This is a genomic window from Mameliella sp. CS4, assembly GCF_019392335.1.
In the GTDB taxonomy this organism is placed as follows: Bacteria; Pseudomonadota; Alphaproteobacteria; order Rhodobacterales; family Rhodobacteraceae; genus Antarctobacter.
Window position 1 is genome coordinate 1 of the sequence record NZ_JAHXRQ010000032.1, and the last position, 43,431, is coordinate 43,431.

Consider the following 43,431-nt stretch of genomic DNA (forward strand, 5'->3'; position numbering starts at 1 on the left):
TCACGCCGCCGAATGATGGCACGCAAAAGGGGAACAAGCTCGACTTACGACTGGCCCTGAAAAAAGGGGCAGGTCACGGCTCCAACAGGGTGAAACCGGACCCGTTTTCGCGGAAATAGGACCGGAACCCGCTCTCGTTCAGGTCCTGGTTCCGGTATCGGGTGTTGCCCACAAGGATACCGATATCCCCGCGCTGGTGACAGATCTTGTCAAAGGCCCAGGCGGCGGTGCGCCCCACCTTGAAACTGTCCAGCCCCACGAAACCGACATTCCCGCGCGCGGTCAGAGGTGTGATCAGCCCCATGACCGGGGTGCCTCGCAAGAGCAGGGAATCGATTGCATCGGTGATGAGCGGATGTTCCGCGGCGACCAGCGCCACCGAATCGCAATTCGCGCCAAGCTGTCTCAGCCGATCTGCCACGACCTCGGGCGACAGGTCCTCGACAAACTCCAATGTCAGGTCGATCCGGCCATCGGTGTGCTCTTCGGCAGCCTGCCGGAAGGCGGCGCCAAGGTCGCGGTAGAACGGGCGACGCTCTTGCAAGAGCATCACGCCCGGGCGGTGCACCTCTCGCCCGGCATGAACGGAATATTCAATGGCCCCAAGCCCGTAAAAGCCGATCTCCTGCGCCGCGCGCAGCACCCTTTCGCGGGTCGGCTGGCGCACGCTATCGGCTTTGTTGATCACCCTGTTGACCGTCGAAACCGAGACGCCGGCGGCCTCTGCCAGGTCAGGAATTGTCGGTCTCTTCACCAGGTCACGGCCACTTCATTTCGTTTCAATTTGCATCGCACGTGAAGTGAAATGATCTGAAATCACTCTCTCCTTGCCAGCAAGCTTGATTTGATGCGGGTCAACTCGTCAAGAAAACAAACATCGACCGGCGCAGATTTCTGCATGCGTCAGCGGGGCGACAGGGGGCGCGCACTCATGGATGATCTGCAGTACGGCACCCGTGACAAACGTGGCAACTGGACCCCGAACACCCCCTTGGAAATTGCGCCCTTCTGGCTGGGAAAGTTCAACCGGATGGGCACCTTCCTGGTCGATTACTTCTGGCCCTGGAACGCCTTTCACATGGCGACTTCCCTGCTTTACTGGGTGTTCGTGATCCCCGATGCCCAGACGCTGGCGACGCTCAGCTGGGGCTGGCCGCTCTACCTGCTGGCCGTGAACATGGCGGGCATCTTTGCGATCTATGGCGCCATCGAACTGGTCTACTACACCCGGCGCAAGCAGGGCACGCGGTTCAAATACAATGCAAGATTCCCCTCGGAAAACCCGTCAGGCATATTCTGGTTCAAGAGCCAGAACCTGGACAATTTCCTGCGCAGCTTCCTGATCGGCATCCCGATCTGGACCGCCATCGAGGTCTTGGTGCTGTGGTGCTACGGCAACGGCATCCATGCCTTCGGCTGGGTCGACTGGCAGGACAACTGGTTGTGGCTGGGGATGCTGACGCTGCTGGTGCCCGCGATCCACGAGATCCACTTTTTCTGCATTCACCGCCTGATCCACACGCGGTTTCTCTACAAGCACGTCCATTCGGTGCACCACAATTCGATCAACCCGTCCCCCTGGTCGTCGCTGTCGATGCACTGGATCGAACACACGCTCTACTTTGGCGAGATCCTCTGGCACCTGCTGATCCCGTCGAACCCGATCGTGATGATGTTCAACAGCCACGCCGTCGGATACGGCGCGATCAACGGGCATATCGGCTTCGACAAGCTGGAGATCACCGACGCGCGTACGCTCGACAGCCATGCCTACGCTCATCACCTGCATCACAAGTATTTCGAGGTGAACTACGGCGCCGACGGGCTGGTCCCGCTCGATAAGTGGCTGGGTACCTGGCACGACGGCACCAAAGAGGCCCACGAAAAGATGAAGGCGCGTTTGCGCGAGAAAAGGGAGCGTCTCAAAGCCCGCAACAGCCGTATGTCTGCCGAATAAGGAGCCCCGCGTTGAAGGCCATGTGCCGCCCCCGGCGCACTGAGGTCTTTCACATCAGGCAAACCGCCTCGTGCCGTTTGACGGCACCGCCTTCGCGGGCATCCTGCGCGAACCCAACTTCATGACGGAGCACAAGATGAGCATTCGTATCGCCGTGATCGGCGCGGGACTGATGGGGGCCGATCACGCCGCAATCGTGGCAGAGGATCTGCCCGGCGCCACCCTTCAGCTGGTCTGCGACATGGACGCCACCCGCGCCCGGGCGGTGGGTGACAGGCTCGGCGCCGCCGATGTCTCGACCGATCCAGAGGCCGTCATCACCCGCGACGATGTCGACGCGGTCATCATTGCCAGCCCCGATTTCACCCATGCGCCGCTCAGCATGGCCTGCATCCGCGCGGGTAAGCGCGTGCTCTGCGAGAAACCGCTGTCGCAATCGCCGCAGGAGTGCATCGAGGTCATGCAGGCCGAAGAGGCCGCCGGGACAAAACACGTCATGCTCGGCTTCATGCGCCGCTACGACCAGTCCTACGTCGAGATGAAAGAGGCGCTGACAAGTGGCCAGCTGGGCCGCGCGCTGATGATGCACAACTTTCACCGCAACGTGGAAACCCCGGCGGCCGATTTCACCGGCGCGATGGCGATCACCAATTCCGCGCCGCATGAGTTCGACGTGGTCCGCCACGTGCTGGGCTGCGAATATACCGCGATTTCCGCCTATCAGCCCCGGCGGTCGGATGCGTTGGTGGCCCCGGTCGTCATGGTTCTGGAAACCGACGACGGCCAGCTTGTGACCATCGAGGTCAACAACAACGCCGCTTACGGCTATGACGTGCGCGCGGAACTGGTGGGCGAAGAGGGCAGCATCGCGATGAACAACGTCGCCTACACCCGCACCGACATGAAACTGGCCGCCTCCACCCGCTACGAGGCCGACTGGCGCGGGCGCTACCATGAGGCCTACGTTCGCCAGAACCGCGATTTCCTGCGCTTTGTCGAAACCGGCACCTTTCCGGCAACGGCTTCGGACTGCTGGGACGGCTACTGCGCCGCGCAGGTCGCCCAGACCGGCGTCACGGCCCTGGAAACAGGGCAGAAATGCGCGGTCGAGATGATCGCCAAACCGGAGTTCTACGCATGAAACTGGGGTTTGTGTCCGACAGCCTCGGCGGCCTGTCTCTGGACGAGATGCTGGCCCAGGCCCGGCGCATGGGGGTGTCGGGCATCGAGGTGAACACATGCGGCTGGACCACCGCGCCGCATTTCGACCTGCCGGGCATGCTGGGCAACCGCAGCGCGCAGAGGGCCTACCAGCAGAAATTCACGGATCACGGGCTGGAGATCATCAGCCTGAATGCCAATGGCAACCCTCTGCACCCCACCGACCGGACGCAAGGGGATGCCCTGCTGGACACGATCCGCACCGCCGGCGAAATGGGGATCGAGACGGTCTGCACCATGTCCGGCCTGCCCGCGGGCGCGCCCGGCGATACGATGCCGAATTGGGTTGTCTCCTCCTGGCCGCCGGAGACGCAGGAGATCCTGCGTTTTCAATGGGACGAGGTGCTCTTGCCCTTCTGGGAGGGCGTCGCCGCCGTCGCCCGTGAAAGCGGCGTCAAGAGGATCGCGCTGGAACTGCATGGCAACCAATGCGTCTACAACGTGCCCTCATTGCTCAAACTGCGCGAGGCCGTCGGACCCGTGATCGGCGCCAACCTGGACCCCAGCCACCTGATGTGGATGGGCGCCGATCCCCTTGTTGCCGCCGAGGCGCTGGGAAAGGCCATCTACCACGTCCACGCCAAGGACACGCTGCTGAACGCGCCGGTGCAGGCGACGACCTCTCTATTGGAGAACGGCTCTCTGATGGACATCCCGGCGCGCAGCTGGTCCTACGTCACGCTGGGCTTCGGCCACGGAGAGGAATGGTGGCGGCAGTTCTGCTACCGGCTGCGGATGGCGGGCTACGACGGCTGGCTGTCGATCGAACACGAGGACGTCTTGCTCAACGCGCTCGAAGGGTTGGAGAAATCCGTGGCGCTCTTGCAGAACGTGATGCCCTCGTCCCCGGCCGATTTCAATCCGCAGGAGATCTGAGCGCATGCCCCGCGACTACGACCTGACCGGAGGTTATGCCCGCCGAGCGCTGGATGCGGGGCTGGTGACGGAGGACTGGTACAAAACGCCCATCGACCGCAAACAGATGAAGGCCCTGATGAAACGCGCCGACCAGCCTGCGATCCGTGACACGCTGATCCTGTTCGGCCTCATGGCTGTGTTCGCGGGCGCGGCCATCGCTCTGATGCCGTCCTGGTGGTCCGTGCCCTTCTGGCTGGCCTATGGCGTGCTCTACGGGTCGGCGATGGACTCGCGCTGGCACGAATGCGGACACGGCACCGCCTTCAAGACACGCTGGATGAACCAGCTTGTCTACCAGGTCGCCTGTTTCTGCATGATGCGCGATCCGTGGTGCTGGAAGTACAGCCACGCGCGGCACCATTCGGACACGATCATCGTGGGCCGCGACCCGGAAATCGCGATCATGCGGCCTGTCGTGACCTTGAAACTCGCCGCGAACCTGATGGGTCTGGTCGATGTGCCTGACGGGCTGCGCCGCATGGTGGTCCATGCCTCGGGCCGGATGCTGCCGGACGAAGAAACCTATGTCGAAGCCGTCTTTTACCCGAAAACCTACCGCACCGCGCGGATCTGGCTGGCGATCTACGCGCTGACAGGTCTGGCGGCACTCCTGTTCCAGTCCTGGATCCCGCTGCTGCTGATCGGCCTGCCGCGCATGTATGGCTGTTGGCACATGGTCATGACCGGCTGGTTGCAACACGGCGGGCTGGACGACAACGCGCTGGATCACCGCCTGAACAGCCGCACCGTCTACATGAATCCGGTCAGCCGCTTCATCTACTGGAACATGAACTACCATGTCGAACACCACATGTTCCCGCTGGTGCCCTATTACCGCCTGCCGGAATTGCACGCGGTCTGTGCCCATGACTTCCCGGCGCCAAGCCGGTCGATCCCGCAGGCCTACGCCGAGATGCTGCCGGTGCTCTGGCGCCAGCGGCGCGACCCGGATTTTCATCTGCGCCGTCCCCTGCCCGACGGCGCCCATCCTTACCAGAAAGGCCCGCGCGCCAGCGCCGCCTGACAAACCAAGGAGCCCGCGATGGCCGAATGGATTGATGCCTGCGCCGCCGATGATGTCGAGGAAGAGGACGTGATCCGTTTCGATCACGGCGACCGCACCTTCGTCATCGTGCGCGACCATCAGGACAATTACTATTGCACCGACGGGCTTTGCACCCACGAGGACGTACACTTGGAAAACGGTCTGGTGGTCGAGGCCACGATCGAGTGCCCCAAGCATTCTTCGATCTTCGACTGCGCCACCGGAGAGGTCGAAACGCCCCCCGCCTGCGAAAACCTGCGCACCTACCCCACCAAGGTCGAGAACGGCCGCGTTCTCGTCGCGCTATGAGGTAGCGCACCACCCCGGACCCTGATCCGCGCCCCTGGCCGTTCCGCTTGCCCGGTCAGTCGGTACACTCACAAGAAAGGACCTCGCATGACATTCCAACTCGCCGCCTGCGCGGAAATGCTCTGGCTGGACAAACCTATCGCCTGGCGCGCCGCGCGCCTGCACGAAATGGGGTTTGGCGTCGGTCTCTGGAACTGGCCGGCGTGGGATCTGGATGCGCTGGAGAAAACCGGCGCCAGTTTCACCATCATGAACGGCTACCTGCGCGGACGGCTGTCGGATGCAGAAGGCGCCGACCTGCTGGTTGAATCCGCCCGCGAAACCGCGCAGGTGGGCAAGCGGCTGGGCGTCGCGCGGCTTAACCTGCATGGCACCGGCCTGGGCGACGGCGGCCTGCCGATCCCGCAGCACACCGCCTTTGCGCCCGGCATGTGGTTGCGTGCCCGCGATACGCTGCACCGGATCTGCGACATGGCCGAGGAAGAGGGCGTGACCTTTACCCTGGAAAACCTCAACCTGCGCGAACATCCCGGGTGTCCGTTCAACACCACCGCGGATGTCCTGTCGCTTGTCTCGGCGGTGGACAGGCCGCAACTGCGCATCAACCTCGATCTCTATCACACCCAGATCGGCGAGGGCGACGTGATCCGCTGGGCCGAGGCCTGCCTGCCCTGGATCGGAGAATACCAGATCGCCGACAATCCGGGCCGGTTCGAGCCGGGCACCGGAGAGATGAACTATCCCGTCATCGCCCGCGCGCTGGCCGACATGGGCTATGACGGCCCGGTCGCCTTCGAAGGCTATGCCAAGACCGATCCCGAAACCGCTCTGGACGCTTTCCGCGCGGCCTTCACTGTCTGACAACACGGACCAGCCCCGTGAGCGTTGGGCACACCCGTCAACGCCGTGAAGACATCCCGGTCCATGTCGTCGCCTGCCTGACCGGGGCCTCAGACGCCGGGCGGGATCAGGACAAACTTGCCGACATGGGTCTTGGCCAGGAAATCCTTCTGCGCCGTCACGATCTGGTCCAAGGGATAGGTCCGCGCCACCAGCGGGCGGATCTCGCCTCGTTCGATATAGCCGATCAGGTCGGGAAAGACCGGTTCATCCCAGGCGGTGGTTCCGATCACCTGCCGGTCGTGCAGGTACAGCTCGCGCATGTCCAGCGGCACCACGGGGCCTGCGATAGCCCCGGAACTCACCAGCCGCCCACCCCGGCGCAGAACCGCGAGCCGCGCCGGAAACCCGTCACCGGCGACATTGTCGACCACAAGGTCGATACTGCCCGCGCCCAGCACCGCGATGGGGTCGTCCGCGCGCGTGATGCAGCGGGACGCGCCCAGTTCGCCCAGCAAGTCCATCTTGTCCGGGCTGGTCTGGGCAATGACCTCGGCCCCGCGCCGCGCCGCCAATTGCACCGTGGCCGAGCCGACGCCGCCCGAGGCACCGCTGACCAGCACACGCTCTCCGGCACGCAACCCGGCGCGCCGCAGCATATTTTCGGCAGTGCCGTAGGCGCAGGGAACAGAGGCCAGCTCCGCATCGCTCCAGTCGCAGTCGACGGCAAAGACCTCGGTCGCGGGCACCTTGACGTATTGGGCAAAGGCGCCGTCGAAATCAGAGGCCATCCACACCGTGTCCATGTGATCGAAACCGCGCGTCCGCATGCAGGGGCGCACCAACACCCGTCGACCGATCAGCGCCTCGTCCGCGCCCGGACCTGCCTGCACGACCCGCCCGCAACAATCGGTGCCCTGGATCAGCGGAAAGGGCGTCGCCGCGTTCCAGCCGCCATCGACGCGGTCCTCGGGCGGCCCATCGGCCGCCGCCGCGGTGTCCGTCGTCACCCCGGAGGAATACCACCCCAGACGCGTGTTGATCTCGGTGTTGTTCACGCCTGCGGCCAGCACCTTCAACAGCACCTCGCCGGACCCTGGCACGGGGATCGAAACTTCGCGGTACTCCAGCCGGTCGTATCCGCCGTTGCCCGTGGTGACGACCGCCATCATGGACGCCGGCAAGGGGGCCTCAGACACCCTCAAGCCCTTTCAGCGTCAGGTTGGTCACAAGCTGCGCGTATTCTTCGCGCACATCGCTGCCCGCGCCCCCGTTCCACATGTAGTACCAGTTCAACATGCCAAAGACGGACATGGTGACAGACCGCAGCTTGCGCGCATCCGCCGCCAGCGGGTCGGGCGCGATCTCGGCCAGGATGGCCGAGAGATGGTTGACCATGTCGCGCTGATAGGTGCGCAGAACCTTCTGCTTGTCCTCTGGCAGGGCTTCCAGTGCGGAAATCTGCACCTTGTGATGGTCATCCGCGCCCTGGTAGGCGCGCAGCACCGCGCGCACCGTGTCCAGCAGCCGGTCCTGGGGGGTGGCCTCCGGCGCGGGGTCGACACAGACGCGCGCGTGCAGAGCGGACAGGTAGCTGTCCAGAAGGTCGAACAGCAGCGCATCCTTGCCCGCGTAATAGTGATAGATATTGGCCTTCGAGATGCCACAGCCCGCCGCGATCCGGTTCATCGAGGCGCGGTCGAACCCTTCGGCGGCAAAGACCTGGGCCGCGCAATTCAGGATTTGCGCGCGTTTCTCGTCATGATCCTTGGCGATGGGGCGTGCCACGGTCTCTCCTCGCTCCCTGACCCGGTCTTTTACCGGGGCTTGGCGGGGAAATTAACTGACCGATTGGTCGGTGACAACATCGGACCGGACAGGGCCCCGTCAGGCCGCCGCACACAACCTGTCCAGCCCCGGCGCGGGCAGGCGCCGCAACAGCCGCGCCGTCCCGGCCCGGCAGGCGGGACCAGCCCAGGCCGCGGGCAGGACGAAATCCGGAAGCTCCGGCACTTTCAGCACGATACGCCGCCAGCTGTGCACGATCAGAACCCGCAGGGCCGCCACCTGCAGCGGGTCCGGGGCGCTGGCGGCCTCCAGCTTTGCCTCGGCCCGGGCCAAACGGGCCGCCAGGTCGGCCGACAGGGTCACGGTCATGGAATCGCAGGTCTTTTCACGCATCCAGCGCGGCAAGGGCCTGTCGGGATCAATAGGTGTGGCAAAGGCTTCTGCCCCTCGCGGGGGGTGCGCTGTCAGGACCGCGTGCGGCGTAACCCAGACATCGTTGCGCGTCCATTCCAGCGGAGAGGCCGGATCGGTGAGCACCAGGAAGGCCGCGCTGGCGGGCGCGTCCCTGGCATAAATGCGGGGGCTGGCGGCCACGGTCTGCACACGGCCCTCTGCCGTCAGGCGATAGAGACTGGACCGGCCCGCGCGTTCGCTTTCGATCCAGCCGTCCTTGCGCAGGCGGTGCAGGGCCACGCGCATCGCCTCGGGTTTGATCCCGACACGGCTCATGATCTCGCCCAGAACGCTGCCCGGCAGGGCCGACCCATCCTGCGCAAGATCACCGAAGACAGTGACCAGCAACGACCAGACACGCGGGGGAATATCCCCCCGCAGGTCGCTGACCACTGCCTCGAACGCTGTGCTGTCCATCGTCTCCTGTCTGCGCTCAGGCGCTGTAGGCGTTCATCGTCAGCAGGTCGTATTCTGCCACCTTCTCACCATCCTGGTTCGTCAGCGTCACGTGCCAGCGCACTTCGCCATACTCGTCCGTCCGGCGGGTCTTTTGCTTGACGGTCAGGCGCACGTTCAGCGCATCCCCCGCCACCACCGGCTTCATGAAGCGTAGCCCGTCCAGCCCGGTATTGGCCAGCACCGGGCCCTCGTTCGGCTCCACGAACATGCCCGCCGCGAAACTCAGCAGCAGGTAGCCATGCGCGACCCGGCCCGGGAAAAAGGGATTCCGCGCCGCGGCCTCCTCGTCCATGTGGGCATAGAAGGTGTCGCCGGTGAACTCGGCGAAATGCTCGATGTCCGCCAGCGTGATCTCACGCGGACCTGCGTGCAGCGTTTCGCCGATGGCCAGGTCGTCAAATCCACGGGTAAAGGGGTGCGCGGGCGCTTCCACTTCCTTGGCGCCGGGGACCCAGCGATTGCCGATGGCGCTCAGCATATCCGGGCTGCCCTGGATCGAGGTCCGCTGCATGTAGTGCATCACGCCGCGCACGCCGCCCATTTCCTCACCCCCGCCCGCGCGGCCCGGGCCGCCGTGGACAAGGTGCGGCATCGGCGAGCCGTGCCCGGTGCTTTCCTTCATGCTGGTGCGGTCGTTGAAGTAAAGCCGCCCGTGATAGGCGCCCGCGCCCAGCGCCACCTCGCGCGCGACCGCCGGATCATGGGTGATGACCGAAGCCACCAGCGACCCGCCGCCGCGATTGGCGATTTGCACGGCGTGGCCCAGATCGCGATAGCCCATGACCGTGGACACGGGGCCAAAGGCCTCGGTATCGTGGATGCGTTCCGCCTTGTCCGGGTCGGCGCAGTGGAACAGCATCGGCGGCAGAAAGGCGCCCTTGGCCCTGTCCGCGCCATGCACCTCGAAGTCGTCGGGATCGCCAAAGACCCGCTCGGCCTCTGCCCCGATTACCTTGGCCTTTTCCAGCACGTCGCGTTTCTGGCCGTTGGACACCAGCGCGCCCATGCGGGTGCCTTTGTCCCGCGGATCGCCGATCGGCGTCTTGGCCAGTTGCGCGCTCAGCGCCTCGATCACCGCGGGGACTTGGCGCTCGGGCGCGATGATGCGGCGGATCGCGGTGCATTTCTGCCCCGCCTTCACGGTCATCTCGCGATGCACTTCCTTGACGAAGAGATCGAACTCGGGCGTGCCCGGCTCTGCGTCCGGCCCCAGGATCGAGGCGTTCAGGCTGTCCTGCTCGGCCACGAAACGCACCGACTGTTGCAGGATATGCGGGTTCGACCGCAGCTTCAGCGCCGTATCCGCCGAACCGGTAAAGCTCACCGCGTCCTGGCAGGTCAGCCGGTCCAGCATGTCGCCCAGGCCACCGGCCACGAATTGCAGCGCGCCCTCGGGCAGCAGACCGCTTTCCAGCATCAGCCGCACCGCCAGTTCGGTGACGTAACAGGTGGCCGTCGCCGGTTTCACGATCGCGGGCACCCCCGCCAGCAGGGTCGGCCCCAGCTTTTCCAGCATCCCCCAGACCGGGAAGTTGAAGGCGTTGATATGCACAGCCACGCCTTGTAGCGGCGTACAGATGTGATGGCCCAGGAACTGCCCCGAGCGCGACATCTGCTCGACCTCGCCGTCGAGGTAGACATGCCCGTCCGGCATCTCTCGCCGCCCCTTGGAGGCAAAGACAAAGAGCGTTGCAATACCGCCGTCGATGTCCAGCCCGTGGTCGCGCGCCGTCGCCCCCGTGTTGAAGGACAGATCGTAGAGCGCCTCTTTGTGCTGCGACAGGTACTGCGCCAGCGCCTTGAGCATCTTGGCCCGCTGGTGGAAGGTCATGGCGCGCAGCGCGGGCCCGCCCTTGTCGCGGGCGAAGGCCAGCATCGCCTCGACGTCCAGCGCGTCGTTGCCCGCGTGGCCCAGCACCTCGCCGGTCACTGCGTTTTCAAAGCTGCGTGCGCCCGTTCCCGGTGCGACCCATTGGCCCGCCGCATAGCTCTTGATCTCAAGAAGGCTCATCCTTCCCCCCTGTCCTGCCGGTCGCGCCCGGCGGTTTGTTGAATGTCTGTCTCAGGCCGTTTCGGTCAGGCCGTCTCTGTCAGGCCCAGCCGGGTCAGCGCGGCGTCCAGCCGCTTTTCCCATTCGGCCCGCATCTCCGGTGCGCTGGCATGGCGCAGGCCCCAGGCCTGCAATTGCGCCATCCGCTCCTCTGACGGGTCGCCAAAGACCGCCGCGACGCGCGGGCGCCAGTAGCTCAGGCTGTCGGCAATCGCCGCCCCCTGCCCCTCAGCCGTCAGCCGTTCCAGCCCTTCCTCGGCCAGTTCGGTGTGGCGCCGTTCCACCGGCAGGACCTCGCGCAGCGCCTCGGCCAGAGGCTGGTAGGTGACGCGCGCCATGTCCTCCAGCTGTACCGAGACCGCGTGGCCCATCAGCAGGTTCATCACGACCGCATCGACCCAGCCCTCCAGCGGATAGTTGAAGACCGACAGGCGCATGTCATGGGCGGATCTGGCCGACCCCGGTGCCGTGTCGCGCGGCAGCCGGTCGGTCCAGGGATGGTGGCCGACGTAACGGTCGGTATTGGCCCCGAATTCCCCCATAAGGCGCAGCACCTTGTCCGCGTGATCGGTCTTTTCCAGTACGATCCGCGCGGCGGCGATGCGTTCCTTGATCCCCGGCCCGTCGTTGATCACGTCGGCAAAGCCCGCCGCGCCCGCCAGTTCGCTGTCGACGAAGATGCTCATCAGCTTCATCAGTTCGGCGCGGTAGCGGGGCGGCACGTTGGCCGGATTGGTCAGCCGCCCGCCCTGGGCCAGGTAGTCGGCAATGTTCATCTCGTCCGTCATGGCGTCCCCCTTTACTGGTCGTAATCCACGACCACGCGGTCGGTGAGCGGATAGGACTGGCAGGACAGGACGTAGCCGCGTTCGACCTCGTAGTCCTCCAGCGCGTGGTTGGCGATCATCTCGACCTCGCCCTCGATCACCCGGCACTTGCAGGTGGAACAGACCCCGGCCTTGCAGGCATAGGGCGCGTCCATCGCGTTCTCCAGCGCCGCGTCGAGGACAGAGAGGTCCTTGTCCATTTCAAAGCTGCGCGTGGTGCCGTCCAGCGTGACGGTGGCCTGCGTGCGCGCCGCCTGCGTGCCCGCCTCGGCGCTGGTGGCCTTGCGGGCCAGGCGCCCGGGCTGGGCCGAGGCGAATAGCTCGAACTTGATCTGTTCCTCGGACAGGCCGTGGTCCTTCAGCGCCTTGGCAATGCCCAGCATCATCGGTTCCGGCCCGCAGATAAAGGCTGTGTCGACATTCTCGACGTCGATCCAGTGTTCGAAGAGGGCCGCGCATTTCTCGGCGTCCACCCGGCCCTGGAACAGGTCGATGTCCATCGCGTCCGATTCCAGCACGTGGATTATGTTCAGCCGCCCCATGTAGAGGTTTTTCAGATCCTCCAGTTCCTCGCGGAACATGATCGAGTTCACGCCCCTGTTGGCATAGACCAGCGTGAAATCAGACCGGGGTTCCGTTGCCAGCACGGTCTTGAGGATCGACAGCACCGGGGTGATCCCCGACCCGCCCGCAAAGCCCAGGTAGCTGCGCTGCGCAGTGGCGTCGAGCGGGGTGTGAAAGCTGCCCATCGGCTCCATCGCTTCCAGCACCATACCCGGTTGCAGGTCCTCGTTGGCCCAGGTCGAAAAGGCGCCGCCATCGACCTTCTTGATGCCCACCTGCAGTACGCCCTCTCCCCGGCCGGCGCAGATCGAATAGGACCGGCGCACCTCGGTGCCGTCGAAATCGCGGCGGAAGGTCAGGTACTGCCCCTGGATAAAGTCGAAGCTTTCGCCGTTCGCCGGTTCCAGCGTCACGACAACCGCGTCGCGGATGGTCTTTTTCACGTCACGGACGGTCAGTTCATGAAAGCGCGGCATGGGCCTCACTCCTCAGATGCACTTGAAATAGTCGAAAGGCTCCAGGCAGTCGGTACACCGCCAATGCGCCTTGCAGGGGGTCGAGCCGAACTGGCTCACACGGGTGACGTTCCTGGACCCGCAATGCGGGCACTTTTCCGGTCCGCCCGCGGGTTGCGGCGGGGCGATCCCGTAGTCCTCCAGCCGGGACCGCCCCTTCTCGCTCAGCCAGTCCGTCGTCCAGGCCGGAGCGATCCGCGTCTCGATCTTGACGTCTTTGATGCCACGGTCGCGCAGCGCGGTCTCGATATCCATCGAGATCACGCTGGTCGCCGGGCAGCCGGAATAGGTCGGCGTCACTGCCACGGTGACGGTTTCCCCCTCCAGCACGACCTCGCGCACGATGCCGAGGTCGACGACAGAGATCACGGGGATCTCGGGGTCCGGCACCTCGTCCAGCCAGCCCCAGATCTGATCCACACTCACGGTCATGGCGGTTTACCAGCGCGCCCCGGGATAGGCCCGTTGCAGCCACTGCATCTGCGTCAGCATGTGGCCTAGGTGTTCCGAGTGACGGAACCCGGTCTTGCCACCCGCATGGGCAAAACCGCTGTCGGGAATGACCAGCGTCGCCTCGCTCATGGTCTGCTGCACGGCGGCGTCCCAGCCCGCGCGCAAGGACGACGGTTCCGGCGCGATGCCCTCGGCTGCCATGATCCCGCTGACCTCGTCATCGGTGAACATCTCGCCGACATAGGGCCAGAGCAGGTCCAGCGCCGCCTGCATGCGGCGGTGGCTCTCGCTGGTGCCATCGCCCAGACCGATCACCGTGTCGCGCGACCGTTCGACGTGATAGGTCACTTCCTTGACCGCCTTCGCCGCGATCCCCGCCACGCGTTCGTCCGAGGACTGGGCCAGTTTCTCCAGCAGCAGCACATGCGCCTGGTCAAAGAGATACTGCCGCATCATCGTCTGGCCGAAATCGCCGTTCGGCTGTTCCGCCAGCAGGACATTGCGAAAGTCCCAGGCATCGCGCAGCATCGCCAGGTCATCGGCCGAGCGACCTTCGCCCTCGACCTCTCCGGCAAGGCCAAGCCACATCTGCGTCTGCCCGATCAGGTCCAGCGCGGTATTGGCCAGCGCGATGTCCTCTTCCAGCACCGGCGCATGACCGCACCATTCGCTGACCCTGTGACCAAGCACGAGGGTATTGTCCCCCATCCGGCAGAGGAATTCGAAAAACGCCATGTCGCTGGTCATTACATCGCCCCCACTTCCTCGGGGATGTCAAAGAAGGTCGGGTGGCGGTAGACCTTCGACTCGGAGGGCTCGTAGAGCGGGCCTTTGTCCGAGGGCGAGGAGGCCGCGATATGCCGCGCCTCGACAACCCATATGCTGACACCCTCGTTGCGGCGCGTATAGACATCGCGGGCGTTCTTGATCGCCATTTCCTGGTCCGGCGCATGCAGGGACCCGACGTGGCGGTGGCTCATGCCATGCTGGCCACGAATAAAGACCTCCCAGAGCGGCCACTCATGGCGCTTGGGTTTCATGGCTTGATCCGGCGTGTCCGGATAGGCTGCGTTCGGGGAACTCATCTCAACTTCCTCCCAATCTCGAAACCGGGTGTACCCGGAGGGCCATCACTCGGCGGCAACCTTGCGGGCCGCCTTCTTCTCGGCATGGGCCAGCAGACCGTCGCGCACCCATTTTCCGTCGTCCCAGGCCGAGTTCCGGGCCGCCAGGCGCTCCTGGTTGCAGGGGCCATTGCCCTTGAGCACGTCGAAGAACTCGGACCAGTCGGGCTGCGAAAAGTCGTAGTGCCCGGTGTCCTCGTTCCACTTCAGGTTCTCGTCGGGCACGGTCAGGCCAAGGTATTCCGCCTGCGGCACCGTCTGGTCGACGAACTTCTGACGCAACTCGTCGTTGGTGTTCATCTTGATCTTCCAGGCCATCGACTGTTCCGAATGCACGGATTCCTTGTCCGAGGGTCCAAACATCATCAGGGACGGATACCAAAAGCGGTTCAGCGCATCCTGCGCCATCTTCTTCTGCGCCGATGTGCCCTGCGCCATCTTCATCATGACGTCGTAGCCCTGCCGCTGGTGGAAGGATTCCTCCTTGCAGATGCGGATCATCGCGCGGGAATAGGGCCCAAACGAGGTCCGCTGCAAAGGCACCTGGTTCATGATCGCCGCGCCATCGACCAGCCAGCCGACCGCGCCCATGTCGGCCCATGTCAGCGTCGGATAGTTGAAGATCGACGAATATTTCATCCGCCCGTCCAGCAGCATCTCTGTCAGCTCGTCGCGGGTCACACCCAGCGTCTCGGCGGCGCAATAGAGGTACAACCCGTGCCCCGCCTCGTCCTGCACCTTGGCCAGCAGGATCGCCTTGCGCTCCAGCGTGGGTGCGCGGGTGATCCAGTTGCCCTCGGGCAATTGGCCCACGATTTCCGAATGCGCGTGCTGGCCGATCTGGCGGATCAGCGTCTTGCGATAGCCCTGGGGCATCCAGTCCTTGGGCTCGATCTTCTCGCCCGCGTCGATGCGGGCCTGGAAGGCGGCAAGCTTCTCGGGGTCTTCCTGTGTCGCCTCCGACTTGATCATCTGTGCATACATGGCAGAACCTCCCTGCTGATAGACTTCAAACCCGTTCGAGGACGATGGCCGCCCCCTGCCCGACACCGACACACATGGTGCAGAGCGCGTAACGTCCCCCATTGCGCCGCAACTGGTGGGCCGCGGTCAAGACAAGACGCGCGCCCGACATGCCCAGCGGGTGCCCCATGGCGATGGCGCCGCCCTGCGCGTTCACGCGAGGATCGTCATCCGCGACGCCCAACTCGCGCAACGTCGCAAGCCCCTGGCTGGCAAAGGCCTCATTCAATTCTATCACATCCATCTGGTCGATGCTCAGGCCGCAGCGGTCCAGCACCTTGCGGCTGGCGGGTATGGGGCCGATCCCCATCACACGCGGCGCCACACCGGCCGAGGCCATGCCCAGCACCCGCGCCATCGGCGTCAGGCCCTGCGCCTTGACCGCCGCCTCACCGGCCAGCAAGAGCGCCGCCGCCCCGTCGTTCACGCCGCTGGCATTGCCCGCGGTTACAGTCAGGTCCGGGCCGTTCACGCCCTTGAGCTTGGCCAATTTCTCGGCCGTGGTGCCGGGGCGCGGATGTTCGTCGGTGTCGACGATGACCGGATCGCCCTTGCGCTGGGGCACTTCGACGGAAACGATCTCATCCGCGAACAGCCCCGCCGCCTGCGCCGCCTCCCAGCGGGCCTGGCTTCGCGCGGCAAAGGCATCCTGGTCCGCCCGGCTCACGCCATAGTCTGCGGCCACGTTGTCGGCGGTCTCGGGCATCGAGTCGGTGCCGTACATCGCCTTCATCTTCGGGTTCACGAAACGCCAGCCGATGGTGGTGTCATAGACCGCGTTTGCCCGGGTAAAGGCGCTGGTGGCCTTGGGCATGACAAAGGGCGCGCGGCTCATGCTTTCGACGCCACCGGCGATGCAGAGGTCGTAGTCCCCCGCCTTGATCCCGCGCGCGGCAAAGCCCACCGCATCCATGCCGCTGGCGCAAAGACGGTTCACCGTTGTCCCCGGCACAGCTTCAGGCAACCCGGCCAGCAGCGCGGCCATGCGCGCCACGTTGCGGTTGTCCTCGCCCGCCTGGTTGGCCGAGCCATAGATCACCTCGTCGACGGCGCTCCAATCCACCGAAGGGTTGCGCGCCATAAGCGCGCTGATCGGCAAAGCCGCCAGGTCATCAGCCCTGACCGAGGACAAGGCCCCGCCATAGCGCCCGATCGGCGTCCGCACTCCGTCACAGATAAACGCGTCCAAGACCGACACTCCTCCCATTAATCGACCATGCGGTCGGAATACGTCAGGTCAGAGATTCGCGCAAGGAAAAGTTACAGAAATAACCGAATTCCATATTTGAGTAACGTGTCATACCCAACACCGGAACGCCCCCTTCCCGGCACGGCAGTCAGCCTGTTCCCCGGAGCCCTCCCTCGCGTGATGCCGGTAAAAGCCGGACCGGTTGGCGATGCAAGGGGCCGCAGGCCCGCGCAAGGCGCGGCTTGCCCTTGCATCGCCGGGCGGTCTGGCTCAGGCAGCACGAACGCGAGGGCGGGCGCAGGGAAACAGGCGATGCTTGTTCCCGGGTGACTCTGGAAGCCAGAAACAGGCGCAGCCTGTCCAAACGGGTCGGCGGGCGGGCGCCTTTGCGGCGCATGCCGCAAACAGTCCCGTCCCGGCGACCGCAAAACGAAAAAGGGCGCCCCGGTGTCCCGGAGCGCCCCCTTCAGATCAGCAAACCCGCCGCGATCAGGCGTCGACGCGGTCGGCGTTCATCACCTTGGTCCAGGCCGCGACAAAGTCCTTCACGAACTTCTCGGCGCCATCGTCCTGGGCGTAGACCTCGGCGTAGGCACGCAGGATCGAGTTCGAGCCGAACACCAGGTCCACGCGCGTCGCGGTGAACTTGACCTCGCCCGTCTTGCGGTCCTGAATCTCGTAGGTGCCATCGCCACCGGGCACCCACTTGAAGCCCATGTCCGTCAGATTGACGAAGAAGTCCGTTGTCAGCGCACCCGCGCGGTCGGTAAAGACGCCATGCGCCGTGCCGCCGTGGTTGGTGCCCATCGCGCGCATGCCGCCCAGCAGGCAGGTCATCTCCGGCGCCGTCAGGCCCATCAGCTGGGCACGGTCCAGAAGCAGCTCCTCTGCGCTGACGATATAGTCCTTCTTCAGCCAGTTGCGGAACCCGTCGGCGACCGGCTCGAGCACGTCAAAGCTGTCGGCGTCGGTCATCTCGGCACTTGCATCGCCACGGCCCGGCGTGAACGGTACCTCGATGTCGAAACCCGCCGCCTTTGCGGCCTGCTCGACACCGACATTGCCGGCCAGCACGATGACATCGGCAACCGAGGCGCCGGTTTCCGCCGCGATCGGTTCCAGCGCCTGCAGCACTTTCGCCAGGCGGGCCGGCTCATTGCCCTCCCAGTCCTTCTGCGGGGCAAGCCGGATGCGCGCGCCATTGGCACCGCCGCGCAGGTCCGACTGGCGGAAGGTCCGCGCGCTGTCCCATGCGGTGGCGACCATCTCGGCGGTCGACAGGCCGCTTTCGGCGATCTTGGCCTTGACCGCGGCCACATCGTAGCCGGTCGATCCCGCAGGGATCGGATCCTGCCAGATCAGGTCCTCGGCCGGGGCATCGGGGCCGATGTAACGGTCACGGGTGCCCATGTCGCGGTGGATCAGCTTGAACCAGGCGCGACCAAAGCAGTCCTCGAAATAGGCCTGGTCGGCCATGAATTTCTGGCAGATCTCGTTATAGACCGGGTCCATCTTCATGGCCATGTCGGCGTCGGTCATCATCGGCATGACACGCTTGGACGAATCCGTGGGATCGACCGGCATGTCCTCTTCCTTGATGTCGATCGGACGCCACTGGTTGGCGCCGGCGGGCGACTTCGTCAGCTCCCACTCGTAACCGAAGAGCAGCTTGAAATAGCCCATGTCCCACTTGGTCGGGTTGGTCGTCCAAGCGCCCTCGATCCCCGAGGTCACAGCGTTGGTCGCCTTGCCGTTCAGGTTCGGGTTGATCCAGCCAAAGCCCTGGCTCTCGACGTCAGCACCCTCGGGCTCTGCGCCCAGTGCATCCGCGTCGCCGTTGCCATGCGCCTTGCCGACGGTGTGGCCGCCGCAGGTCAGGGCCGCGGTTTCCTCGTCGTTCATCGCCATGCGGGCAAAGGTCTCGCGGACCTGCGCGCCGGTCTTGATCGGGTCGGGCTGGCCGTTGACGCCTTCCGGGTTCACGTAGATCAGGCCCATCTGGACAGCCGCCAGCGGGTTCTCCATCGTGTCGGGCTTGGCCACGTCGTCGTACCGATTGTCCGACGGTGCCAGCCACTCGCGCTCGGCCCCCCAGTAGGTGTCCTTTTCCGGATGCCAGATGTCCTCACGACCGAAGGAGAAACCATAGGTCTTCAGGCCCATCGATTCATAGGCCATGTTGCCCGCCAACAGGATCAGGTCGGCCCAGCTCAGCTTGTTGCCGTACTTCTTCTTGACCGGCCACAGCAGGCGGCGCGCCTTGTCCAGGTTGCCGTTGTCCGGCCAGCTGTTCAGCGGAGCAAAGCGGATGTTGCCGTGACCGCCGCCACCGCGCCCGTCCGCCAGGCGGTAAGAGCCGGCAGAGTGCCACGCCAGACGGATCATCAACCCGCCATAGTGGCCATAGTCCGCCGGCCACCAGTCCTGGCTCTCGGTCATCAGCGCCTTGACGTCGGCCTTGACCGCGTCGAAATCCAGGCTCTTGACCTCTTCGCGATAGTCAAAGTCCGCGCCCAGCGGATTCACCTTGCTGTCGTGCTGGTGCAGGATGTCCAGGTTCAGCGTCTTCGGCCACCAATCGGTGACCGTGGTGCCGGTCTCGGTGATCGCACCGTGCATGACCGGGCATTTGCCCGCCATATCATTGCCGTCCATGATGTTCTCCCTTGGTCAAAACGTCGGTCCGGACCTTTGCGGCCCGACCCGTTCCTTGTCTCTCTGCGGGGAGACAGCGTATCGCGCGGGGCCCTCGCCGGCCCGCAAGGCGACTCGCCCTCTCTTACCCTAGAATGCTTCTAACAAGTGCCGACCATATGTTTAAGTTGTATTTTCTCATCATCGCAATAACTTTTCCCTATGAAGAATCTGACACTCCGCCAACTCCGCTATTTCGAGGCACTCGCCCGGCACGGCCATTTCGGGCGCGCTGCCGCAGCCTGTTCGATCTCGCAGCCCGCACTCTCGGTGCAGATCCGCGACCTCGAGGCCGACCTGGGCGCCCCCCTCTTCGAACGCGGCGCCCGACAAGTGCGGCTGACGGCCCTGGGCGAGGCCTGCCTCAGCCGGGCGGTGGAGATCCTGCGCGCGGTCGACGAATTCGATGACCTCGCCCGCGCCGCACAAGGCGACCTGGTCGGGCGCCTGCGGCTGGGCGTGATCCCGACCGTCGCCCCCTACCTGCTGCCCGCCCTCTTTGCCGAGCTGAACCGCAACCACGTCGGGCTTGACCTGCATGTGCGCGAAACGCTCACCCCCCGGTTGTTGGGCGAATTGCACGAAGGCAAGATCGACGCCGCCATCCTTGCCCTTCCGGTCGGCGAGGCCGGCCTGCACGAGGTGGCGCTCTTCGATGAAAGCTTTGTCTTCGTCCGGCCAGAGGCCGAGGCCAACGCGCCCGTGCCAGACGGAGAAGCGCTGCAAAAGATGCGCCTGTTGCTGCTGGAAGAAGGGCATTGCTTTCGCGACCAGGCGCTGAGTTTCTGCAAGCTCAGTTCCGCCACGCCGCGCGACGGACTGGACGGGTCCTCGCTGACGACGCTGGTGCAGATGGTGGGGGCCGGCCTGGGTGTAACCCTGATCCCGGAAATGGCGGTGCCGGTCGAAACCCCTGCCGCCCGCGTGTCCATCGCCCGCTTTGCCGAGCCGCAGCCGACACGCACCATCGGCATGGTCTGGCGCAACTCCAGCCCCTTGTCCGAGCAATTCCGCCATTTCTCGGAAACCGTCCGCAGCGCGGCAATGGTTGGACGACTGGCCCGGACATGACACAGAAAACCCCGGGAAACCTTTGTTTCCCGGGGCGTTATGGTCAGATCTTCTGTTTGGCGGGGAGCGACCTGACCACCATGTCACAAAGAATTACTCACGAGGCCAGACGAAAATCGCCGCGCGGCTGCACCGCCACGCCCTCATCCATCAGCTTGCCGATCTCGCCGTCGGACAGTTTCGCGACATCGGCCAGGATCTCCTCGGTGTGCTGACCCAGTTGCGGGGCCGGGCGCGGCACCTCGCGGTCGATTCCGGCGAAACTGAACGGCGAACCGGGCACCCGGTACCGGCCGATCCCCGGCTGCTCGATTTCCGAGAACATCGGGTTCTCGGTCGTCAGGTCCGCGTCCTCGCGCAGGGCCTGGGCAAAGCTGCGGAACTGCGACCAAGTCACGCCACCCTTGTCGAAATCCGATGCAAAATCACTCACCTTGCGCCGTGCGAACCAAGGAGCCAGCACTTTTGTGATCTCGGCCCGATAGGTCCAGCGGGCTCCCTCCTGCATCAGGTCCACGCCCAGCCGTGCTGCCAGGTAGCCCATGTCCTGCTCGGTGCCGGTGACCTTCATCAGGTTCCTCCACTGGCGCGGGGTCAGGGCGATCACCATGACGCGCCGCCCGTCGGCACAGACGAAGTCCTGCCCGTAAGCGCCATAAAGCGAATTGCCCGCCTTGGCCCGGTCGGTCCCGTTGACCGCGACCTCGCCGATGATGCCAAGGTTGCCCAGCATTGCCGCCGCCGCGTCTTTGAGTGTCAGATCAACAAACTGCCCCAACCCTTTGCGAAGGCGCGTTCTTTCCGCAGCCAGAAGGCCGGAGACCACCATGTTTCCTGCGATGCAGTCCCAGGCCGGCAGGACATGCGCCACCGGGTCGGACGTCCCTTCCGGACCCGTCGCCATCGGGAACCCCAGGCTGGGATTCACCGTGTAGTCCACCGCCGGCCTCCCGTGCCGATCGCCCCGCAAGGAGACCATGCACAGGTCCTTGCGGCGGGCTTGCAGCGTCTCGTAATCGGTCCAGCCCTTCGCGGCGAGGTTGGTGATGAACAGCCCCGCGTCCTCGCCCGGGGCGCAGATGATTTCCTGCGCGATCTCGCGCCCGCGCGGGCTTTTCACGTCCAGCGCGACAGAGCGTTTCCCCTTGTTCATCCCGGCCCAGAAAAGGCTTTCTCCGGAGGATGTTACAGGCCAACGCTTATAGTCCATTCCGCCCTGCGGCAGGTCGAAACGGATCACGTCCGCGCCCATCTGCGCCAGGGTCATGCCCGCCAGGGGCACCGCCACGAAGGCCGAGCTTTCGACCACGCGCATGCCGTCCAGAATGCCGCTCATGTCTCCCACTCCATTCTTGCCTGAAGCCCGAGGTAATCCTCGAAGGTGGCGGTCCCGACCTCTATGGCCCCACCCGCCGGGTCCAGGGCGCCCACGAGGCGCAGGTCGGAATCGTGGAACATCGGGTGCACGACGCGATACTTGAACCGCGACGGCGCCTTGCCGGTGTGCCGCTCTGCCGCTTCGATCGCCATCGTCGCCTGCATCGGCCCATGCACGACCAGCGCCGGGTACTTTTCCACCTGCTGCGCGTAAGGCAGGTCATAGTGGATGCGATGCGCATTGTAAGTCGCTGCTGAATAACGGAAAAGCCGAACCTCATTCATCGGCACGCGCTCATCGTAGGCCGTCCGCTCGGGCACCGGCACCTGCCGCGGAGGGCGGAAGGTCTTGGGGATGTCGAGGTAGACGATATTCTGCTCTTCCTCGATCACGCCGCCCTGTTCCCCGGTGGTCACATGGTCGACGGTGACAAAGGCCATCGGCCCGGTCTTGCCTTCCTTCTGCGTCACCGCCCGGATGGTCGAGACCTTGGTCAGCCGCTCTCCGACGTGAAAGACGCCGCCAAAGCGGACGTCACCACCCGCCCACATGCGGCGGCGAAAAGGCAAGGGCGGCAGGAATCCACCCAGCGCCGGGTGCCCGTCCTCGCCCAGTTCGCTCATCGGGACAAATTCCGGAAAAGCGACCCAGTGCCAGAGGCTTGGCAGCTCCATTCCGGCCCGCACGTCACGGACCGGAGACAGGTCATGGCTGACCGCGGCGTTCAGCATCCCCGCGAGGTTGGGCGTGACGCCCCCCTCGCGGGTTTCGCTGCGACCGATCCAGTCCGTATAGTCCGGCTCCACGAGGGACGCGGCGCTCATGCCGCAGCCTTCATGCCCAGGACTTCGGCCATCGTCCGCCCCATCGCAGAGGGGTTCGGCGCCACGGTGATGCCTGCAGAGGAGAGGATCTCGACCTTTTCCTGCGCGCTTTCGCCAAAGGCACTGATGATCGCGCCCGCGTGCCCCATCTGCCGCCCCTTGGGCGCGGCAAGACCCGCGATATAGGCCGCCACCGGCTTGGTCATGTGGTCGCGGACATAGGCGGCTGCCTCTGCCTCTTGCGGGCCACCGATTTCGCCGATCATCATGACAGCATCGGTTTCCGGATCGTTTTCAAAGAGTTCGAGGATGTCCTTGAAGCTCGACCCGTTGATCGGATCGCCGCCGATGCCGATCGAGGACGAGATCCCGATGCCCAGCGCCTTCATCTGGCTGGCCGCCTCATAACCCAGGGTGCCGGAGCGTCCGACGATGCCAATGCGGCCCGGCATGTAGATATGCGGCGGCATGATCCCCATGAAGCCCTTGCCGGGGCTGATGATGCCCGCGCAGTTCGGCCCGATCAGGCGCATCTTGCGGTCACGCGGGTAGCGGCGGAGAAAGCGTTTCACCCGCATCATGTCCTGCGCCGGGATGCCGTCGGTCACGCAGACCGCCGTCTTGATGCCCGCGTCGGCGGCCTCCATCATCGCGTCGGCGGCGAAGGGCGGCGGCACGAACAGCAGCGAGGCCTCGGCGCCGGTCTGCTCCACCGCCTCGCGGACGGTGTTGAAGACCGGGCGGTTCAGGACGGTGCTGCCGCCCTTGCCGGGGGTGACGCCGGCAACGACCTTGGTGCCATATTCGATCATTTCCTGCGCGTGGAACTGGCCGATCCGGCCGGAAAGCCCCTGCACGACGACCTTGGTATCTTCGGTGATGAGAATTGCCATTGTCCGGGCTCCTTATTCGGCGGCGATGGTTTGCGGGCGGGCGGCGACGGCCTTTTCCGCCGCTTCTTCCAGCGTGTCGGCAGAGATGATCGGCAGGCCGCTTTCGCGGATGATCTTCTGCCCTTCCTCGACGTTGGTGCCGCTGAGGCGCACCACGACAGGCAGTTCGATGCCGACTTCCTTGTAGGCCTGGATCACCCCCTTCGCGATCCAGTCGCAACGGTTGATGCCCGCGAAGATGTTGACGAGGATCACCGCCACATTCCGGTCCGAGAGGACGGTGCGGAAGGCCTGGCAGACCCGTTCGGGCGAAGCGCCTCCGCCGATGTCGAGGAAGTTGGCAGGTTCCCCCCCGGCCAGCTGGATCATGTCCATCGAGGCCATCGCCAGACCGGCCCCGTTGATGATACAGCCTATGTCGCCATCCAGGCCGACATAGGCCAGCCCGTTGTCATAGGCAGTTGCCTCGCGCGGGTCCTCCTGGGACGGATCACGCAGGGAGGCAATGGCGGGATGCTTATACAGCGCGTTGGAATCAAAGGACATTTTCGCATCCAGCGCCACCAGGTCGCCCGATCCGGTGATGACCAGCGGATTGATCTCGACCATCATCGCATCCAGGTCGCGATAGGCGCGATAGCAGGCCCGCAGGAAGGTCGAGAACTGGTCGACCTGCTTGGGTTCCAGCCCCAGGCGAAAGCCCAGCTCGCGCGCCTGGTACAGGGCCAGCCCCACCGCCGGATCGACGACCGACCGCACCAAGCTGTCGGGATCTTCCTCGGCCAGGTCTTCGATCTCCATCCCGCCGTGGCCGGAGGCGACGATCATGATGCGCTCGGTCTTCCGGTCCAAAACAAAGCCCAGGTAAAGCTCCTGCGCGATGTCCGAGGCTTCCTCGACCCAGAGCCGGAAAACTCCCTTGCCGTTCGCGTCGGTCTGCTTGGTGACAAGCTGCTGGCCCAGCAGGCCGCGGGCGAAGTCTGCCACTTCCTGCTCCGACTTGCAGACCTTGACGCCGCCCACTTCGCCGCGTCCGCCAGAGTGGATCTGCGCCTTGACGACCCAGGCGTTCCCGCCCAGTTCGCGGGCGCGGTAGGCCGCCTGCTCCGGCGAATAGGCCAGGCCGCCGCGCGGCACGGGGACGCCAAAGCTCTTCAGGATTTCCTTGGCCTGATGTTCATGAATGTCCATATTCTATCCTCCCTCTGCGCGGGTTATTCTGCGGCGATGCCGGTGCCCTTGGCGGCAATCGCCTTGGCCACGTCGATCACGTTGCGGGCCATCTTTTCGCTGGCGGCGTCGATCATCTTGCCGTCGAGGCTGGCAGCACCCTTGCCCGCGGCCTCGGCGGCCTTGAGCTCTTCGATGATGCGTTCGGCCTTGGTGACTTCGGCCTCGGGCGGGCTGAAAACGTCGTTGGCCATCGCGATCTGGCTGGGGTGGATGGCCCACTTGCCCTCACAGCCCAGCGCGGCGGCGCGGCGCGCGGCGTCGACAAAGCCCTGGCCGTCAGCGAAATCGCCAAAGGGCCCGTCGATGGCGCGCAGCCCGTAGGCGCGGCAGGCGATGACCATGCGGGTGATCGAGGCATGCCACTGATCGCCCGGATAGTTCGGGTTCAGCCCGCCGATGTTCACCGTGCGCGCCCGCATCGAGGCGGCGTAGTCGGCCACGCCGAAATGCAGCGCCTCCAGCCGCCCGCCGAATTGCGCGATGGCCTCGACATTGGCCATGCCCAGCGCGGTTTCGATCAGCGCCTCAAGGCCGACGCGATGGGTCAGCCCGCAGGCCTGCTCGATCTGGTTGATCATCGCTTCGACCATGTAAAGGTCGGCGGGCACACCCACCTTGGGCACCAGGATCGTCTCGACCCGGTCGCCGGCCTTTTCCATGATATCGACCACGTCGCGGTACATGTAATGGGTATCCAGCCCGTTGATCCGCACCGAAACGGTCTTGCCCTTGCCGGCCCAGTCGATGTCGTTCAGCAACTCGACCGCGTTCTTGCGCGCCTGATCCTTTTCGGGCGGGGCCACCGCATCCTCGAGATCCAGAAAGACATAGTCGGCGGCGCTGTCGGCGGCCTTTTCGACCATACCGGGGTTGGAGGCGGGCACCGCCAGTTCGGAGCGGTGCAGGCGTTGCTTGCGCAGCGGGTGCAGGGTGTGAGACATGGATTTCACCTTTCTTCAAAGCATGAGGGGACCGGCCGCGCCCTTGCGGGGCGCGCTCAAAAGGTCCCGGGTATCGGGATTGGGTTACTCGGCGGCCACCGCGAGGGGCTGCCGATATTCGATGTCGCCTGCGAACCAGGCCTGGGCGGCGCCGACGCCGGATCCGGGCACCACGGCGGCGCCTGCCCGCATCAGCGCCAGTTCAGCAAGGCTGAGCGCGGTCAGCGCCATACCTTCGTTGAAGTCGCCAAGGTGGCCGATGCGGAAGACCTTGCCGTTCAGCCGGCCAAGACCGGACCCGAAGGAGGTATTCAGATCGTCGTAGGCGATGCGCAGCACCTCGCGGGCATCCACGCCCTCGGGCACGCGGATCGCGCTGACCGTGTTCGAGTAATAGCTGTGATGCTCGGCCACCAGATCGAGACCCCAGGCCTGCACGCCCCGGCGGACGCCCTCGGCCAGCCGCGCATGGCGGGCAAAGACAGCCTCCAGCCCCTCGGCAAAGATCCGGTCCAGCGCCGCGCGCAGCCCGTGCAGCAGCGGCGTCGGCGGGGTGTAGGGAAAGTAGCCATCGGCGTTGAAGGCCCGCATGTCAGCGAAATCGTAGTAGGCGCGGCGCATGGTGGCGGTCTTCGACGCCTCCAGCGCCTTCTGGCTGACCCCCAGGATGCCCAGGCCCGCAGGCATCATCATGCCCTTCTGGCTGCCGGTCACGGCCAGGTCGACGCCCCAGTCGTCCATGCGGAAATCCATCGAGCCGATCGAAGAGACCCCGTCGACAAAGAGAAGCGCGTCGTGAAAGGTGCTGTCCAGCGCGCGACGCACCGCCGCCACGTCCGAGACGACGCCGGTCGCGGTCTCGTTGTGGGTGACGAAGACGGCCTTGATCTCGTCATGTACGTCGCGGCCCAGGATGCGCTCGAACTCGCCCACCGGCGCGCTGGCGCCCCAGGGCAGGTCGACGACCACGGGGTCCAGCCCCAGCATTTCGGCCATCTTGACCCAGAGGGTCGAGAACTGGCCATAACGCGCCATCAGAACCTTGTCGCCGGGGTTCAGCGTGTTGGTGATCGCCGCCTCCCAGGCCGAGGTGCCGGAGCCGGGAAAAAGCATGACCTCACCCGTCGCTGTCTTGAACACGCGCTTGAGGTCGGAAAACAGGCCAAGGGTCAGGTCGCCGAAATCGCTGGCGCGCATGTCCTGCTGCGGGACGTTCATCGCCTGACGCACGGTCTCCGGCACGTTGGTCGGGCCGGGAATGAAAAGGTGGCTCTGTCCGGTACGCATGGTGCTCCTCCCTTGCGGTTGAGACTCACCATGCGTCATACATTCGAAAATCGGAAACAAAGCCGGGTCCTGCTGTAAATGCGAGATTTTACAAACACCCATAATTGTCAAAATGTAAAATTTAGTATACTGTAAAATACCATGAAGACTTTCATCGGACCCCGCCTGCGCCGCTTGCGCATCGAACACGGCCAGACCCAGGTGCAGATGGCCAAACGCCTGGGCATCTCGACCTCTTATGTGAACCTGCTGGAAAAGAACGAGCGCAGCGTTTCGGTGCCGGTCCTGCTCAAGCTTTTCGAGGCTTATGGCGTTGACTGGCGCGACATCGCCGAGGATGACGACACAGCACAGCTGGCCGACATCCGCGCCGTCCTGCAGGACCCGCTGTTCGAGGGCGCCCGCCCCGACCTGCCGCAGTTGCGCGCCGCCCTGGCGCATAGCCCCGACCTGGCCGCCTGCTTTCTGAAACTGCACCGCGCCTTCATGGCGACGAACGATCAGCTGATGAGCGTGGCCAGCTCTGGCGAGACCGGGCAGCGCGTGCTGCCGCAGACCTCCGAGGCGGTGGTGCACAATTTTTTCCGCAGCAACCGCAATCACTTCGAGGCACTGGAACAGGCTGCCGAGGGCTTTTGGTACGGCGAGAACGTCGCCCCCGACGACATCTATCCGGCGCTGAAACTGCGCCTGCGGCACCGCATGGACCTGCGCGTTCGGCTGGTCCCGGTGGCCGAGATGCCGACCTCGCTCAGGGAATACGACGAAGAGCGCCGCGAGGTCCGCCTGTCCGAGGCGCTGGACCATCCCAACCGGGTGTTCCAACTGGTCCATGTGGCCGCCCTGGTCGAACAGAAGGACCTGCTGGACGACATCCTTGGCCGCAGCGGCCTGACCGACGCCAAGGGACGCGCGCGTTGCCGGGTGGAGCTGGCCAACTACTTTGCCGCCGCCGTGCTGATGCCCTATGAGCATTTCCTGGCCGAGGCGCTGGAGAGCAAGTACGACTTCGACCACCTGGCCACCCGGTTCGGCGTCAGTTTCGAACAGGCCTGCCACCGCGCCACGACGCTGCAGCGCAGCGGCGCGCGGGGCGTGCCCTTCTTCTTTTTGCGGATCGACAAGGCCGGGAACGTCACCAAGCGATTCAACTCGACCGATTTTCACCTCGCCGAATACGGCGGCGCCTGCCCCCGGCTGGAGGTGCACACCTGTTTCCGAACACCCGGCCTGATTCTACCGCAGGTCGCCGAGATGCCCGACCGGTCGCAGTTCTTCGTCTTTGCCCGCACGGTGGACCGCCCCAGCTTTGCCCGCCACAGGCAGGACGTGCGACTGGCGGTGGCGATGGGCTGCGCGATGGAACACGTCGGCAGCATCGGTTACGCCGAGGAGTTGAACGTCCGGCAGCCACATGCGGCCGAGATCGGCATCAACTGCCGTGTCTGTCCCCGCGCCAATTGCGACCAGCGCGCGCATCAGGCGGTGGTCCTGTCCCAACCGGTGGACGAGAACCGCCGCGGCGCGACGCGCTACGCGGTCTGATCCCCTTACCTAGACCTTACCGCTTTGTACGAAATGCCGGATTCCCTGTACGTTTTGTACAAAACGTACAGGGATTGCCTCAGACCCAGTCCAGCACGACCTTGCCGGACTTGCCCGACCGCATGACCGCAAAACCCTCTTCGAAGCGGTCGACCGGGAAACGGTGGGTGATGACCCGGCTGACATCCAGCCCGTTTTCCAGCATGGCGATCATCTTGTACCAGGTCTCAAAGATCTCGCGCCCGTAGACGCCCTTGATCGTGATCGCCTTGAAGACGATCCGCGACCAGTCGACCGGCGATTTGCCCGGCGGAATACCCAAGAGCGCGATGCGCCCGCCCATCACCAGCGTCTCGACCATCTGGTCCAGCGCCCGCTGGTTGCCCGACATCTCAAGCCCCACGTCAAAGCCTTCCTTCATGCCCAGCCGCGTGACGACATCCTTCAGCTCTTCCTCGGCGACATTCACCGGCACCACGTCCGCCACCTGCCCCGCCAGGGCCAGCCGATCCGGGTTCACATCCGTGATGACAACATGCCGCGCGCCGACATGGCGCGCCACAGCCGCCGCCATGATCCCGATGGGGCCCGCGCCGGTGATCAGCACATCCTCACCCACCAGGTCAAAACTCAGCGCCGTGTGGACGGCATTGCCCAGCGGATCGAGGATCGCCCCGATCTCGTCCGGGATGCTGTCCGGCAGCGGCACCACGTTGAAGGCCGGCAGGCGCAGGTACTGGGCAAAGGCCCCCTGCTCGTTCACGCCGATGCCGCGCGTTTCCGGGTCGAGGTGGAACTTGCCCGCCCGCGACTGGCGCGAGTGCTTGCCGATCAGGTGCCCCTCGCCGCTGCACCGCTGACCGATGGTCAGGTCATCCACGTTGCGGCCGATCTCGACGATCTCCCCGGCAAACTCGTGCCCCGTCACCAAGGGAACCGGCACGGTCTTTTGTGCCCAGTCGTCCCAATTCCAGATATGGATGTCCGTCCCGCAGATGCCCGTGGCCTTGATCTTGATCAGGACGTCATCCGGCCCGATCTCGGGCACCGGGACGCGCTCCATCCAAAGGCCTTCCTCGGGTTTCGCCTTCACCAATGCCTTCATTTGATTGCTTGTCATCGGATCACCCCCAGATCGCGGCCAACCTGCCCGAAGGCCTCCAGCGCCTTGTCGAGATTCTCGCGCGTCAGGTCCGCACTCATCTGCGTGCGGATACGCGCCTGCCCCTTGGGCACCACCGGAAAGAAGAAACCGGAGACATAGACGCCTTTATTGAACAATTGCGCCGCCATCTCCTGCGCCAGCTTCGCCTCGCCCAGCATGACGGGGACGATCGGGTGTTCCCCCGGCAAGAGGTCAAAGCCCAGGTCCGTCAGACCCGCGCGCCAGTAGGCGGCATTGTCAAAAAGCCGTGTGCGCAGATCGTCGCCTTCTTCGACCAAGCGGATCGCCTCGATCCCGGCGGCCACGACCGCCGGCGGCAGGGCGTTGGAAAAGAGATAGGGCCGCGCGCGCTGGCGCAAGAGGTCGATCACCGGCTGCGGACCGGCGATATAGCCGCCGATGGCCCCGCCCAGCGCCTTGCCCAGGGTGCCGGTCAGGATATCCACGTCGACACCGAAATGCGCCGGCATCCCCTGCCCCTTCGGCCCCATGAAGCCGGTCGCGTGACAGTCATCCACCATGACCAGCGCATCGTATTGTTCCGCCAGCGCGGTGATCTCCGGCAGCTTCGCCAGGTAACCGTCCATCGAGAACACACCATCGGTGGCGATCATGATGAAGCGCGCGCCGTCTTCGCGGGCCTGTTTCAACTGCGCCTCAAGATCCGCCATGTCGGAATTGGCATAGCGATACCGCCGCGCCTTGCAGAGCCGGATGCCGTCAATGATCGACGCGTGGTTCAACGCGTCCGAGATCACCGCATCCTCCGGCCCCAAGAGCGGTTCGAACAGCCCGCCATTGGCATCGAAACAGGCGGCGAACAGGATTGAATCGTCCTTGCCGAGGAACTGCGCCAACCGGGTTTCCAGCTCGCGGTGCAGGTCCTGCGTGCCGCAGATGAAGCGGACAGAGGCCATGCCGTACCCTTTAGGCTCCATCGCCGCCTTGGCAGCGGCGATCAGGTCGGGATGGTCAGCCAGCCCAAGGTAGTTGTTGGCGCAGAGACAGATCTTTGTTTCGCCATCCACCATGATCTCACCGCCCTGCGGCGAGGTGATGAGGCGCTCGCGCTTCATCATGCCGTCGGCCTCGATCTGGCTCAGGGTCTCGGTCAGATGGGTCAGGAATCGGTGTGTCATGTTAGCCTCCATTGCGGAAACGCTAACATGACGGATGGAATTCCGAAATAGGGGATTTTCGGAATCGCGGATTTTTATCCGTTATATTGCCGCATCATGCATCCTGTACCACCAGGAAGGCCCGCGCCGGGACAAGCGCCGCGATCCGATGCGGCACGTCAGCGGCATAGCGCGCGGTGTCGCCTGGGCCGAGCCGGTCGCATCCCGCACCGCTTGAAACCTCGACCTCGCCTTCGATCACGCTGAGATGCTCGCGCGCGCCACGCGTGTGCGGCAGGCTGTCCAGTACACCGCCAGCGGCAAAGCGCAGCTCGTAAACCTCGTGCCGCCCGGCCTCTTCGGGCGGGGACAGGATGCGGATGGTGCACCCAGCACCGCGGTTTTCGATCGTGGGCACATCCCCGGCGCGCAGCACCTCGATCTGGCGGGCGGGCGCGTCCTCCAGCAGACCGGCAAAATCGACCTGCAGGGCACGGGTCAGGTTCCACAGCGTGGCGATGGTGGGCGACGACTCCCCCCGCTCGATCTGACTGACCATGCTGCGGGACACGCCCGACAGCTTGGCCACGGCGTCGAGCGACAGCCCCTGCGCCCGGCGTGCCTCGCGCAGGCGGGTGGGAAGTTTGGCCAAGATGGCGTCAGCGTTTTCCGTCATACCGGATGAGTACCAACGCGCCGCCTGTGGAGCAAGCCTGCTTTCCTCTGGCACGGCGCCATGCAAGCATCGCGGCGGACCAGAGGGGAACAAGATGACCGACGACCATGTTTCGACGCATGACGCCGCACCGGACGTGCGCAACGATGACATCCTGATCTACGTCGACGGCGAGATCGTCCACCGGGACGAGGCACGGGTGTCGGTCTATGACAGCGGCTTCCTGTTGGGGGATGGCATCTGGGAGGGGCTGAGGCTTTATGACGGCAATATCCCCTTCCTGGATGACCACCTGGACCGGCTTTACGAGGCCGCGCTCTATCTGGACCTCGACATCGGCAAGACGCGCGCAGAGCTGACGCAGGCCATTTGGGACACGCTGGCGGCCAACGGTATGACCACAGATGTGCACATCCGCCTGATGGTGACGCGCGGGCGCAAGCGCAAACCCTTTCAGCATCCGCATCTCAGCGTTTATGGCCCGACGATCGTCATCATCGCGGAGCACTCGAAACCCGACGACAGCGTCATCGACCGGGGCATTTCCCTGTTCACCGTGCCGCACCACCGGGGATTGCCCCTGACCCAGGATGCCAAGCTGAACTCGCATTCCAAGCTGAATTGCATCATCGCACTGAACCACGCCGTCCGCGCGGGCGCGGACGAGGCGCTGATGCTGGACCCCTTCGGCTTTGTGAACACGACCAACGCCTGCAACTTCTTCATCGTGCGCAAGGGCGAGGTCTGGACCTCGACCGGGGACTACTGCATGAACGGCATCACGCGGCAAAAGGTGATCGACATTTGCCGCGACAACGGCATTCCCGTTTTTGAACGCAACTTCTCGCTGGTCGACACCTATGGCGCCGACGAGGCGTTTCTGACCGGCACCTTCGGCGCGCAGACCCCGGTGTTCGAGATCGACGGGCGAGTGATCGGCGGCGGCAAGGCGGGACCGATATTCCACCGCATCCGGGCGCTCTACAAGGAGATGATCCGGAACGGCGGCTGAGCCGTCAGGCGAAATCCAAATCGGTCGCGACCAGCGCGGTCACCCCGGAAAAGGTCACGCTGGTCTCGCCCAGCGGATCGAAGATCAGGGTCAGCTCTCCTCCCGGGCCAACCGTGACCTTGGCCGTCAGCGCGGCGTCGGCGGAATTGATGGCGCCGCTGCTGTCCACGTCGAAATCGGCGAATGTGTTGTAACCTGCGGGCGCGCCTATGATCCGGGCCAGATCCGAACCGCCAAATCCGAAATCATCGAGGACGTCCTGCCCGAAAACCTCCGTGAATACAAAGGTATCGGCCCCGTCTCCTCCGCGCAGGAAATCGTTGTCCGTTCCGCCATCCAGCGTATCGTTTCCCTCCTGCCCGGCCAGCACGTCGAAACTCGCGCCCCCGGAGAGGGAGTCACCGCCCTGCCCGCCTACAAGCGTGTCGTGACCGGCCAGCCCGCTGAGCGTGTCCGCCCCCTCTCGCCCACGTATCAGGTTGCCACCCGCATCGCCCGATATACTGTCGTTGCCACTGCCGCCCGTAACGTTCTCGAACGCGGTGATCCGGTCATTGCCAGCCGGCCCGCTGGTCGTCCCCGCGACGAGGTCCACCGTCACCTGCGTCGCGTAGGCCGAGAAATTCAGCGTGTCGATCCCAAACCCGCCGTCCAGCTTGTCGTCGCCTTCACCCGAATAGACGACGTCGTGCCAGCCTTCGGCATAGAGCGTATCCTGCCCGGGACCGTCCGACAGGGTGTCATTGCCCAGCCCGCCCATCAGAACGTCATTGCCAAGCTGCCCCGCCAGAACGTCATTGCCCGCGCCGCCCTCGATGATGTCGTTGCCGCCCCAGCCTTCGAGGTGATCATGCCCGGCCTCACCGTAGATGATATCGTTCCCGGTGCCGGCAAGGATCCGGTCGTCGCCTTCCTCGCCCGCGATCCCGTCATCGCCGCCAAGACCGATCAACAGGTCATTGCCAGGGCCGCCAAAGAGGTCGTTGATGCCGCTTGTTCCTTCGACCGTATCGTTGCCTACCCCCATGCGGACTCCGTCGATGCCGATCAGGACGTCAAAAGCGAAGTCCGGGTCCGTCGCGACGATCTCATCATTCCAGAGCCGAACCAGAACGTCGCCCTCGGCATCCTCGAAATGTACCGTGTCGAAGCCGCTCAAGGAGCCATCCAGCGTGTCCGATCCCGGGCCGCCGTCCATCTCGCTGAGGTGAACCCCACCGACCAGCCTGTCATCTCCCGGACCGCCCCACATCCCGTTCCCGGCCTCGCCGCCGATCAGGGTATCGTTACCGGAGCCGCCGACCACATGCTCAAACTGCATCGAGACCTGGTCGCCAACCGCGATCGGATCCGTTGAAGACAAGACCGCCCAGTAAGACCCGCCGTTGGAGAAGTCGAGATGCACACCCGAAGTAGAAAGCGAGTAGTCGAGCGTATCGTAATCGGTGCCGCCGATGAGCGTGTCCGGCCCGAGCCCCGGCACCAGCCAGTCGTTACCGGAACTGCCGTCGAGGTAATCCGCGCCATCTCCGGCGATCAGGGTGTCGTCGTTGGTTCCACCAAGAAGACGGTCGTTGCCGCCTTGCCCTTCCAGCAGGTCATTGCCGCCGTACCCGTTGAGCGTATCGTTCCCCGCAAGCCCCAGCAGCCAGTCGGAATAGAGGCTGCCGTTGTTCAGATCATTGCCATCAGTCGCATTGCCGATGATCACCCCGTTGTCGCGATTTGCCATACTTCCCCCCTTACTGTTGCTTCAGCCTTTCCCACGCAGGCATGGAAATCCTCGCCCACACGGACAGTGCGGCATTGATCCAACGCAATGATGATCCGGAACGGCGGCTGAGCCTTCAGGCGAAATCCAGATCGGTCGCGACCAGCGCGGTCACCCCGGAAAAGGTCACGCTGGTCTCGCCCAGCGGATCGAAGATCAGGGTCAGCTCTCCTCCCGGGCCAACCGTGACCTTGGCCGTCAGCGCGGCATCGGCGGAATTGATGGCGCCGCTGCCGTCCACGTCGAAATCGGCGAATGTGTTGTAACCTGCGGGCGCGCCTATGATCCGGGCCAGATCCGAACCGCCAAACCCGAAATCGTCGAGGACGTCTTGCCCGAAAACCTCCGTGAATACAAAGGTATCGGCCCCGTCTCCTCCGCGCAGAAAGTCGTCCTGGGCGCCGCCGTCCAGCGTGTCGTCCCCCTCTTGCCCCGACAGGATGTCGAACTGACCGCCGCCGTCGAGCTCGTCGCCGCCCGTACCGCCCAGCAAGAGATCCGGACCGTCCAGCCCCAGGAGCGTGTCGCTGCCACCCAGGCCGCGCAGGGTGTTTCGGAGCGTGTCTCCAATGACAAGATCGTCGCCGCCCCCGCCTGTCGCGTTCTCGAAATTGGACAGCAAGGTGAACTCCGAGGCGCCCGCAGCCACATGGTTGAGCAGGTTGATGGTGACGGCCTCTGAAAAGACGGAAAAATTCGCAGTGTCGATCCCGGGGCCGCCATCTATGACATCACGGCCCAAGCCGACATAGACCACATCATCGCCCGAGCCCGCATCCACCGTGTCCCACCCCGGACCGTCCGAGATCGTATCATTGCCGTCGCCACCCAGGATCGTATCTGCCCGGTCCTGCCCGGCGATGACATCGTCACCTGGGCCACCGTCCATTTCTTCGGCCCCGTCACCGCCGTACATGACGTCGGCACCATCGCCACCGAACATCGTGTCGAACCCGTCAAGGCCATGCAGCGTGTCATCCCCGCCCAGCCCCCGCATCACGTTGTTCAGGTCCGAGCCGATCAGCGTATCCCCGAACAGGGCCGATCCGGTGACGCTCTGGAATTCCGCAATCGTGTCACCCGTGGCGGTGCCGCCGGTGGCGCTCTGGCCGCCCCGGTCCAGATCGACGATCACGGCGGCCGTGCTGCCACTGTAGTCCAGCGTGTCGTCTCCGACGAGGCCGCCGCCATTCAGAACGTCGGCGCCTGGCCCGCCATCGACAAGGTCGCTGCCCGCGCCGGCGAGAATCGTGTCGACCCCGTCCCCGCCCAGGACCGTATCGTCACCGGCAAACGCGGTGAGATGATCATCACCCGCGCCACCAACCAGAAGATTGTCACCCTGGGTTCCCTCAAGGGTATCGTTGCCGCCGCCGGTCAAGACGCTTTCGAACCCCGTGATCGTGTCCCCCGCGACGATGGGGTCTGCCGACACCAGCCGCCCGTTCCACAGCCGTACAAGCACATCGCCCGAAGCAGTGTCGAAGGACACCGTGTCGTCGCCGCCGCTGCCGCCATCCATCACGTCCGCGCCGGAACCGCCTTCGATGAAATCGCTGCCTGAGTCCCCGGTCAGGGTGTCGTTTCCGGCCATGCCCCGAAGCGTCACGCCGGTCTGGAAAGCCGTGATATGGTCATCGCCCGCCCCACCCAGAATGACCTCGAAATCCACGCCTCGGACCTGGTCGATCTCTGCAATTGGATCGGGCGAAGAGACAATCGACCAGTAAAGCAAACCGCCCAAGGGGGCGGGTCCGGGATTGATGTCCAGCGTGAAGCCCAGGGTGGTTGCCGAGTAGTCGAGAGTGTCGGTCCCTCGTCCACCGACAAGCAGGTCCCGTCCGGGACCTGGAACCAAAAGATCGTCCCCCTGATTGCCATCGAGATCGTCCAGACCGGGCCCGGCGATCAGCGTGTCGTTGCCTTCGAGCCCGAGCAAACGGTCGTTGCCCTCTCCACCGTCCAGTTTTGTATCGAGATCGGTATTGGCAGAGACACTGTCGTCCCCCGGACCCAACAGGATGGTTTCGAGGTTCGACGGAACGACGCCGGTCCCAATGCCGTCGAGCTCTAGCCATTGATATGTCAGGCTCATTCCAACATTGGCGGTGACGCCCGTCAGATCGAATGTGTCTGTCCCGGCGCCTCCGTCCACGACATCCGCCCCTGCGGAAAAAATCAGCCAGTCGTCATCCTCGCCTCCGCGCAGCGTGTCGTCACCCTCGCCGCCGTCAAGCGTATCGTTGCCCGGCCCGCCTTCCAGCGAGTCGTTGTCTTCGTTCCCGTCGAGCGAGTCGTCACCTTCGACCCCGTAGATGACGTCATCGCCGGCCAGTCCGGCGATGACGTCGTCGAGCGGTGTGCCATAGATCAAGTCGGGGCCCGCCGTGGGCGCCACAAGGTCTGCCATGCCAATGGCTTTCTGTCGCGTTCCGATGATCATGCCGCTGTCACGATTCGCCATGTCTTCCCCTGGGGTCGCCCGGCAGCCCCGGTGTGCCGGGTAAGTATGCAAGTCTAGCACCCGCGCGCGCCGGCACGTTGATTCATCGCAAGAACCGCATATTTTCCGACCGCCAGGGCACGGCCCGCACTGCGGTATACAATATTTCGATCACACTGCTAAAACGAAACGAAATCGAGCCATGTTGACAATTTATGTATACAAGATACCTTCCCTTGAACTTTGGGAGGAGACCTATGAATCGGCAGGAACGCAGTGCCCAATACGCGCGCGCCCTCATCGAATTGCGGTCGCTCGTCCTGAGCGGCAGCTTTGATGGCGGCGAGCGTCTGGCCGAGATCGCGCTGGCCGAGCGCCTGAATCTCTCCCGCACTCCGCTGCGCAAGGCGATGGACCGGCTGGTCGACGAAGGCCTGCTGGAACGGATCGAGACCGGCGGTTGCCGGGTGGCCCAGTTCACCAAGGCCGACATCCACGACGCGATAGAGCTGCGCGGCGTTCTGGAAGGCACCGCCGCCCGTCTGGCCGCCGAACGTGGCGCCCTGCCAGAGCTGGCCGAGCGTATGGCCGGGGTCCTGAACCAACTGGACGAGGCTGTGTCCGGCACGCTGGACTTCAAGGCCTATGTCGCCCTGAACGGCGAATTCCACGACCTGTTGGCCAATCTTGCCGGCAGTGCCGTTGTCGCGCGCGAAGTCGCCCGCGCCGGACGCCTGCCGGCGGCCTCGCCCTCGGCCTTCATGCAGGGGCAGGAATTGATCCCCGATTTCCGCGAAAGCCTGACCCGCGCGCAAAGACAGCACCGCGGCATCTATGAGGCGATCATGGACCGCCAGGGCAGCCGCGCCGAGGCACTGGCCCGGGAACACGCCCGGCTGGCCCGCAACAACCTGGATTACGTGACAATGGAAGAGCCGGCGCTTGCCGAAAGAGTGCCCGGCCTCTCGCTGATCGCGGAATGACACAACTGGTACAGGGAGAGAGGAAACAACCATGCCCAGTCTCAACGACGCAATGAAGAAGTGGAACAACCCGGTCGAAATGCTGCGCAATTCGCAGATCGGGATGTATGTTTACCCGGTGGTGACGCCGGAATTCCAGAACTGGCGCAACGAGCAGGCCGCCTGGCGCGAAAGCGCGGTGCTTTTCGACCAGAGCCACCATATGGACGAGGTCATCGTCGAAGGTCCGCAGGCGACGGAATTTCTGTCGCACCACGGCATCAACTCGTTTGCCAATTTCGATCTGAACCGCGCCAAGCACTTTGTCCCGGTCACGCCCAACGGCCATGTGATCGGCGACCACATCATTTTCCGCGAGCGCGAGGACAAGTACATCCTGGTTGGTCGCGCGCCGACCTCGAACTGGCTGATGTTCGCCGCCGCCTGGGGCAAGTGGAACGTGCGCCTGCGCCACGACCCCCGCAGCCCCAGCCGACCCGAGGGCGAGCGCGTGCTGCGCGAGCACTATCGCTATCAGATCCAGGGACCCGAGGCCTACAAGATCTTTGAAAAGATGAATGGCGGCCCGATCCCGGACATCAAGTTCTTTCACGTCGACTGGATCAACATCGGCTCCAAGAAGGTGCAGGCGCTGCGCCACGGCATGTCCGGCGCGCCGGGGCTGGAGGTCTGGGGGCCGTACAAGGACAAGGACTACATCCACTCGGTGATCCTGGAATCCGCGAAAGAGGCGGGCGTGAACATCGTGCAATGCGGCAGCCGCGCCTATTCGACCAACACGCTGGAATCCGGCTGGATCCCCTCGCCCCTGCCCGGCATCTACACCGGCGACGGCATGCTGGCGGACTACCGCGACTGGCTGGGCGCCGACATGTACGAGGCGGCGGGCGCCATCGGCGGCAGCTTTGTCAGCGAAAACATCGAGGACTACTACGTCAATCCCTTCGAGCTGGGCTATGACTTCTACATCGGCTGGAAGAAGGACGACTTCATCGGCAAGTCAGCGCTGGAGAAGATCAAGGCCGAAGGGGCGCACCGCAAGAAAGTCACCTTTGAATGGAACCGCGAGGATGTGCTGAAGGTCATCGCCAGCGGGTTCGAGGAAGGGACCCCCTACAAGTGGATCGACTTCCCGCAGCCAAACTATGCCTCGTCCAGCGCCGACATGGTGATGCAGGGCGACCAGATGGTCGGCATGTCGATGTTCAACGGCTATAGCTGGAACGAACGCTGCATGCTGTCCCTGGGCGTGGTGCACAAGGACGTGCAGGTGGGCGACGTGCTGACCCTGCGCTGGGGGGAACCGGACGACACCGCCAAGACCTCGACCGAAAAGCACAAGCAGGCCGAGATCCGCGTGCGCGTCTCACCCACACCCTACGCAAAGGAAGCCCGCGAGAACTACGCCGACAGCTGGCGGACGAAAGCGGCCGAATAAGAGAAATTCCTGCGCCTTCGGGCGGAATGAATTTGTTTCCCGGGCAAGGTCATGCACTACTTTGCCCGGGGACGGACCGTGCCGGGGAGGGCCGGTCGCACCAACCGGGAGGAAAATCAAATGAAAATGACCCATCTGTTCGCGGGCGCCGCGCTTGCCGTGGCCTCTGCCATGAGCACCCAGGCGCAGGAGCTGAAATTCGCCAATTTCACGCCTCCGTTCCACACCATCAACGCCAGCGTGATCGAAAAGCTGAACGCCGATCTGTCGGCGGCCACCGATGGCGCGGTGACGGTACGCGGCTATCACGGCGGCGAACTGGGCGCGGGCCCGGTCGAACAATACGTCCGTGCCGTGCAGGGCGTGGCCGACATGGTCTGGGGGCTGCCGGGCTACACCTCGTCGCAGTTCGGCAAGACCATGATCGTCGAAATGCCCAATGCCATCCCGCTGGATCAGCCGGGCTACGAGGCGCTCTGGGCAGCCTTTGACGAGATCAAGGGAGAGTTCCCTGCCGCCAAACCGATCGCGCTCTGGACCTCGGAACCCAATATTTTCATCATGAAGGATGTAGAGATCCGCACCCCCGCAGACCTTGCAGGGCTGAAAGTGCGCGTCGCGGGCGCCACCGCCGCCGAAGTGGCCGAGGCCCTGGGCGCGACGCCGGTGCAGATGCCGATCAACCAGGTCTACAACGCGCTGCAGACCGGGCTGATCGACGGCGTGATCACCGGTGCCTCGACCCTGTCGGACTTCAAACTAGACGAGGTCGCCAACAGCTATACCCTGGGCGCCAACCTGGGCCGCCTCGCCTTTTACACGGTGATGGGCCAGTCGTCCTATGACAAGCTGTCGCCTGACGCCAAGGCCGCCGTCGACGCCGTTGCAGGCATGGAGGTCTCCAAATCCGCCGAAATGGCCTGGAACGCGACGGCAGATGCCGCGCTGGAGGCCGCCCGCGCGGATGACACCAACGTGGTGATCGATCTCAGCCCGGAAGAGGCCCAAGCCTTTGCCGATGCCGTGGCCGACGTGGTCAATGGCTATGTCGCCGAGGTCAATGGAGAGGCCGCGCTTGCCAAGATGCGGGGCGAGTGAGTGCTGAACGCCCTCAGGAAAACCGCGGACGGGCTGATCCGCCTGTCCGCGGGCATCGGCGCACTGGCGCTGATTGCCGAGGTCGGCGTGATCCTGGTCGACGTGATCGGGCGCGCCTTCGGCCATCCGATGTTCGGCAGCCAGGACCTGATCACCATGATCATGGTCATGCTTGTCTTTGGCGGCATGGCGCTTTGTGACCGCAACGGCGGCCATATTGCGGTCGATCTGTTCCAGAAGACCTATCCACCGCTGATGAACCGGATTATCGACATCTTCTCTGCCCTGCTGGGTGCGGTGATCTTTGCCTTCATCGCATGGGCCGTCTGGGAAAGCGCGAAGTTGAGCCAGATGCTGAACCTCTCCACCAATCTGTTGCGCCTGCCCAAGGTCTGGTTCCAGTGGGGGCTGTGTGGGTTCGCCGCCCTCACCGCGCTGGGAATGCTGTTGCGGGCGGTGGAACTGACCCTGTCCCGACGCGACGTGCGCGGCGAATGGAGCAAGTCCACATGACAATTGGCGCCATCGGCCTCATGGGCATCGCGGCTTTGCTGATCCTGCTGATGCTGCGTATTCCCGTGGCCTTTGCCATGTTCCTGGTGGGCTTCCTTGGAATCTGGCACCTGAACGGCTGGAATGCGGCGATGGGGCTCTTGGCCTCGGAAACCTTCACGCTGGCCTCGAACCCGGAACTGGTCATCATTCCGCTGTTCATCCTGATGGGCAATATCGCCACGGTCACAGGGATGAGCCGACAGCTGTATGATGCGGCCTATGCGGTGATCGGCCAGATCCGTGGCGGTCTGGCCTCGGCCACGGTGATCGGCTGCGGCGGGTTCGCGGCGCTGTCGGGGTCTTCCGTCGCCTCCGCCCTGACGATGGGCAAGGTCAGCCTGCGCGAGATGGACCGTTTCGACTATGATCCGCGCCTGTCGACGGGCGTGGTCGCCGCAGGTGGCACCCTGGGCATCTTGATCCCGCCCTCTACCGGCTTTGTCATCTATGCCATTCTGACCGAACAGAGCATCGGTCGGTTGTTCCTCGCCGGCGTTCTGCCGGGCCTGCTGCTGCTCAGCGCCTTCATCCTGACAATCACCGTGATGTGCTGGATACGGCCCAGTTTCGGCCCCGCCGGACCACGGACCACGATGGATGAGAAGAGCCGCAAGCTGCTGGGCGCGCTGCCCATCCTTGTCGTGATCCTGCTGACCATCGGCGGCATCTATGCCGGGCTCTTCTCCCCGACAGAGGCGGCGGGGGTCGGCGCCGGGCTGGTGATCCTCTACGGGATCGTGACCCGCACCCTGACGCTCGGCGCGTTCTGGGAGGCATCCAAGGACAGCATCGTGACCACCGCCACGGTCATGCTGATCCTGATCGCCGCGCATATGATCAACCCGTTCCTGGCGCTCAGCCATATTCCAACGGTCGTCGGGGAATTCCTGGCCAGCCTCGAAGCGGGCACAATCGGCACCCTCATCGTGATCCTCTTTGTCTACCTCGTTCTGGGTTGCTTTCTCGAAGGTTTTGCCATGCTGGTGCTGACCCTGCCGATCTTCTTTCCGGTCATCATCGACCTGGGGATCGACCCGATCTGGTTCGGGGTGCTCGTGGTCCTGACGCTTGAAATGGGATTGATTTCACCGCCCGTCGGGATCAACGTCTTTATCGTCAAATCGGTGGCGCCCAAGGTCGAGCTGGGGACAATCTTTCGCGGCGTCCTGCCGTTCTGGCTGGCGATGATCGCGACACTGGCGGTGCTTGTCGCCTTCCCTCAGATATCGCTGATCCTGCCAAATACGATGTTCAACTGACGTGACAACAGGCCAGTCGATCCCGCGCAACCTGAGACATCTGCGTCTCTTGCCTGCGATTGCAGAACACCGCTCTCTGACGGGAGCGGCCCAGGTCAGCGGCCTGTCCCAGACCGCCGTCACCCATGCCTTGCACAAGGTCGAGTCCGCGGTTGGCAGCCCCTTGTTCGATCGCAACAGCGCCGGAGCCTTTCCGACGGAACGCGGCGTGGTGCTGCTGGCCAGGATCCGGCGCGCGCTCGACCGGCTGGACCCGGCCCTTGACGCCCTTGCCCCCGGCCTGTCGCGTGTCGCAACCCACTCCCAACTGACTGCCCTGATCGCCACTGCAAACAGCGGCAACGTCACCCTCGCTGCCCGGCAACTGGGCCTGGCCCAACCCACGGTCCACCGTGCGGTGAGCGATCTGGAACGCGCGGCTGGCCGTTCGCTGTTCGATCGCGCACGCAGCGGGTTGGTTCCCCGCCGGACCTGCCTGTCGCTTTGCAGGGCCGCGCGACTCGCCTTCGCCGAACTGGACCAGGCAGAGGCGGATCTGGCGGAATTCGATGGACGCGAAGGCGGGCGCGTGGTTCTGGGCGCCCTGCCCTTGTCGCGATCCAACCTGCTGCCGGCGGCACTGGTTGCGTTCCGGAAGGAACGCCCCGAAACGCCGGTCATCGTGCACGACAGTCGTTACGAGGATCTCCTGGCCGGGCTTGTTGCCGGAGACGTCGATGCGATCATCGGAGCCCTGCGCGATCCCGCACCGGTGGCAGAGGTCGAGCAACGTCCACTTTTCGACGACCGTTTGTGTTTCGTGTCCAGACCCGGGCATCCGTTGACCAAGGACAAGGCCCCGACAATCGCGAGTCTGCTCCAATGGCCCTGGGTCGTCCCCCGCATGGGCGCCCCGGCGCGTCGTCAATTCGAAGAGGTCTTTTCCAACCACGGGTTGAGACCGCCGGAAAACGTCATCGAAAGCGGCTCCGTCCTCCTGATGCGCGAAACCCTGCGGCAAAGCGAGATGCTCGGGTGCATTTCCGGGTGGCAGGCCGCCGCCGAGGTTCAACACGGCCTGATGACGCCACTTCCAATTCAACCGGATGTTCCAACACGCAGGATCGGCGTCACGCTGCGCCGCGACTGGATGCCCACCACGGCCCAACGCCGCATGCTGGAACTGCTGACCGAGGCCGCGCGGAATTTTTGATCCAGAACAACAAAAGCCCCGCCGGAAGAACCGGACGGGGCTTTTATATTCGTATTTTGCATAGAGAGGTATGGTTTTTTCTAGGTTTGGCGGCGACCTACTCTCCCACGTCTTGAGACG

39 protein-coding genes are annotated in these 43,431 nt (G+C 64.4%); 15 read left to right on the forward strand and 24 right to left on the reverse strand.

Going from position 1 to position 43,431, the window contains the following annotated elements:
• Positions 1–73: 73 nt before the first annotated feature.
• Entirely contained in the window at positions 74–754 is a 681-nt protein-coding gene (locus tag KZZ07_RS23825) for a LacI family DNA-binding transcriptional regulator (protein WP_219518354.1), read from the reverse strand.
• 177 nt (positions 755–931) lie between these two features.
• Here KZZ07_RS23825 and KZZ07_RS23830 point away from each other — a divergent pair, with 177 nt between their 5' ends.
• From KZZ07_RS23830 to KZZ07_RS23855, 6 genes are all read left to right on the forward strand, one after another.
• Entirely contained in the window at positions 932–1,957 is a 1,026-nt protein-coding gene (locus KZZ07_RS23830; RefSeq protein ID WP_255564564.1) for a sterol desaturase family protein, read from the forward strand.
• Positions 1,958–2,027: 70 nt separating this feature from the next.
• Positions 2,028–3,098 (forward strand): Gfo/Idh/MocA family oxidoreductase, encoded by a 1,071-nt coding sequence (locus KZZ07_RS23835; protein ID WP_370631246.1) that lies wholly within the window; start codon positions 2,028–2,030, stop codon positions 3,096–3,098.
• Positions 3,095–4,054, forward strand: coding sequence for a sugar phosphate isomerase/epimerase family protein (locus KZZ07_RS23840; RefSeq protein WP_219518357.1), 960 nt, complete (start codon positions 3,095–3,097; stop codon positions 4,052–4,054). The genes KZZ07_RS23835 and KZZ07_RS23840 overlap by 4 nt, the downstream gene beginning before the upstream one ends.
• A 4-nt stretch (positions 4,055–4,058) precedes the next feature.
• Positions 4,059–5,120: a fatty acid desaturase gene (locus KZZ07_RS23845; protein ID WP_219518359.1), complete on the forward strand. Its 1,062-nt coding sequence runs from the start codon at positions 4,059–4,061 to the stop codon at positions 5,118–5,120.
• Between the two features lie 18 nt (positions 5,121–5,138).
• Positions 5,139–5,450: a MocE family 2Fe-2S type ferredoxin gene (locus KZZ07_RS23850; RefSeq protein WP_219518362.1), complete on the forward strand. Its 312-nt coding sequence runs from the start codon at positions 5,139–5,141 to the stop codon at positions 5,448–5,450.
• Between the two features lie 87 nt (positions 5,451–5,537).
• A complete protein-coding gene (locus KZZ07_RS23855; protein ID WP_219518365.1) occupies positions 5,538–6,311 on the forward strand; it encodes a TIM barrel protein in 774 nt (257 codons plus the stop codon).
• Positions 6,312–6,400: 89 nt separating this feature from the next.
• Here the strand turns inward: KZZ07_RS23855 and KZZ07_RS23860 are convergent, their stop codons facing one another.
• From KZZ07_RS23860 to katG, 12 genes are all read right to left on the reverse strand, one after another.
• Positions 6,401–7,474 carry an alcohol dehydrogenase family protein gene (locus tag KZZ07_RS23860; RefSeq protein ID WP_370631247.1) on the reverse strand — a complete coding sequence of 358 codons (1,074 nt, stop codon included), beginning with the start codon at positions 7,472–7,474 and terminating at the stop codon, positions 6,401–6,403.
• A 7-nt stretch (positions 7,475–7,481) separates the two neighbouring features.
• A complete protein-coding gene (locus KZZ07_RS23865; RefSeq protein ID WP_219518367.1) occupies positions 7,482–8,078 on the reverse strand; it encodes a TetR/AcrR family transcriptional regulator in 597 nt (198 codons plus the stop codon).
• Positions 8,079–8,177: 99 nt separating this feature from the next.
• On the reverse strand, positions 8,178–8,948 hold the full coding sequence (locus KZZ07_RS23870; protein WP_219518369.1) for a PaaX family transcriptional regulator C-terminal domain-containing protein: 771 nt from the start codon (positions 8,946–8,948) through the stop codon (positions 8,178–8,180).
• 16 nt (positions 8,949–8,964) lie between these two features.
• On the reverse strand, positions 8,965–11,001 hold the full coding sequence (paaZ, locus tag KZZ07_RS23875) for a phenylacetic acid degradation bifunctional protein PaaZ (protein ID WP_219518371.1): 2,037 nt from the start codon (positions 10,999–11,001) through the stop codon (positions 8,965–8,967).
• A 65-nt stretch (positions 11,002–11,066) separates the two neighbouring features.
• A complete protein-coding gene (locus tag KZZ07_RS23880) occupies positions 11,067–11,828 on the reverse strand; it encodes a Phenylacetic acid catabolic protein (RefSeq protein ID WP_219518374.1) in 762 nt (253 codons plus the stop codon).
• Between the two features lie 11 nt (positions 11,829–11,839).
• Positions 11,840–12,907 carry a 1,2-phenylacetyl-CoA epoxidase subunit PaaE gene (paaE, locus tag KZZ07_RS23885; RefSeq protein ID WP_219518375.1) on the reverse strand — a complete coding sequence of 356 codons (1,068 nt, stop codon included), beginning with the start codon at positions 12,905–12,907 and terminating at the stop codon, positions 11,840–11,842.
• A 12-nt stretch (positions 12,908–12,919) separates the two neighbouring features.
• Positions 12,920–13,378: a 1,2-phenylacetyl-CoA epoxidase subunit PaaD gene (paaD, locus tag KZZ07_RS23890; protein ID WP_219518376.1), complete on the reverse strand. Its 459-nt coding sequence runs from the start codon at positions 13,376–13,378 to the stop codon at positions 12,920–12,922.
• A 6-nt stretch (positions 13,379–13,384) separates the two neighbouring features.
• Positions 13,385–14,146 carry a 1,2-phenylacetyl-CoA epoxidase subunit PaaC gene (gene paaC, locus KZZ07_RS23895; protein WP_219518377.1) on the reverse strand — a complete coding sequence of 254 codons (762 nt, stop codon included), beginning with the start codon at positions 14,144–14,146 and terminating at the stop codon, positions 13,385–13,387.
• Complete coding sequence (paaB, locus tag KZZ07_RS23900) at positions 14,146–14,439, reverse strand: 1,2-phenylacetyl-CoA epoxidase subunit PaaB (RefSeq protein WP_219518462.1); 294 nt, start codon at positions 14,437–14,439, stop codon at positions 14,146–14,148. The genes paaC and paaB overlap by 1 nt, the downstream gene beginning before the upstream one ends.
• A 90-nt stretch (positions 14,440–14,529) precedes the next feature.
• Positions 14,530–15,507, reverse strand: coding sequence for a 1,2-phenylacetyl-CoA epoxidase subunit PaaA (paaA, locus tag KZZ07_RS23905; RefSeq protein ID WP_219518378.1), 978 nt, complete (start codon positions 15,505–15,507; stop codon positions 14,530–14,532).
• A gap of 25 nt (positions 15,508–15,532) precedes the next feature.
• Positions 15,533–16,735 (reverse strand): 3-oxoadipyl-CoA thiolase, encoded by a 1,203-nt coding sequence (pcaF, locus tag KZZ07_RS23910; RefSeq protein WP_305067273.1) that lies wholly within the window; start codon positions 16,733–16,735, stop codon positions 15,533–15,535.
• Between the two features lie 489 nt (positions 16,736–17,224).
• Positions 17,225–19,390 carry a catalase/peroxidase HPI gene (gene katG / locus KZZ07_RS23915; RefSeq protein WP_219518380.1) on the reverse strand — a complete coding sequence of 722 codons (2,166 nt, stop codon included), beginning with the start codon at positions 19,388–19,390 and terminating at the stop codon, positions 17,225–17,227.
• 201 nt (positions 19,391–19,591) lie between these two features.
• Here katG and KZZ07_RS23920 point away from each other — a divergent pair, with 201 nt between their 5' ends.
• Entirely contained in the window at positions 19,592–20,500 is a 909-nt protein-coding gene (locus KZZ07_RS23920; protein ID WP_219518381.1) for a hydrogen peroxide-inducible genes activator, read from the forward strand.
• 97 nt (positions 20,501–20,597) lie between these two features.
• On the opposite strand, the gene KZZ07_RS23925 is transcribed toward KZZ07_RS23920, so the two are convergent.
• The 6 genes from KZZ07_RS23925 to KZZ07_RS23950 all read right to left on the reverse strand — a co-directional run bounded on the left by KZZ07_RS23925 (position 20,598) and on the right by KZZ07_RS23950 (position 27,056).
• Complete coding sequence (locus tag KZZ07_RS23925) at positions 20,598–21,836, reverse strand: CoA transferase (RefSeq protein ID WP_219518382.1); 1,239 nt, start codon at positions 21,834–21,836, stop codon at positions 20,598–20,600.
• Positions 21,833–22,702 carry an HTD2 family dehydratase gene (locus KZZ07_RS23930; RefSeq protein ID WP_219518383.1) on the reverse strand — a complete coding sequence of 290 codons (870 nt, stop codon included), beginning with the start codon at positions 22,700–22,702 and terminating at the stop codon, positions 21,833–21,835. The genes KZZ07_RS23925 and KZZ07_RS23930 overlap by 4 nt, the downstream gene beginning before the upstream one ends.
• Positions 22,699–23,595, reverse strand: a complete 897-nt coding sequence (sucD, locus tag KZZ07_RS23935) for a succinate--CoA ligase subunit alpha (RefSeq protein WP_219518396.1) — start codon at positions 23,593–23,595, stop codon at positions 22,699–22,701. Before sucD ends, KZZ07_RS23930 begins: the two co-directional genes overlap by 4 nt.
• Positions 23,596–23,607: 12 nt before the next feature.
• Positions 23,608–24,786, reverse strand: coding sequence for a malate--CoA ligase subunit beta (locus tag KZZ07_RS23940; RefSeq protein ID WP_219518399.1), 1,179 nt, complete (start codon positions 24,784–24,786; stop codon positions 23,608–23,610).
• Between the two features lie 23 nt (positions 24,787–24,809).
• Positions 24,810–25,769 carry an HpcH/HpaI aldolase/citrate lyase family protein gene (locus tag KZZ07_RS23945; protein ID WP_219518401.1) on the reverse strand — a complete coding sequence of 320 codons (960 nt, stop codon included), beginning with the start codon at positions 25,767–25,769 and terminating at the stop codon, positions 24,810–24,812.
• A gap of 84 nt (positions 25,770–25,853) precedes the next feature.
• Positions 25,854–27,056 (reverse strand): pyridoxal-phosphate-dependent aminotransferase family protein, encoded by a 1,203-nt coding sequence (locus tag KZZ07_RS23950; RefSeq protein ID WP_219518403.1) that lies wholly within the window; start codon positions 27,054–27,056, stop codon positions 25,854–25,856.
• 141 nt (positions 27,057–27,197) lie between these two features.
• On the opposite strand from KZZ07_RS23950, the gene KZZ07_RS23955 reads away from it, so the two are divergent.
• Positions 27,198–28,601: a helix-turn-helix domain-containing protein gene (locus KZZ07_RS23955; RefSeq protein WP_219518406.1), complete on the forward strand. Its 1,404-nt coding sequence runs from the start codon at positions 27,198–27,200 to the stop codon at positions 28,599–28,601.
• Between the two features lie 79 nt (positions 28,602–28,680).
• Here the strand turns inward: KZZ07_RS23955 and tdh are convergent, their stop codons facing one another.
• The 3 genes from tdh to KZZ07_RS23970 form a co-directional block, all read right to left on the reverse strand.
• On the reverse strand, positions 28,681–29,721 hold the full coding sequence (tdh, locus tag KZZ07_RS23960) for an L-threonine 3-dehydrogenase (RefSeq protein WP_219518409.1): 1,041 nt from the start codon (positions 29,719–29,721) through the stop codon (positions 28,681–28,683).
• Complete coding sequence (locus KZZ07_RS23965) at positions 29,718–30,905, reverse strand: glycine C-acetyltransferase (protein ID WP_219518412.1); 1,188 nt, start codon at positions 30,903–30,905, stop codon at positions 29,718–29,720. Before KZZ07_RS23965 ends, tdh begins: the two co-directional genes overlap by 4 nt.
• Positions 30,906–30,999: 94 nt before the next feature.
• On the reverse strand, positions 31,000–31,560 hold the full coding sequence (locus KZZ07_RS23970) for a helix-turn-helix domain-containing protein (RefSeq protein ID WP_219518415.1): 561 nt from the start codon (positions 31,558–31,560) through the stop codon (positions 31,000–31,002).
• A 94-nt stretch (positions 31,561–31,654) separates the two neighbouring features.
• Between KZZ07_RS23970 and KZZ07_RS23975 the strand changes: the two genes are divergently transcribed.
• Positions 31,655–32,572 carry an aminotransferase class IV gene (locus KZZ07_RS23975; protein WP_219518418.1) on the forward strand — a complete coding sequence of 306 codons (918 nt, stop codon included), beginning with the start codon at positions 31,655–31,657 and terminating at the stop codon, positions 32,570–32,572.
• Between the two features lie 4 nt (positions 32,573–32,576).
• Here KZZ07_RS23975 and KZZ07_RS23980 read toward each other — a convergent pair whose 3' ends face one another.
• Together KZZ07_RS23980 and KZZ07_RS28015 are read right to left on the reverse strand one after the other, a co-directional pair.
• Positions 32,577–34,304 (reverse strand): calcium-binding protein, encoded by a 1,728-nt coding sequence (locus KZZ07_RS23980; protein ID WP_219518422.1) that lies wholly within the window; start codon positions 34,302–34,304, stop codon positions 32,577–32,579.
• 115 nt (positions 34,305–34,419) lie between these two features.
• A complete protein-coding gene (locus KZZ07_RS28015) occupies positions 34,420–36,807 on the reverse strand; it encodes a calcium-binding protein (RefSeq protein ID WP_219518436.1) in 2,388 nt (795 codons plus the stop codon).
• A gap of 236 nt (positions 36,808–37,043) precedes the next feature.
• Here KZZ07_RS28015 and KZZ07_RS23990 point away from each other — a divergent pair, with 236 nt between their 5' ends.
• The 6 genes from KZZ07_RS23990 to KZZ07_RS24015 all read left to right on the forward strand — a co-directional run bounded on the left by KZZ07_RS23990 (position 37,044) and on the right by KZZ07_RS24015 (position 43,311).
• Positions 37,044–37,769: a GntR family transcriptional regulator gene (locus KZZ07_RS23990; RefSeq protein WP_219518440.1), complete on the forward strand. Its 726-nt coding sequence runs from the start codon at positions 37,044–37,046 to the stop codon at positions 37,767–37,769.
• 31 nt (positions 37,770–37,800) lie between these two features.
• Entirely contained in the window at positions 37,801–39,207 is a 1,407-nt protein-coding gene (ligM, locus tag KZZ07_RS23995; protein WP_219518443.1) for a vanillate/3-O-methylgallate O-demethylase, read from the forward strand.
• A 120-nt stretch (positions 39,208–39,327) separates the two neighbouring features.
• Complete coding sequence (locus KZZ07_RS24000; protein ID WP_219518446.1) at positions 39,328–40,305, forward strand: TRAP transporter substrate-binding protein; 978 nt, start codon at positions 39,328–39,330, stop codon at positions 40,303–40,305.
• Positions 40,306–40,818 (forward strand): TRAP transporter small permease, encoded by a 513-nt coding sequence (locus KZZ07_RS24005; RefSeq protein WP_219518449.1) that lies wholly within the window; start codon positions 40,306–40,308, stop codon positions 40,816–40,818.
• Positions 40,815–42,119, forward strand: a complete 1,305-nt coding sequence (locus KZZ07_RS24010) for a TRAP transporter large permease (RefSeq protein ID WP_219518451.1) — start codon at positions 40,815–40,817, stop codon at positions 42,117–42,119. The genes KZZ07_RS24005 and KZZ07_RS24010 overlap by 4 nt, the downstream gene beginning before the upstream one ends.
• Before the next feature lies 1 nt (position 42,120).
• Positions 42,121–43,311: a LysR family transcriptional regulator gene (locus KZZ07_RS24015; protein ID WP_300535392.1), complete on the forward strand. Its 1,191-nt coding sequence runs from the start codon at positions 42,121–42,123 to the stop codon at positions 43,309–43,311.
• Positions 43,312–43,431: the final 120 nt, after the last annotated feature.

Bases quoted from the DNA above. Each gene is read 5' to 3' on its own strand.
- KZZ07_RS24000 (WP_219518446.1), top strand. From the start codon at position 39,328: ATGAAAATGACCCATCTGTTCGCGGGCGCCGCGCTTGCCGTGGCCTCT.
- KZZ07_RS23840 (WP_219518357.1), top strand. From the start codon at position 3,095: ATGAAACTGGGGTTTGTGTCCGACAGCCTCGGCGGCCTGTCTCTGGAC.
- paaB (WP_219518462.1), bottom strand. From the start codon at position 14,439: ATGAAACCCAAGCGCCATGAGTGGCCGCTCTGGGAGGTCTTTATTCGT.
- katG (WP_219518380.1), bottom strand. From the start codon at position 19,390: ATGGACGGCAATGATATGGCGGGCAAATGCCCGGTCATGCACGGTGCG.
- KZZ07_RS28015 (WP_219518436.1), bottom strand. From the start codon at position 36,807: ATGGCGAATCGTGACAGCGGCATGATCATCGGAACGCGACAGAAAGCC.
- KZZ07_RS23955 (WP_219518406.1), top strand. From the start codon at position 27,198: ATGAAGACTTTCATCGGACCCCGCCTGCGCCGCTTGCGCATCGAACAC.
- tdh (WP_219518409.1), bottom strand. From the start codon at position 29,721: ATGACAAGCAATCAAATGAAGGCATTGGTGAAGGCGAAACCCGAGGAA.
- ligM (WP_219518443.1), top strand. From the start codon at position 37,801: ATGCCCAGTCTCAACGACGCAATGAAGAAGTGGAACAACCCGGTCGAA.
- sucD (WP_219518396.1), bottom strand. From the start codon at position 23,595: ATGGCAATTCTCATCACCGAAGATACCAAGGTCGTCGTGCAGGGGCTT.
- KZZ07_RS23990 (WP_219518440.1), top strand. From the start codon at position 37,044: ATGAATCGGCAGGAACGCAGTGCCCAATACGCGCGCGCCCTCATCGAA.
- KZZ07_RS23870 (WP_219518369.1), bottom strand. From the start codon at position 8,948: ATGGACAGCACAGCGTTCGAGGCAGTGGTCAGCGACCTGCGGGGGGAT.
- KZZ07_RS23945 (WP_219518401.1), bottom strand. From the start codon at position 25,769: ATGTCTCACACCCTGCACCCGCTGCGCAAGCAACGCCTGCACCGCTCC.
- paaC (WP_219518377.1), bottom strand. From the start codon at position 14,146: ATGACCAGCGACATGGCGTTTTTCGAATTCCTCTGCCGGATGGGGGAC.
- KZZ07_RS23950 (WP_219518403.1), bottom strand. From the start codon at position 27,056: ATGCGTACCGGACAGAGCCACCTTTTCATTCCCGGCCCGACCAACGTG.
- paaA (WP_219518378.1), bottom strand. From the start codon at position 15,507: ATGTATGCACAGATGATCAAGTCGGAGGCGACACAGGAAGACCCCGAG.
- KZZ07_RS24010 (WP_219518451.1), top strand. From the start codon at position 40,815: ATGACAATTGGCGCCATCGGCCTCATGGGCATCGCGGCTTTGCTGATC.
- KZZ07_RS23965 (WP_219518412.1), bottom strand. From the start codon at position 30,905: ATGACACACCGATTCCTGACCCATCTGACCGAGACCCTGAGCCAGATC.
- KZZ07_RS23850 (WP_219518362.1), top strand. From the start codon at position 5,139: ATGGCCGAATGGATTGATGCCTGCGCCGCCGATGATGTCGAGGAAGAG.
- KZZ07_RS23855 (WP_219518365.1), top strand. From the start codon at position 5,538: ATGACATTCCAACTCGCCGCCTGCGCGGAAATGCTCTGGCTGGACAAA.
- KZZ07_RS23845 (WP_219518359.1), top strand. From the start codon at position 4,059: ATGCCCCGCGACTACGACCTGACCGGAGGTTATGCCCGCCGAGCGCTG.
- KZZ07_RS23880 (WP_219518374.1), bottom strand. From the start codon at position 11,828: ATGACGGACGAGATGAACATTGCCGACTACCTGGCCCAGGGCGGGCGG.
- KZZ07_RS23975 (WP_219518418.1), top strand. From the start codon at position 31,655: ATGACCGACGACCATGTTTCGACGCATGACGCCGCACCGGACGTGCGC.
- KZZ07_RS23830 (WP_255564564.1), top strand. From the start codon at position 932: ATGGATGATCTGCAGTACGGCACCCGTGACAAACGTGGCAACTGGACC.
- KZZ07_RS23940 (WP_219518399.1), bottom strand. From the start codon at position 24,786: ATGGACATTCATGAACATCAGGCCAAGGAAATCCTGAAGAGCTTTGGC.
- KZZ07_RS23980 (WP_219518422.1), bottom strand. From the start codon at position 34,304: ATGGCAAATCGCGACAACGGGGTGATCATCGGCAATGCGACTGATGGC.
- paaE (WP_219518375.1), bottom strand. From the start codon at position 12,907: ATGCCGCGCTTTCATGAACTGACCGTCCGTGACGTGAAAAAGACCATC.
- KZZ07_RS23970 (WP_219518415.1), bottom strand. From the start codon at position 31,560: ATGACGGAAAACGCTGACGCCATCTTGGCCAAACTTCCCACCCGCCTG.
- KZZ07_RS23925 (WP_219518382.1), bottom strand. From the start codon at position 21,836: ATGAGCGGCATTCTGGACGGCATGCGCGTGGTCGAAAGCTCGGCCTTC.
- paaD (WP_219518376.1), bottom strand. From the start codon at position 13,378: ATGACCGTGAGTGTGGATCAGATCTGGGGCTGGCTGGACGAGGTGCCG.
- KZZ07_RS23920 (WP_219518381.1), top strand. From the start codon at position 19,592: ATGAAGAATCTGACACTCCGCCAACTCCGCTATTTCGAGGCACTCGCC.
- KZZ07_RS23930 (WP_219518383.1), bottom strand. From the start codon at position 22,702: ATGAGCGCCGCGTCCCTCGTGGAGCCGGACTATACGGACTGGATCGGT.
- paaZ (WP_219518371.1), bottom strand. From the start codon at position 11,001: ATGAGCCTTCTTGAGATCAAGAGCTATGCGGCGGGCCAATGGGTCGCA.